53 protein-coding genes and 2 pseudogenes (2 of these 55 running past the window's edge) are annotated in these 56,101 nt (G+C 61.4%); 22 read left to right on the forward strand and 33 right to left on the reverse strand.

All coding sequences use genetic code 11. The features are described from left to right. From GF111_RS25790 to GF111_RS25815, 6 genes are all read right to left on the reverse strand, one after another. A protein-coding gene (locus tag GF111_RS25790) for a hypothetical protein (protein WP_147190895.1) crosses the window boundary here: on the reverse strand, positions 1-1,286 show its 5' portion. It extends 469 nt beyond the left edge of the window; only the first 1,286 of its 1,755 coding nucleotides appear in the window; it begins with the start codon at positions 1,284-1,286; its stop codon lies beyond the left edge, outside the window. A 4-nt stretch (positions 1,287-1,290) separates the two neighbouring features. Next, on the reverse strand, positions 1,291-2,898 hold the full coding sequence (locus GF111_RS25795) for a hypothetical protein (protein WP_147190898.1): 1,608 nt from the start codon (positions 2,896-2,898) through the stop codon (positions 1,291-1,293). Between the two features lie 79 nt (positions 2,899-2,977). Next, positions 2,978-3,502: a hypothetical protein gene (locus tag GF111_RS25800; RefSeq protein ID WP_055313380.1), complete on the reverse strand. Its 525-nt coding sequence runs from the start codon at positions 3,500-3,502 to the stop codon at positions 2,978-2,980. A gap of 453 nt (positions 3,503-3,955) precedes the next feature. Next, the gene (gene pdxY / locus GF111_RS25805) at positions 3,956-4,795 is read right to left on the reverse strand and encodes a pyridoxal kinase (protein WP_055315530.1); all 840 of its coding nucleotides are present in this window, start codon (positions 4,793-4,795) and stop codon (positions 3,956-3,958) included. A 3-nt stretch (positions 4,796-4,798) separates the two neighbouring features. Continuing rightward, positions 4,799-5,515: a glutamine amidotransferase gene (locus GF111_RS25810; RefSeq protein ID WP_048234074.1), complete on the reverse strand. Its 717-nt coding sequence runs from the start codon at positions 5,513-5,515 to the stop codon at positions 4,799-4,801. After that, complete coding sequence (locus tag GF111_RS25815) at positions 5,512-5,766, reverse strand: hypothetical protein (protein WP_048234072.1); 255 nt, start codon at positions 5,764-5,766, stop codon at positions 5,512-5,514. Before GF111_RS25815 ends, GF111_RS25810 begins: the two co-directional genes overlap by 4 nt. 66 nt (positions 5,767-5,832) lie before the next feature. Between GF111_RS25815 and GF111_RS25820 the strand changes: the two genes are divergently transcribed. Then, positions 5,833-7,137, forward strand: coding sequence for an aminotransferase class I/II-fold pyridoxal phosphate-dependent enzyme (locus GF111_RS25820; RefSeq protein WP_055313266.1), 1,305 nt, complete (start codon positions 5,833-5,835; stop codon positions 7,135-7,137). On the opposite strand, the gene GF111_RS25825 is transcribed toward GF111_RS25820, so the two are convergent. The 3 genes from GF111_RS25825 to nudI form a co-directional block, all read right to left on the reverse strand. Beyond that, a complete protein-coding gene (locus GF111_RS25825) occupies positions 7,134-8,120 on the reverse strand; it encodes an LLM class flavin-dependent oxidoreductase (RefSeq protein WP_038880224.1) in 987 nt (328 codons plus the stop codon). The two genes, GF111_RS25820 and GF111_RS25825, sit on opposite strands and share 4 nt — an antisense overlap. A 138-nt stretch (positions 8,121-8,258) precedes the next feature. Continuing rightward, positions 8,259-9,095, reverse strand: coding sequence for a D-alanyl-D-alanine endopeptidase (gene pbpG, locus GF111_RS25830; RefSeq protein WP_147190446.1), 837 nt, complete (start codon positions 9,093-9,095; stop codon positions 8,259-8,261). A gap of 93 nt (positions 9,096-9,188) precedes the next feature. After that, positions 9,189-9,614, reverse strand: a complete 426-nt coding sequence (gene nudI, locus GF111_RS25835; RefSeq protein ID WP_110611802.1) for a nucleoside triphosphatase NudI — start codon at positions 9,612-9,614, stop codon at positions 9,189-9,191. A 229-nt stretch (positions 9,615-9,843) separates the two neighbouring features. Here nudI and GF111_RS25840 point away from each other — a divergent pair, with 229 nt between their 5' ends. Beyond that, positions 9,844-11,280 (forward strand): SH3 domain-containing protein, encoded by a 1,437-nt coding sequence (locus tag GF111_RS25840; RefSeq protein WP_147190448.1) that lies wholly within the window; start codon positions 9,844-9,846, stop codon positions 11,278-11,280. Positions 11,281-11,345: 65 nt separating this feature from the next. Here GF111_RS25840 and GF111_RS25845 read toward each other — a convergent pair whose 3' ends face one another. Continuing rightward, positions 11,346-12,098, reverse strand: coding sequence for a hypothetical protein (locus GF111_RS25845; protein ID WP_060435033.1), 753 nt, complete (start codon positions 12,096-12,098; stop codon positions 11,346-11,348). Positions 12,099-12,355: 257 nt separating this feature from the next. Between GF111_RS25845 and GF111_RS25850 the strand changes: the two genes are divergently transcribed. Further along, positions 12,356-13,384 (forward strand): transporter, encoded by a 1,029-nt coding sequence (locus GF111_RS25850; protein ID WP_147190450.1) that lies wholly within the window; start codon positions 12,356-12,358, stop codon positions 13,382-13,384. On the opposite strand, the gene GF111_RS25855 is transcribed toward GF111_RS25850, so the two are convergent. The 9 genes from GF111_RS25855 to GF111_RS25895 all read right to left on the reverse strand — a co-directional run bounded on the left by GF111_RS25855 (position 13,385) and on the right by GF111_RS25895 (position 20,816). Then, positions 13,385-13,918 carry an SRPBCC family protein gene (locus GF111_RS25855; protein WP_147190452.1) on the reverse strand — a complete coding sequence of 178 codons (534 nt, stop codon included), beginning with the start codon at positions 13,916-13,918 and terminating at the stop codon, positions 13,385-13,387. A 3-nt stretch (positions 13,919-13,921) separates the two neighbouring features. Beyond that, the gene (locus tag GF111_RS25860) at positions 13,922-14,269 is read right to left on the reverse strand and encodes a helix-turn-helix transcriptional regulator (protein ID WP_004938187.1); all 348 of its coding nucleotides are present in this window, start codon (positions 14,267-14,269) and stop codon (positions 13,922-13,924) included. Positions 14,270-14,351: 82 nt separating this feature from the next. Beyond that, entirely contained in the window at positions 14,352-15,578 is a 1,227-nt protein-coding gene (locus GF111_RS25865) for a Zn-dependent hydrolase (RefSeq protein WP_047730658.1), read from the reverse strand. Next, on the reverse strand, positions 15,575-16,066 hold the full coding sequence (locus GF111_RS25870) for an L-2-amino-thiazoline-4-carboxylic acid hydrolase (RefSeq protein ID WP_147190453.1): 492 nt from the start codon (positions 16,064-16,066) through the stop codon (positions 15,575-15,577). The genes GF111_RS25865 and GF111_RS25870 overlap by 4 nt, the downstream gene beginning before the upstream one ends. An 18-nt stretch (positions 16,067-16,084) precedes the next feature. Beyond that, positions 16,085-17,188 (reverse strand): branched-chain amino acid ABC transporter substrate-binding protein, encoded by a 1,104-nt coding sequence (locus GF111_RS25875; RefSeq protein ID WP_370633557.1) that lies wholly within the window; start codon positions 17,186-17,188, stop codon positions 16,085-16,087. An 81-nt stretch (positions 17,189-17,269) separates the two neighbouring features. Further along, positions 17,270-17,983, reverse strand: coding sequence for an ABC transporter ATP-binding protein (locus tag GF111_RS25880; RefSeq protein ID WP_147190457.1), 714 nt, complete (start codon positions 17,981-17,983; stop codon positions 17,270-17,272). After that, positions 17,976-18,746: an ABC transporter ATP-binding protein gene (locus GF111_RS25885; protein ID WP_038880179.1), complete on the reverse strand. Its 771-nt coding sequence runs from the start codon at positions 18,744-18,746 to the stop codon at positions 17,976-17,978. The genes GF111_RS25880 and GF111_RS25885 overlap by 8 nt, the downstream gene beginning before the upstream one ends. Continuing rightward, a complete protein-coding gene (locus GF111_RS25890) occupies positions 18,743-19,855 on the reverse strand; it encodes an ABC transporter ATP-binding protein (protein WP_048234060.1) in 1,113 nt (370 codons plus the stop codon). Before GF111_RS25890 ends, GF111_RS25885 begins: the two co-directional genes overlap by 4 nt. Before the next feature lie 10 nt (positions 19,856-19,865). Next, entirely contained in the window at positions 19,866-20,816 is a 951-nt protein-coding gene (locus GF111_RS25895; protein ID WP_038880173.1) for a branched-chain amino acid ABC transporter permease, read from the reverse strand. 169 nt (positions 20,817-20,985) lie between these two features. Between GF111_RS25895 and GF111_RS25900 the strand changes: the two genes are divergently transcribed. After that, a complete protein-coding gene (locus tag GF111_RS25900; protein WP_038883177.1) occupies positions 20,986-21,915 on the forward strand; it encodes a LysR substrate-binding domain-containing protein in 930 nt (309 codons plus the stop codon). Here the strand turns inward: GF111_RS25900 and GF111_RS25905 are convergent. After that, positions 21,912-23,231: an AAA-associated domain-containing protein gene (locus GF111_RS25905; protein ID WP_038880164.1), complete on the reverse strand. Its 1,320-nt coding sequence runs from the start codon at positions 23,229-23,231 to the stop codon at positions 21,912-21,914. The two genes, GF111_RS25900 and GF111_RS25905, sit on opposite strands and share 4 nt — an antisense overlap. Positions 23,232-23,243: 12 nt before the next feature. Further along, positions 23,244-24,983 (reverse strand): ABC transporter permease subunit, encoded by a 1,740-nt coding sequence (locus GF111_RS25910; RefSeq protein WP_038880161.1) that lies wholly within the window; start codon positions 24,981-24,983, stop codon positions 23,244-23,246. A gap of 240 nt (positions 24,984-25,223) precedes the next feature. On the opposite strand from GF111_RS25910, the gene GF111_RS25915 reads away from it, so the two are divergent. Both GF111_RS25915 and GF111_RS25920 read left to right on the forward strand, forming a co-directional pair. After that, entirely contained in the window at positions 25,224-27,104 is a 1,881-nt protein-coding gene (locus GF111_RS25915) for a potassium transporter Kup (protein WP_038880158.1), read from the forward strand. Between the two features lie 94 nt (positions 27,105-27,198). After that, positions 27,199-27,501, forward strand: a complete 303-nt coding sequence (locus GF111_RS25920) for a cupin domain-containing protein (protein ID WP_047730662.1) — start codon at positions 27,199-27,201, stop codon at positions 27,499-27,501. On the opposite strand, the gene GF111_RS25925 is transcribed toward GF111_RS25920, so the two are convergent. Then, on the reverse strand, positions 27,498-27,644 hold the full coding sequence (locus GF111_RS25925; RefSeq protein WP_154235546.1) for a hypothetical protein: 147 nt from the start codon (positions 27,642-27,644) through the stop codon (positions 27,498-27,500). The two genes, GF111_RS25920 and GF111_RS25925, sit on opposite strands and share 4 nt — an antisense overlap. Before the next feature lie 67 nt (positions 27,645-27,711). Here GF111_RS25925 and GF111_RS25930 point away from each other — a divergent pair, with 67 nt between their 5' ends. Beyond that, the gene (locus tag GF111_RS25930; protein WP_224217783.1) at positions 27,712-28,083 is read left to right on the forward strand and encodes a LysR family substrate-binding domain-containing protein; all 372 of its coding nucleotides are present in this window, start codon (positions 27,712-27,714) and stop codon (positions 28,081-28,083) included. A gap of 42 nt (positions 28,084-28,125) precedes the next feature. Here the strand turns inward: GF111_RS25930 and GF111_RS25935 are convergent, their stop codons facing one another. Beyond that, on the reverse strand, positions 28,126-28,716 hold the full coding sequence (locus GF111_RS25935; RefSeq protein ID WP_038880150.1) for a TetR/AcrR family transcriptional regulator: 591 nt from the start codon (positions 28,714-28,716) through the stop codon (positions 28,126-28,128). A 140-nt stretch (positions 28,717-28,856) separates the two neighbouring features. Here GF111_RS25935 and GF111_RS25940 point away from each other — a divergent pair, with 140 nt between their 5' ends. From GF111_RS25940 to GF111_RS25955, 4 genes are all read left to right on the forward strand, one after another. Then, a complete protein-coding gene (locus tag GF111_RS25940) occupies positions 28,857-29,912 on the forward strand; it encodes a sugar phosphate isomerase/epimerase (RefSeq protein WP_038880147.1) in 1,056 nt (351 codons plus the stop codon). A 25-nt stretch (positions 29,913-29,937) separates the two neighbouring features. Then, positions 29,938-30,834: an alpha/beta fold hydrolase gene (locus GF111_RS25945; protein WP_038880144.1), complete on the forward strand. Its 897-nt coding sequence runs from the start codon at positions 29,938-29,940 to the stop codon at positions 30,832-30,834. Then, a complete protein-coding gene (locus GF111_RS25950; protein WP_147190459.1) occupies positions 30,821-31,723 on the forward strand; it encodes an alpha/beta hydrolase in 903 nt (300 codons plus the stop codon). Before GF111_RS25945 ends, GF111_RS25950 begins: the two co-directional genes overlap by 14 nt. A 76-nt stretch (positions 31,724-31,799) precedes the next feature. Further along, positions 31,800-32,900 carry an ISL3 family transposase gene (locus GF111_RS25955; RefSeq protein ID WP_224217866.1) on the forward strand — a complete coding sequence of 367 codons (1,101 nt, stop codon included), beginning with the start codon at positions 31,800-31,802 and terminating at the stop codon, positions 32,898-32,900. A gap of 547 nt (positions 32,901-33,447) precedes the next feature. On the opposite strand, the gene GF111_RS25960 is transcribed toward GF111_RS25955, so the two are convergent. Continuing rightward, complete coding sequence (locus GF111_RS25960) at positions 33,448-34,881, reverse strand: NAD-dependent succinate-semialdehyde dehydrogenase (RefSeq protein ID WP_048234046.1); 1,434 nt, start codon at positions 34,879-34,881, stop codon at positions 33,448-33,450. Positions 34,882-35,077: 196 nt separating this feature from the next. On the opposite strand from GF111_RS25960, the gene GF111_RS25965 reads away from it, so the two are divergent. Both GF111_RS25965 and GF111_RS25970 read left to right on the forward strand, forming a co-directional pair. Further along, positions 35,078-35,905, forward strand: a complete 828-nt coding sequence (locus tag GF111_RS25965; RefSeq protein ID WP_147190461.1) for an AraC family transcriptional regulator — start codon at positions 35,078-35,080, stop codon at positions 35,903-35,905. Positions 35,906-36,003: 98 nt separating this feature from the next. Continuing rightward, positions 36,004-36,972 carry a DMT family transporter gene (locus GF111_RS25970; protein ID WP_047730665.1) on the forward strand — a complete coding sequence of 323 codons (969 nt, stop codon included), beginning with the start codon at positions 36,004-36,006 and terminating at the stop codon, positions 36,970-36,972. Between the two features lie 27 nt (positions 36,973-36,999). Here GF111_RS25970 and fusA read toward each other — a convergent pair whose 3' ends face one another. Together fusA and GF111_RS25980 are read right to left on the reverse strand one after the other, a co-directional pair. Next, positions 37,000-39,105: an elongation factor G gene (fusA, locus tag GF111_RS25975; RefSeq protein WP_048234037.1), complete on the reverse strand. Its 2,106-nt coding sequence runs from the start codon at positions 39,103-39,105 to the stop codon at positions 37,000-37,002. A 238-nt stretch (positions 39,106-39,343) separates the two neighbouring features. Beyond that, positions 39,344-39,592 carry a DUF883 family protein gene (locus GF111_RS25980; RefSeq protein ID WP_004938127.1) on the reverse strand — a complete coding sequence of 83 codons (249 nt, stop codon included), beginning with the start codon at positions 39,590-39,592 and terminating at the stop codon, positions 39,344-39,346. A gap of 221 nt (positions 39,593-39,813) precedes the next feature. Here GF111_RS25980 and GF111_RS25985 point away from each other — a divergent pair, with 221 nt between their 5' ends. Continuing rightward, positions 39,814-41,310 (forward strand): alpha/beta hydrolase, encoded by a 1,497-nt coding sequence (locus tag GF111_RS25985; RefSeq protein ID WP_148940203.1) that lies wholly within the window; start codon positions 39,814-39,816, stop codon positions 41,308-41,310. 32 nt (positions 41,311-41,342) lie between these two features. On the opposite strand, the gene GF111_RS25990 is transcribed toward GF111_RS25985, so the two are convergent. The 3 genes from GF111_RS25990 to GF111_RS26000 are packed head-to-tail and all read right to left on the reverse strand — an operon-like array spanning position 41,343 to position 45,010. Beyond that, positions 41,343-42,380, reverse strand: coding sequence for an ABC transporter ATP-binding protein (locus tag GF111_RS25990; RefSeq protein WP_038880042.1), 1,038 nt, complete (start codon positions 42,378-42,380; stop codon positions 41,343-41,345). Further along, complete coding sequence (locus GF111_RS25995; protein WP_038880039.1) at positions 42,377-43,960, reverse strand: iron ABC transporter permease; 1,584 nt, start codon at positions 43,958-43,960, stop codon at positions 42,377-42,379. Before GF111_RS25995 ends, GF111_RS25990 begins: the two co-directional genes overlap by 4 nt. 33 nt (positions 43,961-43,993) lie before the next feature. Continuing rightward, positions 43,994-45,010, reverse strand: coding sequence for an iron ABC transporter substrate-binding protein (locus GF111_RS26000; protein WP_047730668.1), 1,017 nt, complete (start codon positions 45,008-45,010; stop codon positions 43,994-43,996). A 410-nt stretch (positions 45,011-45,420) separates the two neighbouring features. Between GF111_RS26000 and GF111_RS26005 the strand changes: the two are divergent. The 5 genes and pseudogenes from GF111_RS26005 to GF111_RS26025 form a co-directional block, all read left to right on the forward strand. After that, positions 45,421-46,119: pseudogene (locus GF111_RS26005) on the forward strand (ABC transporter substrate-binding protein); the annotation flags it as partial. Further along, positions 46,118-46,855 (forward strand): annotated as a pseudogene (locus tag GF111_RS26010) (magnesium transporter); the annotation flags it as partial. The pseudogenes GF111_RS26005 and GF111_RS26010, both read left to right, overlap by 2 nt. 144 nt (positions 46,856-46,999) lie before the next feature. Next, on the forward strand, positions 47,000-47,083 hold the full coding sequence (gene mgtS, locus GF111_RS26015) for a protein MgtS (RefSeq protein WP_369803928.1): 84 nt from the start codon (positions 47,000-47,002) through the stop codon (positions 47,081-47,083). A gap of 109 nt (positions 47,084-47,192) precedes the next feature. Continuing rightward, the gene (locus GF111_RS26020) at positions 47,193-47,372 is read left to right on the forward strand and encodes a hypothetical protein (RefSeq protein WP_004938106.1); all 180 of its coding nucleotides are present in this window, start codon (positions 47,193-47,195) and stop codon (positions 47,370-47,372) included. Between the two features lie 26 nt (positions 47,373-47,398). Then, positions 47,399-48,775 carry a cation diffusion facilitator family transporter gene (locus GF111_RS26025; RefSeq protein ID WP_048234025.1) on the forward strand — a complete coding sequence of 459 codons (1,377 nt, stop codon included), beginning with the start codon at positions 47,399-47,401 and terminating at the stop codon, positions 48,773-48,775. On the opposite strand, the gene GF111_RS26030 is transcribed toward GF111_RS26025, so the two are convergent. The 3 genes from GF111_RS26030 to GF111_RS26040 form a co-directional block, all read right to left on the reverse strand. Further along, positions 48,718-49,563, reverse strand: a complete 846-nt coding sequence (locus tag GF111_RS26030; protein ID WP_147191285.1) for an inositol monophosphatase family protein — start codon at positions 49,561-49,563, stop codon at positions 48,718-48,720. The genes GF111_RS26025 and GF111_RS26030 overlap by 58 nt on opposite strands. A 66-nt stretch (positions 49,564-49,629) precedes the next feature. Then, the gene (locus GF111_RS26035) at positions 49,630-50,070 is read right to left on the reverse strand and encodes a GNAT family N-acetyltransferase (RefSeq protein ID WP_110593089.1); all 441 of its coding nucleotides are present in this window, start codon (positions 50,068-50,070) and stop codon (positions 49,630-49,632) included. Positions 50,071-50,117: 47 nt separating this feature from the next. Continuing rightward, positions 50,118-51,848 (reverse strand): ABC-F family ATP-binding cassette domain-containing protein, encoded by a 1,731-nt coding sequence (locus tag GF111_RS26040; protein WP_110593088.1) that lies wholly within the window; start codon positions 51,846-51,848, stop codon positions 50,118-50,120. A gap of 450 nt (positions 51,849-52,298) precedes the next feature. Here GF111_RS26040 and GF111_RS26045 point away from each other — a divergent pair, with 450 nt between their 5' ends. Beyond that, positions 52,299-54,728, forward strand: a complete 2,430-nt coding sequence (locus GF111_RS26045; RefSeq protein WP_174840529.1) for a DUF3772 domain-containing protein — start codon at positions 52,299-52,301, stop codon at positions 54,726-54,728. A 45-nt stretch (positions 54,729-54,773) separates the two neighbouring features. Here GF111_RS26045 and GF111_RS26050 read toward each other — a convergent pair whose 3' ends face one another. Further along, a complete protein-coding gene (locus GF111_RS26050; RefSeq protein ID WP_223294939.1) occupies positions 54,774-54,938 on the reverse strand; it encodes a hypothetical protein in 165 nt (54 codons plus the stop codon). A gap of 129 nt (positions 54,939-55,067) precedes the next feature. Here GF111_RS26050 and GF111_RS26055 point away from each other — a divergent pair, with 129 nt between their 5' ends. Then, on the forward strand, positions 55,068-55,883 hold the full coding sequence (locus GF111_RS26055) for an alpha/beta fold hydrolase (protein ID WP_060442753.1): 816 nt from the start codon (positions 55,068-55,070) through the stop codon (positions 55,881-55,883). 55 nt (positions 55,884-55,938) lie between these two features. Further along, positions 55,939-56,101 carry the start of a GNAT family N-acetyltransferase gene (locus GF111_RS26060; RefSeq protein WP_038871698.1) on the forward strand. 299 nt of this gene lie beyond the right edge of the window, so the window shows 163 of its 462 coding nt (coding positions 1-163); it begins with the start codon at positions 55,939-55,941; its stop codon lies beyond the right edge, outside the window.

Consider the following 56,101-nt stretch of genomic DNA (forward strand, 5'->3'; position numbering starts at 1 on the left):
GTTGGGTCGAGATACAGGGTCAGGAAGCGGCAAGGCAGCGCGGCGTAATCCAGCACCAGGTTATCCTCGTCGCAGCGACGTTGTTCGCCGGGCAACGTGCGGTAAACGCCGTCTTGCGGGTAATTCACGCGGATCTGGTAGAAAAACGGCTGTGCATCCAGCGCGCTGTTGTGAAACTTGAAGGTTAACCAGGTGCGGTCGGGGCGCAGCGCCAGCGTTTGCGTTTGCTCGATCGGGTAGATATTGCCGGGCGGTACGGTCAGCTGAATATCGAGCGTAACGCCGGATTGCAACCCCAGCGGGTAGGCGTAAAAGACATTGATCTCGCGCTCTCCCGCCGGCAGCGGCGGTGCGGTGGTGCGATGGATAATGGTATCGGGCGAAACTTTGGCGATCTGCTGCGCGGCGGCGAACGGATCCAACGTGAAGCAAAGTGGCCGCTGAGTCAGCGCGACATTGGCCAGATCGCACCGGGTCCGGCCGGCATGCGGGGGCGGCGTCAGAAGGATCTGCGCCACATTGCCGGCGGCGGGGCCGGCAGACGGCGCACCGTACAGGTTGTATAGCCGATCGAGCAAAGCCTGACTGAGCAACAGATCCCCGGCCGGATCGTTCGCCGGCGGCGGTGGGTCGATGTCGAGCGGCAAGCGGGTGAGGTTGCGGCTGAGGTAGAGGGTCAGCCCGTCGTAGGGAAAGACAATCCCGGTATCGCCCACGGTATGGGCACCTTCCACGCCGGCGGCCAGGGCCAGGATCAGCGCACGGGCATCAAATTCCACCCGGTAGGCCAGACGCGGCGATACGCCTTCGACGAAACCGTCCAGACGCGCGTTGAAGCCTATCGTCTCATCGAGCAGGGTGCGCTCGATCAACTGAGTGCTTGCCGCATTGAGCAGAATGATGAATTGACTGCACTGTGCCGAATACCAGGTGGTGTCGTAGTGCCGGCCGTACAGTTCGCTGTGGTAGTCGATGGGCACGTCGAATCCCAGGCTGCCCGGTAAGACCGGCAGCGCCTTCACCGCACAATCCGGATACTGTTGCTTGAATACCTGCAGGCTTTGTTCACCGGCGAACTGCAATTGCGTGGTGAAATTCAGCCAGCCGTAGAGGCTTTCGGTACTGTAGCTGCGCACGATATCCAGCGAGAAAGCCAACGGGTCGGCCGCCAGAATGCTGAGCGCCTGCGGATATAAATAATAGGCGTCGTTTTGCCGATACGCGGCGACGAAACGTTGATCATCGCAGATAATAATGCGCTGGAAGTCGGGGTAGCCTTCATACATGATATTATTCTTCCGCTGCATTGATCATATTGTGGTAATCCTGGCGCCACTCGGCAGGCAGCATTTTCAGCACGTTTTTAGGGCGTTGGTGATATTCGTCTTCATAGAGGTGTTGAACCAGCGCGTCACCGACCAGCATGCCGTTAGCATAAAAAGTACTGAGGGCGCATTGCGTTTTTTGCAGCGGAGAGTCAGCGCTGAGTTGCAGGTTATAGACGGTTAACTCACCGGACTGGAGAGAGAGGGCGGTAATTTCGCACTCACCGTGCCGAGTTTTAAGACGCATGCCTGAGGTCAATTCACGGGCGAGACAAATACCGTTTGCGGTGACGAAAGGGTGCCCCAGGCTGGCTTTTATGCGATATTCACCTGCCGCCTGGTCGCGGGCGGTAATATCAATGTAATGCTGCTCCTGCCCCGTGGTGATATTCTCAATGCGTCTGGGGTGGTTATTGCCGCAAATAACGAATTCATCTGCCGTGAGAGCATTGATCGGCTTTTCTGTCCCATCCTGCATTAAAATCAACGTATCCTCTGCCAGGCAGCCATAAATAATCTGCATCGGTTTGATTTGTACGGTATTGAGCAGGCGGCGATCCGGATCGCTTTCTTTTGGCGCGTTAGTAATAAAGGCGGCGATGCTGCGGCCTTCGACATCAAGCGTAATTTTAAAAACGTAATAAACCATCTCACCGGATTCAAAATCGACGCGGTTGAATTTCAGCCAGTCAAGATCCCAGGTGATGTTACTTCCGCTGATTCGGGTTGCGGCAGAATTAAAAATATTATAGCCGCCGTAAGGGGTGATCGGATCGCCGCCGGCGCGGGTGCGGATAAGATAAATGGTATTGCTGGCGTTGACCGGCTTGCCATTGCTGAGATCAATATTGCCAAAATAGGTGATGTTGCCTTTTATCGGCACTTTAACCGTGCCGTCCTGATCGTAGCCGGTGCGATAATCACAGTCGCCATCGTCACGCGTCAGGCAAATCTTGATCATGCGCTGGTTATACAGATTCCTCGGGGAATCGTTGATCATTTCTTTCGGGTAGCTTTGCGTCGTGACGATTTCGGCGCCGTAAACGGTTTGCTGGCCGACCGTTTGCGCGAAGGTATAGATCACCGTAACCGGAAAGCTGCCGCCGGTCTGGCTTTGCGGATAGTCACCGCTGGCACCGATGGTGCAGTCCGCCGTGTAAACGTAGTCGCTTTTGTATTCCACCTTGCCGACGTTATCGGCGCCGCCGTCGAACAGACCGAGGGTTTGCGTCACATTGGTCGCCTGAACCGGCAGAGAGCCGATGGCGTCGGTTTGATAACGTTTACCGTCGGTGGAATCCAGCCTGACGATGCTGTACACCGGCTGAGCGCCGCTGGTGTTGGCCTCGCTCATCCGGCCCGCGACCCGTTTGACGCGTTTCGTCTGCTGCCAGAGCTGGGTGAATTGCGGTGCGGCGGCGGCGGTGACGCCGGCCAGTTTTAATTGAATATCATAAAATTCGGTTAAAACCGGATCGCCTGGCTCGATAAGAAATACGCCGCTGTTCTCGTATCGGTCGATAACGTTTTTTACGATGCGTTTCTCATCTGACGTATAATCTTTTGCGAGCATAATATCGGCACCAATAAATTAATGGCATTGCCAGAGATGCACGCCATCATCATGGCGTGCCCATCGTTTTTAACAGGCGTTATTTGCAGGTTTCTTTACAGTAAGCGTAAATGGCGCTCAGGCAATCTGAAGATAAATACTGTTCGAACTCCGCATCGGTGGGTTCAATATCGACATCCAGCGTCATTGCGTAAAGCTCTTGAGCAAACATGTCTTTAGTGGCAGCGGGTTTGTTTTTAAAATAGGTTTTTATTTTGCCTTTGCTCACTTTTCGAATCCAGGCAAACTCACCGCCAATGGCCACTTTCCCGGTGAAAGTGAAGTCTTTACTGGTATAAACGCTGATGTCATTGGGGTAAACCTGATATCTTACCACCTGTTCCACACCGATATTCTGATTGGTTTCTTCCCAAGTTTCTCTTTTTATTACATTCAACGCAAAGTTTTTTCCATCGACCGGACCATCTCTAGCATCAGCGGTGCCGCCAAATAACATCGGGCAACCTCTGGCAAAACCTTCGTTCTTTAACCCTAATAGAATAAAATCGGAATTGCCGACAGCTTTGGGCGCGCTATCAAGAATGACATACTTTTTAATAGGCATAGTCAGATCCTTATACGCAGGATGGTATAAAAAGGAGGTGGTGAATCGCTTTGTCGCCGCGTTTTACTCACATTCAACAATAGCAATGACGCTTGAAAAAGCAACACATACATAAAAATAAATTAAGTGTTTATTCTTGCATAACAGATAATCAATAAAATCACGGCGTTGTAAAAGAGGGTGAATAGTTTAAGAAATCAAAAAAAACAGAATGTTTTTTGCGGTTTTTATTTTCTTATTGGCTTTAATTTTAATAAATCAATGTGTTGAGTGTGGTTATGATTTTAAATGGCTCTAATCATTAGTTGTTTAATCTTTTATATATAGTGAATTAATTTATCATTACTGTGCGCATCATTGACGGAGTAATAAATAAAATTCGCAGCGGAATGATTGCCACGGTGAGCAATCAAGACGGATGAGGCGGGGCAGCAGGCTGCCCCAGGTCAGGGTTTAGGTTAACGCCCGTAGGCTGCCGATCTCTTCCCAACCGAAATGCGCCGCTTCGGCCAGCACGTCGCACACTTCGCCGCCGGCGGCAACCACTGCCGCGTCGAGCGCGGCGCCGTGCAGCAGATGGCTCACCAGCAGTGCGGTGAACAGATCGCCGGTGCCTTTGACCGCCGATTTGACCTTCGGATGGGTAAAGCACTGCGCTTCCTGCCGGGTGACCAGCATTAAACCCACTTCGTCTTCGTGCTGTGCCACGCCCGGCGCGCTGGTGACCAGCACCCATTCGGTGGTGTCGTTCAACAGCGCCTGCGCGGCGTGTTGCGTCTGCTCCCGGCTGCTCAAAGAGCGGCCGCACAGCTGCTCCAGTTCGAAACCGTTCGGCGTCAGGCCGTTGGCCAGCCGCAGGAACGGCGAGCGATAGCAGTTGACGATGCGCTCATCCACGTAGATCCCTTCGCCGTAATCGCCCATCACCGGATCGATATAGATCTTTATCTGCGGATTGAGGGCGCGCACCCGCTGCAGCCAGTTGGCCAGAATATGGCACTGCATCACGTCGCCCAGATACCCGACGATCACCGCCCGGGTGCGTTTCATCACGCCGCGGGCGATCAGATCGTCGAGAAAGCCGCCGAACCACTCGCCGGAGATGACGCCACCGTGCGGTTTGCCGTAATAGGGCGGGCAGCCGAACAGCACGCTGGGCACCTGCAGCGCTTCCAGCCCCTTTTTCAGCAGGGCGCGGTAGGCGATACCGTTGCCGACGCTGCCGTAGACCACCTGAGATTGAATGCTGATCACGTCGATGGACGGTGACCGTAAGGGTGAAGTCTGTTGCATGAGTTACATCCTTGGTTCGTTATTATCCAGCCAGCGGGCGAACACCTGCCGCGCACGCTGTTCCAGCTGTGTGCCGTGGCGCGCCGCCTGTTCACGCAGGCTTTGGGGCGCGACGCCGGCCAGTTCCAGCTCGCAGGCATGGCCAATCAGCCAGCGTTCGATATCGCGATGATCTGCCTCCAGATGGAACTGCAGGCCGAGCGCAAACCCCTGATAGTCGAAGGCCTGATGCGGGCAAACCGCCGTGCCGGCCAGGCAGCGGGCGCCCTCCGGGATCGTGAACATATCGCCGTGCCAATGCAGCACCGGCGTATCGGCCAGCGGCGCCAGCGGCGAGTCGTCTTGTGCCGCTAGCGTGGTCAGCGGGGCGAAGCCGATCTCTTTGACGCCGAGCGAGATCACGTCGGCGCCCAGCGCCTGGGCGATCACCTGAGCGCCGAGACACACCCCGAGGGTTGGCCGCCGCTGCGCCAGGCGCTGTTTGACCAGCGCCAATTCATGATCGAGAAAATCATAGCGCAGCGCACCGGAAAAGTGCTGGGCAGCGCTGATCGGCCCGCCGAGCACCACCAACAGATCGGTGTCTTCATTATTGATAGCACGAATATCATCGCGGCCGGCATCGTAATAGTCGATCTGATAGCCACGCAGCGAGAGCAGGGAACCGAGGATGCCCAGGTTTTCAAAATTGACGTGTCGAATGGCGACGGCTTTTTTCATTGTTTAACCTCGTGAGCGTGGGTGAACGGCGTCAGCGCCAGCGACTCGCCCAGCACGGTGATGCCTTGCGCGCCGCTCTGATAGACGATGCGGCGTTCGCTGACCCGGCTGAGCTGCACCTGATAACCCTGTGCGGCCGGGAACAGCGCGCACGCCTGCTCCAGCTGATCGGCGGCCCAGGGGGTGAACATCTCCAGGCGGGCAAAGGCTTTTCCTGCATACTGAATGTCGAGCACGTAATGTTTATCCATGGAACCCCTTACTTTTGGCCGCGGAAGCTGCTAACCTTGTTTGAACTAGTACAAAAGGATTTATGTATGACTTCATTGTATGCAAAAGGCGGCGGCGCTGTCCAGATTGCCGAGCAGATCGCCGCACGCATCAAAGGCGGCACGCTGCGGCCGGGTGAGCTGCTGCCACCGGTACGCCAGCTGGCGGCGGAGCTGGAGGTCAATGCGAATACTGTCGCCAGCGCATACGCCCGATTGCGCGATGCCGGTCTGGTGGCAACGCGTGGACGGGCGGGAACGGTGGTGCTGGAACCGCCGTTGGCGGCGGTGAGTGCGGCCTATACGCCGCGCCAGGTGCCGGCGGGAATGTGCGATCTGGCCAGCGGCAATCTGGATGCCGCCCTGTTGCCGGCGTTGGCGCTGGGCGCGGCGGAGGGATTCCCGCAACAAAACGGCTATGACATCAGCGGCGATCTCCCGGTACTGACCGGCCTGGGGCGCGAGTGGCTCGGCCGCCAGGGCGTTAGCCTGGGGGAGCCTGCGGTATTCTCCGGCGCGCTTGACGCGATGGAAAAGGCGCTGCGCTGCCATATGCAGCCGGGCGCGGCGGTGTGGGTGGAAGATCCCTGCTGGCCGCCGCTATTGACGCTGCTGCGCCACCTGCGTTTGCGGCCGCTGCCGCTGGCGATGGATGAGCAGGGATGCCGGTTGCCGGAAAGCGGAGCGGCTGGCGCGGTGATCCTGACGCCGCGCGCCCACAATCCGACCGGCGCCTTGCTTTCTGCGCAACGCGCGCAGCAGTGGCGGCGTTTTCTCAGCGCTAATCCGCAGTGTCTGGCGATCGTCGACGATTTCTGGGGGCCGCTGTCGCAGCAGCCGCTGCATCTGCCGTTCGACGGCGATCGCGGCCTGTACGTGCTGTCGCTGAGTAAGTTTCTCAGCCCGGATCTGCGCATCGCGCTGGCCTGCGGCAACCCGACGTTGCTGCAGGCGATGCGCGCCGATCAGTACATCAGCGAACGCTGGGTCAGCCATATCTTGCAGCAGATTGCCGCCAGACTGTGGGGGCAGGCCTTGCAGGAGGGGCAGCTGCAGCGGGCGCAACAGGCGTATCAAGCCAGAAGGGATGAGCTGGTGCGACGGCTCAACGCGCTGAATCACACGGCGCTGGCGGTGGGTGAAGGGCTACATCTGTGGTTGCCGGTGCGGTCGGAAACCGCCGCCGCGCAGCTGATGGCGCAGCGGGGGTGGCTGGTGCAGGGCGGCGAACCTTTCCGCCTGAAGGGCGACCCTGCGATCCGCGTCAGCCTGGCCAACGTCGTGCCGGCGCAGCTGGCGCCGCTGGCGCAGGATCTGGCCGACGCCATGCGTGCCAGCGCGGCGATCAACTAGGCCGGCGTCAGGCTCTCCTCCGCCAGCAGCTGCAGTGAGGTGAGCCGGGCGCTCGGTTCGCCGATCGGCGTGTCGATGATGAACTCGTCCACGCCGTAGCGCTGCTGCAGCTGCGCCAGTTGCTGATGCACCTGCGGCGCAGTGCCGAGCAGGATATGGCTTTCTCTTGGTTCGATGCGGTAGTCGGTGGCGCCGGCCTGCTGCACGAAACTCTCCGCCTGCGCCAGGCTGCCGACGGTCACACTCTGCTCACCGGCGACGTGCACGCGGTATTGCTGAATATCCGCCGCCAGCGCCGCGGCCTGTTCCTCGCTTGGCGCCGCGATCGCCGCCACCGCCAGCAGCGCCTTGCGGCCGCCGCTCAGTGCGGTGTAGAGCGCCAGCGCCTCGCGGATATCCTGCGGATTGCCGTTCAGATGCGCGGCGAACACGAAGGCCCAGCCGGATTCGGCCGCCAGCGTCGCGCTCTCTTTGCTGGCGCCGAGCAGAAAGCGCTGGGCGGCGTGCGGCGGCAGCGGCGTGGCGCTCAGTCCCGGCTCGGCGTCGTCGTTCAGATAGGCGGTCAGCTGCGACAGCTGCTGTGGAAAGGCCGGTTTGTTTTGTCGGTCATGGGCGGCCTGCAACGCCTGGGTGGCGAGCGGCAGCCCGCCGGGCGCTTTGCCCACCCCGAGATCAACGCGCCCCGGCGCCAGCGCCGCCAGCAGGTTAAAGTTTTCGGCCACCTTGTAGGCGCTGTAGTGTTGCAGCATCACGCCGCCGGAGCCGATGCGAATGCGCGACGTCTGGCCGAGCAGGTAGCCGATCAGCACTTCCGGCGACGGGCAGGCGAGCTGCGGCGTGTTGTGGTGCTCCGCCAGCCAGAAACGCCGATAGCCCCAGCGTTCCGCCTGTTGCGCCAGATGCAGCGTGCGCGCCAGCGCCTGGGCGGCGCTTTCCCCGTCGGCGATCGGACTCTTTTCCAATATGCTCAAGGCATAAGCCATTTTCCCGCTCCTTTCCTCATCAGATATGCCTGACAAATACCATGCGGGCGGCGCTTGCCTTAATACTGATTGGCGATAGGATATTCCATTGATCCAAAACGGATTTGGATATGCGCAGAACGGTAAAGCGCCGCGATGTTATCCCTCGAGCCAGGCCTTCAGACGAATGGCGTCACGGTAGTGGCCGTAGCGCGGCTGCGCGCCGAGCAGGATCATCACCACCGATTGTCCTTTGATGGTGGTGCGCATCACCAGGCAGTGGCCGGCCTCGTCGGTAAAGCCGGTTTTCTGCAGCTGAATCTGCCAGGCCGGGTTATTGATCAGGCCGTTGGAGCTGCGGTAGACCAGCTGGCCGCGGCCGGGGCGCACGATCTGCTGCTTGTCGGTGCTGAAGCGGCGAATCGACGGGTAGCGATAGGCGTGATTGACCATCTTGAGCAGATCGTTGGCGGTCGCCACATTACGCGGCGTCAGCCCGGTCGGATCGTAGAAGCGGCTGCGTTTCATGCCGATGGCGCGCGCTTTCTGGTTCATTTTCGCCACGAAGGCTTTGCGCCCGCCGGGATAGCTGCGGCTCAGCGCCGCAGCGGCGCGGTTCTCCGAAGACATCAGGGCGATGTGCAGCATGTCGCGGCGGCTGAGTACCGAGCCGATGGTCAGGCGCGAGTGGGTTTTCTTCAGCAGGTCGCGATCGGCGGCGGTGACCTTGAGCGGGCTGCCCATCGGGCGTTTGCTGTCCAGGGCGACCATGGCGGTCATCAGTTTGGTGAGCGAGGCGATCGGCAGCACGCGGTTCGGCTGCTTCTGATAGAGCGTCTTTCCGGTGCGTTGATTGACGACCAGCACCGACTTGGCATTCAGTACCCGCGGCGGCGTGGCGGCATGCACGGGCGCCAAAACGAACAGCAGGCTGAACAGGAGGGCGGCGCCGAAGCGCCGGACGGGCAGACGGAGAAAAGCGTGAGATAAAAGCATAACGGCGGAAATAGTGACCCTAAGTGATTAAAAAACATCAAAAGAGTCTGCCCGGCAAATGTGAAGGAAATAGGGCGATAATCGCTCAAACTGTTACAACAATCCCTTCTGCTGTAGCGTGAAGCGGGTGGCCTCGTTCAAATCGTAGTCCCCCAGGCGCTCGCGCGGCACCCAGGCGTAGTCGTCAAACTCGTCGTTGATCGTCACGTCGCGGTTGGCGGCATGGCAGTCGAAAATCAGGTAAATCATATAGATTTGCTCGCGGCTGCCGTCGGCGTAGGTTTTGATGCGCACGTCGTCGCGGAAGGTCCAGGGCGTGATGCTGTCGAGGATCAGCGCGGCGCCCAGCTCTTCGCGCACTTCGCGCCGCAGCGCCTGTTCGATCTGCTCACCCGGCTCGACGCCGCCGCCGGACAGTGCCCACTGGCCGGGGAATACGCCCTTGTGGGCGGCCATCTTGCACAGCAGGAAGGCGTTATCGTTTTCAATCAGCGGGCAGACAATGATGCGTTGGCGCATGGAAGACTCCTGTCAAAAAACAAACCCGCAGGGTAGCAGGTTTGGCGGCGCGGGGCAGCGAGACAGGTCGCGTTCTACGCGGCGGCGGGAAATCTGATTGGCGCTTGCTATACCACCGGCTTTGTCTTCTTCAACGGGAAATCAATCGCCGATGTTAATAAGTATCAATTAGTATGATTTCTCTTCAGGATAAAGAACGGACTTTAACCTGTCACGGAGTGGATAACGCATGCTTAATGGAATAAAACCGCTGTGCCTGACTCTCTTGCTGTTGCTGTTGCTGTCGGCCTGCTACAGCGCGTCGGTCAGACCGCCACCTCACGACGCCACGGCGTCTGCCCCTATCGATCCTACCAAGTCGCTTTTTCCGTTGGACAAATATTCGCAGTCTGTCGATCAATGGCTGCCCCCCGGCCCGCAGCGGCAGGTCGCCGTGCTGGATGACGCTGCGCAGCAACGTCATTTTTCTGCCCTCAAATCCCACTATTTTGGCATGGGGCCGAATGAGGAGTCCCCCTGGAATCCGCATTACATCGCTTCCGTCTTGAGCCGTGAAGCGGAAAGCCACCGTGATGCCGCAATGGATAAGTATCTTGGAAATGACAGCGTTTCCTGGGGGGAAAACTTCAGGACCCACGCTGAGCGCTGGAAACAGCAGGTCAGGAATAATGCGTCTGTCGGCATTGACAAGGCTTATCATTCTTCGGCCAGAGGTATTGCGACTAGGGAAACGCTGGTCAGGATGTTGCCGACAGACGATCCGGCTTATGACGATCCGCGTCTGGCAGGGCAAGGTTATCCCTTTGATAATTTGCAGGACTCTTCTATCCGCCCCGGTACACCGGTATACGTTGTGACGGAAAGCCGCGATAAACGCTGGAAATACGTCATATCGCCTACGGTGATCGGCTGGGTGCATAGCGAAGATATCGCGGCGGCGGATCGGCGGTTTGTCAGCGAATGGCTGGCGCTGGCAGGGAAAAATTTGGGGGCATTCATTCAGCAGCCGGTGTCGGTACAAGAAGGGGAACTGTTTTATTTTACGGCGCGTCATGGCACGGTTCTGCCATTTTACCGCCATCGGCAGGGCGTTTTTAGCGTCGCCGTGCCGGTACGCCGGGAGGAGGGGCGCGCGCAAATTCGCCGGATCGATTTAACGGAGGGGGAGTTTGCCGCCATGCCGTGGCGAATGACGCCAGACCATCTTGCCACGCTGATGCGTTCGATGAGCGGCAGGCCCTACGGCTGGGGGAATGATAACTTTAATAATGACTGCTCGGCCGAACTGCGCAGCCTGTTGATGCCTTTCGGGGTGTTTCTTCCCAGGAATTCCGCCGCGCAGATAGAGGCGGCAAGCCGAGTGGTCGATCTCAGTCAGGCGAACACGGATGAGCGGCTGCGCTATCTCAAGGAGCATGGCAAGCCGTTCACCACGCTGGTCTACATTCCGGGCCATATCATGCTGTATATCGGCAATGCGGCGATTAACGGCCGGAGTGTCCCGATGACGTACCAAAATATCTGGGGCCTGCGCCCGGCAGATTCAAAAAGCCGCAGCATTATCGGCGGCGCAGTCTTTTTCCCGCTTCTGGCTACCTACCCGGAGGATCCTGAACTGACCTCACTGGCGGGCAAGGCGCAGTTTAAACTGGGTTTTATTGAGTAACGTCTGAATGCCTATCAAGTGGCCGCCTTGACGGTCTCTTGATAGGCGAGGGCAAACGGGGTGTGTTAATTGCCTAGCCTGTTTTTGATGATTTTATTATGTTCATCCGTCAGGTTGGCGTAATTCCAAATAAACAATCCGCCAAGATTAAAATCCAGAACCTGATCGATAAAGTAATTTAAATTCCAGTCGGTCAATCCCCGGGTCGTCAGGGCCAGAATGCATTTTTTATTCTCGGCGCCGTTGGCCAACGATTGTTTTAATGCCGGGATGACATTGGCGAGAATATCGTCATTGCTCCACATCGCTGCGGCATAGCAGTAATGAATAAAGCGATCGCACTGGCCTGACAGGATGATTTTTCTGACTTTCTCGTTGAGCTTTTTACCATTTTCCGTATTGGGATGATTGTAGGAATAGCCGGCAATAAAACCCAGGCTGGTCTCTTTTCGGGCCTCTTTTAGCCGTTTCATGGCTTCGATGACCCGTTCGGTGTTCATATTGCATTCGTCATCAAAATCGACGCCGTCCCAGCCCCGGTCTACCGTGGCCTCGACGATCCTCAACACTTCATCCTCATTTGCCGGCTTTTGCTGTGGGGAGCATCCGCCGCCGCCATAAACCCAGAGCGTCTTTCCTTTAAAACCGGGGAGAGTATCGGGTTTGTTTTGCTTTTCCGGGCTCCATCCTGGATGCGCTGATGTGCCCGTGGTCAATCCATCAAGGTTAGTGACCATGCCATACATCATGACATCGAACTCTTTGAGAGGCTTGCCAGTCAGAGACTGGCTCCATCCGCCTGTAATAAACGTATTCATTGTTGTTATCTCCTTATTGGTCGTGTTCCTTAAGTAAATATGTCTTGCGTGATGGAGGGTACCAGTCTCTATATTCATGTTGCCATTGTGCAGTCGCTGAGCGGGCAAGGGATGAAAACGATGTTGAATGGCGATGAGGTTTTTATGACGAAAATATTAATTATCGGGAACGCTGAAAATCATTAACGCCGATAGATAAAGATTGCTATAACAGCGGGGGCGATCTGGGTTAACGGCGAGAGGCAGGATAAGGCGTTATGGTGCAACGGTTAGCGGAAAAGATGCACAAGCTGGATTTCGATGATGAAGTGACCGGGCTGATCTACGGCCATGCGTTTCGTTCCGGTGAGCCGCCGGCGCGCCTGAACTCGCAGCAGGTTTGCCAGGCCTACCAGGCGTTGCCGCCCGGCGACGGTTTTATCTGGCTGCACCTCAATCTCAACCACGCGGCGGCGGAGAAGTGGCTGAAAAATCATTTCGCCATTTCCGATTTTTTCTTTCACGAGATTCGCCACGGCTCCCACACCACGCGCATCGAGCGCCAGGGCGACGATCTGTTCGCCGTGCTCAACGACGTGATTTTCCACCCCGAGAACAGTAACCCGGAGACGGCGACGCTGTGGCTCTATTGCTGCCGTGGGCTGGTGGTCACCGTGCGTCACAAACCGGTGCGACTCATTGAACGGCTGCTCGGCCGCCTGACGGCGCTGCAGCTGGCCTCGTCCACTGAGCTGCTGGCGCACCTGCTGGAAGAGCAGGAAGACGTGCTGGAACAGGTGGTGCGGCAGGCCAACCAGTATGTCGATACCATTGAGGACCGCTTGTTGATCCGCCGCGTCAAACGCAACCGCACCGAGCTGGGGCGCATGCGCCGCATGTTATTGCGCTTTCAGCGCCTGCTGGCGCCGGAGCCGGCCGCGCTGTTTCGCCTGTTGCACCGGCCGCCGACCTGGCTGAGCCGCGAGGTGGTACAGGATCTGCGGCAGTTTACCGAAGAGTTCACCGTGGTATTGAACGATCTCTCCAGCCTGACCGAACGCATCCGGCTGCTGCAGGAGGAGCTGGGCGCCAAGCTGATGGAGCAGAATAACCGCACGCTCTATACGCTGACGGTGATCACCGTGCTGGCGCTGCCGATCAATATCGTCGCCGGTTTCTTCGGCATGAACGTGGGGGGGATCCCGCTGGCCAGCAATCACCACGGTTTTATCCTGCTGGTGTTGCTGGTCGGCAGTTTTACGCTGATCGCCGGTTATCTGGCGTTCAGGCGCAGGGACGAGACGTAATTACAGGCGGGCGCGGTACTCTTCTTCCAGCCGGGCATGGGTGCTCCAGAACGGCTGCGGCGCTCGATCGTGCAGGCGATCCAGCAGGATATCCAGATGGGTGTGCCAGCCGCCGGCGACGCTGAGCATTTCGTCGCGGTTGGCCAAGCGCCGGTGGGTGACCGTCAGCAGCACGGCGCTTCCCTGTTCCGTCAGTTCGAAAGTTACCTCGGAAGGGCGGCCCTGATCCTGTTCGGCCCAGGTAAAGCTCAGCAGGCGCGGCGGGAACAGGCAGGTGATGTGGCCGCGGTTGCTGACGCAGCCGCCGTGCTGTTTGTACTTGGCCGGCGGTGGTTCGTGCTCGCCCGCCAGATCGGAGTTGCGAAACTCCAGCTCCAGCGGCGCGCCGTTTTCCAACGTCATGGCGCCGGCCGCCAGCCAGGTGGCGCGTTTGTCGGATTCGGTCAGGTAGACCCACACCCGCTCGATGGGGCCGGGCAGCAGCCGCTGGATGCGCAGCGTGCCGGGTTCGATAATCATGCCGTAATCATTCATGGTTCACTCCTTGGGAGGAAGCTGTTCGGGCTGCAGCAGCGCCTGTTCGAGCGCATCCAGCCGTTCAGTCCAGAAATGTTCATAGGTTTGCAGCCAGTGCATGGCCTGCGCCATAGGCTCGGGTTCGAGCCGGCAGATATGGTTTCTTCCTTGCACGGTGCGTTGCACCAGGCCCGCATGTTCCAGTGCTTTTACGTGCTTGGAGGCGCCGGCGAACGACATCTGCAGCGGCGCGGCCAGTTCGCCGATGCTGCGCTCACCGCCGGCCAACGCGCGTAACATCGAACGGCGGGTCGGATCGGCCAGCGCATGAAAAATGGCGTCCAGCTGTGAGGAAGATAATTCAACCATATGGTTGAATATAGAACAGGCGGGCTAATATTCAACCGTTTTGTTGAATATTTTTTGCCCCGGCGAAAAACCGGGGCGAGGTTCAGGCGTCGGCGTGTGCCAGCAGCGCGTTCAGCAAGACGTCGGCACCGGCGGCGGCCCAGGCGGGGGTGATATCTTCCCGTTCGTTGTGGCTGATACCGTCCACGCAGGGAATGAAAATCATGGCGGTCGGCGCGACGCGATTAAGATAACAGGCATCGTGGCCGGCGCCGGAAATCATGTCGCGATGGCGATAGCCCAAGGCTTGTGCGGCGTGGCGTACGCTGTCAATGCAGCCCCGATCGAAAGCGATCGGAGGATACTGAAAGATGCGCTCGGCGCGAGCGGTCAGGCCGCCGCCGTTGATTTGGTTTACCGCCGCCAGCAGGCGCTGCTCCATCTGCTCCAGGGTTGCCTCCTCTGGATGACGGAATTCGACGCTGAAAAAGACCCGGCCCGGCACCACGTTGCGTGAATTGGGGGTGATTTGCGCCATGCCCACTGTGGCGCGCGCATCGGGCGCGAAATCCCAGCCGATACCGTTGACCGCCGTCACCAGCTCGGTGAAGCCCAGCAGGGCGTCGCGGCGGCGATCCATCGGCGTGGTGCCGGCATGGGCGCTGAAGCCGACGACTTCCAGCTCGTACCAGCGCTGCCCTTGTGCGGCGGTCACGACGCCGATGTCGAGGTGTTCCGCTTCCAGAATCGGCCCCTGTTCGATGTGCAGCTCGAAGGCGGCGTGGATCGGCATGCCGCCCACCGGATGCTCACCGGCGTAGCCGATGCGTTCCAGCGCCTCACCGAGGCTGACGCCATGCTCGTCGCGGCGCGACAGGCCGTACTCGAGATCGAATACCCCGGCGAACACCCCGGAGGCGATCATCGCCGGCGCGAAGCGCGCGCCTTCTTCGTTGGTCCAGTTGATCACTTCAATTGCGCGTTCGGTGACGATCTGCCGATCGTTAAGGCTGCGAATAACCTCCAACCCGGCCAGCACGCCGTAGATGCCGTCGAAACGGCCACCCTGGGGCTGCGAGTCGCCGTGAGAACCGGTGACCACCGGCGCCAGCTCGGGCCGCGAGCCTTCGCGGCGCAGGAACATGTTGCCCATCCGATCGACGCGCACGCTGCAACCAGCCTCCAGTGCCCAGAGACGCAGCTGGTCGCGCGCCAGCCGGTCCTCTTCGCTGAGCGCCAGGCGGGTGACGCCGTTGTCGGCGATGGCACCGAACTGCGCCATGGCGAGCAGGCTTTGCCACAGGCGCTCGCCGTTGACCCGATACGTCATTGTTCTTCTCCCGGCGTTTTGGCGGTGTAGCGGAAATCGCAGCAGGGGGCGCCGGACATGATGGTTTGGCTGCGCTGCAGCTCGACATCCGGGGCATAGCCGACGATAAACTGGCTGTCGCGTGCGCAGGAGAGCAGGTGGCCGATTTCCCCCAGCCCCATCTCGTGATACATCTCGGCGTAGCGGCAGCGGGTGACGTTATAGTCGAAGTGCTGTTCGTCCTGGTTGATCACCTCGACGCGCAGCGCATCGTCTTTTTCCCACAGGTACTGCAAGGCGGCGAAGCTGCGCAGATCCGCGCCGTTCGGCTCCTGTGCGGCGAACTGCTTGCCTGCCGCGATGGCGGCATTCTCGATGGCTTCGCCGATCACTGCCTGAGCGTGCACCTTGCCGATTTCACGCACCAGGATCTGGTAGATCGGTTTGATGATCTCCGCTTCGATCTTTCTGCGGGCCAAAATGCCCAATTCGTTGTTTGCACAGCTCATCGCCTTGCTCCTCTTGATTTATTGTGGTTTGGCGCCGCCCAACACGGTTTGCGGCTGCCATTTGCCGTCCACTACCCGGTACAGGGTGAAGCTCGGCTGTTGCAGGTTGCCCTGCGCATCGAAGGCAATGGCGCCGGTCACGCCCTGGTAATGTATAGCGCGCAGTTTCGGCAGGTAATCGGCCGGATTGGCCGAGCCGGCCTGTTCGATGGCGGCGATCAGCACCCGGGTGGCGTCGTAGGCGAAGGGCGCATGCAGTTCGATGTGGGTGTGGTAGCGATCGCGGTAGGCTTGTTCAAACGCCTTGCCGCCCGGCATCTGTTCCAGCGGCAGCCCGGGCTCCAGCGCCACCACGCCTTCGCCTTCCCGCTGCGCCAGCGTCAGGAAGGTCTGGCTGACAAAGCCGCCGGCGCCCATCAGCTGCGCGTTCATGCCCAGCTGTTTCAGTTTGCGTGCCAGCGGCGCCGCCTGGGAGTCCACGCCGCCGAAGAAGATCAGATCGGCGTTTTTGCTGCGCACGGTGGTCAGTACGGCGCTGAAATCGACGGTCTTGTCGTCGACGTACTCGCGGGTGACCGGCTGCACGCCCTGGGCCTGAAGCGATTTGATGAACTCGTCCGCTAGGCCCTGGCCGAAGGCGGTGCGATCGTCGATCACCGCGATGCGCTGGGCTTTCAGCGTTTTCACCGCATACTGCCCGGCATAGTTGCCGCCGTCGTCGTCGTGGCCCATCACGCGGAAGCTGGTGTCAAAGCCTTGTTGCGTGTAGCCGTGGCCGGTGGCGACCGGCGCCACCTGAGCGATGCCGGCGTCGTGGTAGATGCGCGCCGCCGGGATGCTGGTGCCGGTGTTCCAGTGGCCGACCACGCCGGCCACGCCTTCGTCGACCAAACGCTGCGCGACGGCCACGGCGGTGCGCGGATCGGACTGATCGTCCTCGGACAGCAATTTGAAGGTGACCGGTTTGCCGTTCAGCGTCGGCTTTTGCGCGTTGGCGTCGGCGACCGCCAGGCGCGCGCCGTTTTCGAGATCTTTGCCGATGCGTGCGGAAGGGCCGGTCAGCGGCCCGGCCAGGCCGATCAACACGGTGTCGTCCGCCAGCGCCGGAAGGCTCAGGATCATCGTCACGGCGGCCAGCGCCAACGGCTTGATGCGAAAGTTCTGCTGCATGTCATACTCCTGGTGCGGTTAAGGTAGTAACGGTTATTCACCCAAATAGATCTGTTTGATTTTTTCATCGTCCAGCATCTCGGCAGAGCGGCCGCTGTGGCTCAGGCTGCCGCTGTCCAACACATAGGCGCGATCGGTAGACTCCAGCGCCAGGCGGGCGTTTTGCTCGACCAGCAATAGCGTGACGCCGTCACGCACTAACTGTTTGATGACCGAAAAAATGGCCTCCACCACAATCGGCGCCAGCCCCATCGACGGTTCGTCCAATATCAACAGGCGCGGACGGCTGAGCAGCGCACGGCCCATCGCCACCATCTGCTGCTCGCCGCCCGAAAGCAGCCCGGCCGGTTGATGCAGGCGCTCGTTCAGGCGCGGGAAGGTGGCGCATACCCGTTCGAAATCGTGCCGCACCGCCGGTTTGTCACGGCGCGCATAGGCGCCCAGCTGCAGGTTTTCTCGCACCGTCAGGCGGGTGAAAATGCCACGACCTTCCGGCACCATCACCAGCCCCTGTTGCAGCAAGCGGTGCGGCGGCACGCCGCGAATCGAACGGCCGTCGAACAGGATGTCGCCCTCGAACGGCTGCAGCCCGGTCAGCGCCCGCAGGCTGGAGGTCTTGCCTGCGCCATTGGCGCCGATCAGCGTGACCTGTTCGCCGGCGTTGACCATAAAATCGATGCCTTTGACCGCGTGAATGCCGCCGTAAGACACTTTGAGTTGTTTAACGCTCAGCAGGGCTTCAGACATGCGCGCCGCCTCCCAGATAGGCCTGAATGACCGCCGGTTCACGCCGAACCTGCGCCGGTTCGCCTTCGGCAATCGCTTTGCCGTAATCCAGCACCGTCAGGCGATCGCACAGGCCCATCACCAGCTTGACGTCGTGTTCGATCAACAGCAGCGTTTTGCCGCTGTCGCGAATGCGCAGCAGCAGCTCGCGCAGCGCCACTTTTTCTCCGGCGTTCATGCCGGCCGCCGGTTCGTCCAGCGCCAGCAGCCGGGGCTCGGTCGCCAGCGCGCGGGCGATCTCCAGACGGCGCTGGTGGCCGTAGGCGAGATCCCCGGCGCGGTAATGGGCGAATTGGCCGATGCCGACATACTCCAGCAGCGCATGGGCCTTGTCGCGCACCGCCTGTTCTTCCTCCCTGGCGCGGCGGTGGCGGGCGATCGCCGCCCACAGGCCGTTGCGGGTGCGTACGTGGCAGCCGACCATCACGTTTTCCAGCACGCTCATTTCGTTGAACAGCCGCAGGTTCTGGAAGGTGCGAGCGATGCCGGCCTGCGCCACTTTATCGATCGCCTGGGGCCTGTAGCGCTGGCCCTGCAGGCGAAATTCGCCCTCGTCGGCGCGATACAAACCGGTGATCAGATTGAAGCAGGTGGTTTTACCGGCGCCGTTCGGCCCGATCAGGCCGTAGATTTCTCCCTGGCGGATGCTCATGCTGACGTCATCCACCGCCGTCAGGCCGCCGAAGCGTTTGCTGACGTGGTGTAAAGCGAGCAAAGGCGTCATGCGGCATTTCCTCTTAGGCGGCGGGCCGGCCACAGGCCCGCCGGGCGATACAGCATCACCAGGATCAGCGCCAGGCCGTAAAACAGTTGGCGGATAATTTCCGGGTCGATCAGCACCTGGCCGAACAGCGCCTGCTGCAGCGGCCCCATGCTGCTGCGCAGCAGCTCCGGCAGGGCGGCCAGCAGCAGCGCGCCCAGGATCACGCCGGGGATGTGCCCCATGCCGCCGAGCACCACCATCGCCAGTACGGCGATCGACTCTTGCAGGGTGAACGATTCCGGCGACACGAAGCCCTGAAACGCGGCGAACAGCGCGCCGGCCACGCCGCCGAAGGTGGCGCCGATGGCAAAGGCCAGCAGCTTGAAGTTGCGGGTGTTGATGCCCATCGCCCGCGCGGCGTCCTCGTCTTCGCGGATCGCCGTCCACGCGCGGCCAATGCGCGAGTTTTGCAGCCGCAGGCTGATAAACAGGATCGCCAGCAGCAGCGCGGCGAACAGATAGTAATAGAGGTACAGGCCGGAGAAACGCACACCGAACCACTCATGCATGCCGGAAAACTTCAGGCCGAACAGGCTGACCGGGTCGATGCCGGAAATGCCTTTGGGGCCGTTGGTGAGGTTGACCGGGCGGTCGAGATTGCGCATCAAAATACGCACGATCTCGCCGAAACCGAGCGTGACGATCGCTAGATAGTCGCCGCGCAGCCGCAGCGTCGGCGCGCCGAGCAGAATGCCGCACGCCGCCGCCAGCAGGGCCGCCAGCGGGATCAGCCACAGCATCGACAGGTGCAGCCCATCGGGGAACCACTGCAGCAGCAGCGGGAACTGCTGCGTCAGATGCGGTGACGACAGCAGCGCGGCCAGATAGGCGCCAACGGCGTAAAAAGCGATAAAGCCCATGTCCAGCAATCCGGTCATGCCCACCACGATGTTCAACCCGAGCGCCAGCATCAGGTACAGCAGCGCGAAGTCGACGACGCGCACCCAGTAGTTGCCGCCGGCGGCGCCCGCGACCCAGGGCGCCAGCAGCAGGGCGAGAATGAACAGCGTCAGCCCCAGCCTGGCGCGCCGAGGCGTGGCCAGAGGAAGCGAGGAAGTTAAAACGGTCATCGTGATGTCCTCATGCGCGCGTGGCGATGCGTTCGCCCAACAGCCCGGAGGGGCGGAAGACCAGCACGGCGATCAGCACCAGAAACGCGAATACGTCCTGGTAGTTGCTGCCGAATACGCCGCCGGTCAGCTCGCCGAGATAGCCGGTGCCCAGCGATTCGAACAGCCCCAGCAGCAAACCGCCGAGCATCGCGCCGCGCAGGTTGCCGATGCCGCCGAGCACGGCGGCGGTAAAGGCTTTGATGCCGGGCAAAAAGCCCATCGAGAAACCGGCGTTGCCGTAGTTGCTGGCCATCATGATGCCGGCTATCGCCGCCAGCGTGCCGCCGAGCGCAAAGGTCAGAACGATGATGCGGTCAGGACTGATGCCCATCAGGCCGGCGACCTGCGGGTTTTCCGCCGTGGCGCGCATGGCGCGGCCGAAACGGCTGTGTTCGACCAGCAGCCAGAGGCCGGCCATGACCGCCACGGCCACCGCCAGCGTGACGATCGCGGTGCCGGTGATCACCGCCGGCGCATGTTCGGCGCTGCCTGCGGTCAAGGCGATGGGCGTCATCGGCAACAGCTGCGGAAACATCAGGGGATTGCGTGACCAGATCAGCATCGCCAGGGTTTGCAACAGCAGCGAGACGCCGATGCCGCTGATCAGCGGGGCCAGGCGTGGTGCATTGCGCAACCGGCGATAGGCCAGACGTTCGATCGCCATCGAGGTGATGGCGCAGACGGCCATGGCGAACAGGGACGCCAGCAGCAGCGTCGCGTAGGGCGGTAACGCGGGAAAATGATGCTGCAACACGCCGATCGCCGACAGCGCGCTGAGCGCCCCGACCATCAGCACGTCGCCGTGCGCGAAGTTGATGATGCGCAGGATGCCGTACACCATGGTGTAGCCGAGCGCGATCAGCGCATAGAGGCTGCCGAGCATCAAACCGTTGACGGTCTGCTGTACCAGCGTATCCATAGGGAGAGTCCGGAGATAATGAGTCAGGAGGCTCACAGTAGAGAATTTAAAAAAATTGTAAAATACGGAAAAATACTTTCTTATACAAAAAACGAGTGATTTTAATGCTTTGATTTTTATGTATATTAAATAAACCCTTCTCCCGGACTTTCCATAAAACAATCGATATATGAAAAAAACAGAACAGTACGATGAGCCGTTACCGATGCTGCCGAACGATCCGCCGCTGCGCGCCGTGCGGGCGTTCGAGGCCATCGCGCGCCTGGGCAGCATCAGCGCGGCGGCGAAGGAGCTGATGATTTCGCCTTCGGCGGTCAGCCATCAGCTGAAAACGCTGGAGGCATTCTTGCAGATGCCGTTGACCGAAAGGCAGGGGCGCCATCTGGTGCTGCGCGGCGAGGGACGGGAATATTACCGCTCGATCCGCTCGGCGTTTAACGTGCTGCGCCAGGCGACCGAACACGTTCGCGAGCAGTCCGCGTCGCGGCAGGTCACCATCAGCCTGATCCCGCTGTTCGGCATGGGCTGGTTCATTCCGAGGCTGCGCGGCTTTCTGCGCGAAAATCCGGATATCGACATCAATGTGGTTTACGCCAACCACCGCAATTACCTGAGCGACGCCGCCGATCTGTCGATCCGCTTCGGGGTTGGGCAGTGGACCGGCTATCGCAGCGAAAAGCTGATGTCCGGCCAAATGGTGCCGGTGTGCAGCCGGGCATTCAGCAAACTGCACGGTTTGCTCGATACGCCGGATCAGCTGGCGACGCTGCCGCTGCTGCATGACGAGGAGCGTAATACCTGGATGCAATGGTTTCAGCTGGCCGGCGTTAAACGCCCGCTGCGCAGCATCGGGCCGATGTTCGAAGACGGGTTGCTGACGCTGGCGGCGGTGCAGGCGGGATTGGGGTGTGCATTGATGCGCGAGCCGTTAATCGCCCAGTACCTTGAAAGCGGCGAGTTGATCAAAATGTTCGATCTGCCGATAGACGACGGCCGGGATTATTACCTGTGCGCTCGCCTGGATAGCGAACTGTCGCAGGAGAGCGAAAACCTGCGGCAGTGGCTGCGCCGCGAGGCCGATGAGCGCCGGCTCGCTTAAAACTCGACGTCCTCCAGGCTGAAAAACGCCGTTTGATCGTTGTAGGAGAATATTTCGCCGTAACGGCCCCAGTTGATCACCGTATCCAGCGTCTCTTTGGCGGCGCTGTCCGACAGCGAGTCCTCCAGCTCCTGCTCGAAACGCACGCGCGGCGCGCGGTGCCCTGGCCGCTCGTCCAACACGTTTTTGATCAGCGCGGCCAGCGGCACATAGCGCAGCAGATGCTCCGCGAACAGCACTTTGCGCGCCTGAACGTCGCCGTCGGCGAAGGCGCGCGCCGGTGGCGTCAGGAAGATGTCGCCTTCGCGCACGTCGGCGAAGCCCAGCGACTGCAGCACTTCGGCGATGGGAAACAGCTCATCCACCTCCAGATGCAGCGAGAGGGCGATCTCCGGCATGTCGGCGCGGCCGAAATAGGGCGCGGCGGCCAGGGTTTCGATCAGGCCGGCGATCAGGTTGGTGGAAACGTGCGGCAGTCGGGTGCCGAGCTTCAGCCCTTTCTTGACGTTGCCGTCGGTCGGGCGGGCGGTCATCTTGGCGTACACATCGTCTACCAGACGGCGGAACTGCGGATCCAGCCTGTTGCGCGGGTGGCTGAACGGCACCTTGATTTCGGCGATCACCCGGCCGGGGTTGGAGGAGAGCAGCAGGATGCGATCGCACATGAAGACCGCTTCCTCGATGTTGTGCGTGACGATCAGCACCGATTTGATCGGCATTCGCCCCTCGGTCCACAGATCCAGCAGGTCGGTGCGTAGCGTTTCGGCGGTCAACACATCCAGCGCCGAGAACGGCTCATCCATCAGCAGCAGCGTCGGATCCACCACCAACGCGCGCGCAAAGCCTACGCGCTGGCGCATGCCGCCGGAAAGCTCGCGCGGGTAGGCGTTTTCGAAGCCGTCCAGGCCGATAAGATCGATGGCCGCCAATGCCCGCTCGCGCCGTTCGGCAGGGGCGACGCCCAGCGCCTCGAGGCCGGCCTCAACGTTTTGCAGCACCGTCAGCCAGGGGAACAGCGCGAAGGTTTGAAACACCATGGCGACGCCTTTGGCGGGGCCGTTCAGCGGCTGCCCCAGGTAGTTCACCGTCCCGGCGGTGGGGGTAACCAGACCGGCGATGATGCGCAGCAGCGTCGATTTGCCCGAGCCGGAGCGGCCCAGCAACCCGACGATCTCGCCCGCCCGCAGCGACAGATTGACCCCGTCGAGGATCAGCAGCTCGCCGTGTGCCTTGTCATAGCCATGGCTGACCGCGTTGACCGCTAAAATTTCCTCGCCGGGCGAGTGCGTCGCCTGCGTTGGGTGAAGGTCTGACATCTGAACGGCTCCTTAATCGATGCGGAAGCGGGATTCGGCGTAGGCGTAAAGCGGCCGCCACAGCAGACGGTTGAACAGCGTAACGAACAGTGACATCACGGCGATGCCCAAAATGATCTTGGGGAAATCGCCGGCGGCGGTGGTTTCGGCGATGTAAGCACCCAGCCCATGCGCTTTCACCTGGGTGCTTCCCCATTGCACGAACTCTGCCACGATGCTGGCGTTCCAGGCGCCGCCGGACGCGGTGATGGCGCCGGTGATGTAATAGGGGAAGATGCCCGGCAGCATCACCTGGCGCCACCATTGCCAACCGCGAATGTGAAAATTGGCGGCGGCCTCGCGATAGTCGTTGGGCAACGCCGTGGCGCCGGCCACCACGTTGAACAGAATGTACCACTGGGTGCCCAACACGATCAGCGGCGACAGCCAGATATCGGGGTTCAGCCGGAAGTGGACGATGGTGATGACGAACACCGGGAACAGCAGGTTGGCCGGAAACGCGGCCAGAAACTGGGCGATGGGCTGGATCTTCCCGGCCAGCGTCGGGCGCAGGCCGATCAGCACGCCGAGCGGCACCCAGATCAGCGACGACAGGGCGATCAGCACCGCCACGCGCAGCAGCGTGATCAGCCCCAGCACCATCACATGGCCCACGTCATTGAGCGTCACGCCGGTCTGTACATAGAGAATGACGCGCCAGGCGATCGCCAGCGTCAGCAGGATGACGATGGCGCTCCAACACCGATCGATCGTGCGCGAACGCCGCTGCCGTTGGGCGCTATTGCCGCGGCGCAACGGCCGGGCGGGCAGGCTCAGTTTCAGGCGCGCGGTTTTGGCCAGCAGCGCGCCCAGCGGCGTCAGCAGCAGGTGGATCAGGCGCGTGCGGCGCATCAGGTTCAACAGCCAGGAAGTGGGGGCGCTCGCCGAGCGGGTGGTTTCCATGCGGAATTTGTCCGCCCATGCCACCAATGGCCGGAACAGCAGCTGATCGTAGGCCAGGATTACCACCGTCATGGTGAGCAGCACCCAACCTATCGCGGGCAGATCCTGGCTGAGGATCGCCTGCGCGAGATACGCGCCGATGCCCGGCAGCGTAAAGGTGTTGTTGCCGACGGTGATCGCTTCCGACGCCACGATAAAGAACCAGCCGCCGGACATCGACATCATCATGTTCCAAATCAGCCCCGGCATGGCGAACGGCGCATCCAGCTTCCAGAAACGTTGCCACGGGCTGAGGTGAAACCCGCGCGCCACTTCTTGCAGATCGCGCGGCACGGTGCGCAGCGACTGGTAGAAGCTGAAGGTCATATTCCATGCCTGGCTGGTGAAGATGGCGAACATCGCCGCCAGCTCGACCCCCAGCACCCGGCCGGGGAACAGCGCGATGAAAAAGGTGACGGTGAAAGAGATGTAGCCGAGTACCGGCACCGACTGCAGGATATCGAGGATTGGCACCAGCACTTTCTCGGCGCGCCGGCTCTTGGCGGCCAGGGTGCCATAGACCAACGAGAATGCCAGCGCGGCCACCATCGCCACCAGCATGCGCAGCGTGGTGCGCAGGGCGTATTCCGGCAGGTTGGCGGGATCGAGCGATATCGCCTGCGTTTTCAGCGTGACGATCGGTTGCAGAGTTTGATGCAGGCCGATGGCCATCATGGCGATCAGGCCGATGATCAGCGGAAAGGCGATGACGTCCCAGCCATTGGGCAGCAGGCGCCGGGCGGAAACATGGGTGTTGAGCCGGACGTTCATTTCACTTCTCCCACGGCGGGCACAAACAAGAAAGTGACAATCGCATAAGGACTATAGACCATCCGACGCGGGCGATTCTAAACCGTTGCTCACCGGCGGCGGTTTCTGTGCCGCAAACGGGCGATACTGTAACCCGTGAAGATGACGGTTAAGTTATGCTTGTCGCTGCCGTGCGAGTGGCGCGGCGGCAATAAAGTGACAATAATTCCAACTCACAGTGCAAGGCTAAGGAGCGAGCAGATGTCTGTCGTCAATGATACGGAAACCTCGAACAAGACCGGCCTGGCGCCGTTGGCGTTGGGCGCATTGGGCGTGGTGTTCGGCGATATCGGCACCAGCCCGTTGTACACCCTGAAAACCGTGCTGTTTCTCTCCGGCGATGCGCCGTCGGCGCCGGTGATCCTTGGCCTGCTGTCGCTGATTTTCTGGACGCTGGTGATCGTCACCTCGCTCAAATACGCCATGTTCGCCATGCGCATCGGCAACCGCGGCGAGGGTGGTATCATGGCGCTGATGTCGCTGCTGGTCAGCAGGCGGAAATCCCGGCCGCTGGTGCTGTTCGCCGGCCTGTTCGGCGCGGCGTTGATCTACGGCGACGGCGCCATCACGCCGGCCATCTCGGTGCTCTCCGCTCTCGAGGGGCTGAACATCGTGCTGCCGGCGTCGCAGCCCTACATTCTGCCGGCGGCGGTGGTGATTTTGCTCAGCCTGTTCGCCATTCAGCCGCTGGGCACCGCGCGCATCGGCCGCGTATTCGGGCCGATCATGGCGCTGTGGTTCCTGTCGATCGCCGCGCTGGGCGTGTGGGGCATCATCCAGCATCCGGCGGTGCTGTTGGCGCTGAACCCGCTGTACGGCATTCATTTCCTGTTCTCGAACGGGCTGACCAGCTTCCTGGTGCTGGGCGGCGTGTTTCTGTGCGTCACCGGCGCCGAAGCGCTGTACGCCGACATGGGGCACTTCGGCAAACGGCCGATTTGGCTGGCCTGGTTCGGCATTGTGTTTCCCAGCCTGTTGCTCAACTACGCCGGTCAGGCCGCGCTGATTTTGGCCGGCGCCGACGTCACGCAGAACATCTTCTTCCGCCTGTGCCCGCCGGCGCTGCTGATCCCGCTGGTGATCCTGGCTACGCTGGCGACGATCATCGCCAGCCAGGCGATCATCAGCGGGGCGTTTTCGATGACCCGCCAGGCAATCCAGCTGGGGTGGCTGCCGCGGCTGCGGGTTAAACAAACCACCGAGGAAAGCTACGGGCAGATCTACATCGGCGCCATCAACTGGCTGCTGATGGTGGTGACGCTGTTCCTGACGGTGTTCTTCAAATCCTCGGACAATCTGGCCGCCGCCTACGGCATCGCCGTCTCGTTGACCATGATCATGACCACCGGCTTGCTGTTCGTGGCGATGCGCGAGGTGTGGCGCTGGGGGCTGGCTGCCAGCCTGTTGGTGGCGGGGTGTTTCTTCGTGGTCGACCTGAGCTTCCTGACGGCCAACCTGACCAAGGTGTTGCAGGGCGGTTACATCCCGCTGCTGCTGGCCGCCGCGGTCTATACCGTGATGCTGATCTGGCATCGCGGGGTGCTGGCGGCCGTGCGCACCCTTGGCGAGACGACGGTGCCGATCGCGGATTTCCTGGCGAAAATCCAGCGTGAATCCGTGCCGCGGGTGCCGGGCACCGCGGTCTTTCTCACTCGCAGCCTGCAGGGCACGCCGCCGGTAATGAAATGGCACGTCAAACGCAACGGCTCGCTGCACGCCAATGTGCTGGCGCTGACCATTGCCATCGTCAATGAACCGCGGGTATCGAATGCCGAACGCCTGGTGATGCGCGAACTGGCGCCGGGGTTTTGGTGCGGCGTGGCCAGCTACGGCTTTATGGAGCGGCCGAACATTCCGCAGCTGCTGCAGCACGTCGAGGCGCAAAAATGCGGCCTGAACTTCGACGAGGCGACTTACTATCTCGGCCATGAAACCGTGGTGCGCCGCGAGGCGAACGACCGGTTGCCGTCCTGGCAGCGCAACCTGTTCGCGCTGATGGTGCGCAACGGCATGCACGTCACGGATTATTATTACCTGCCCAGCGATCAGGTGGTGGAGATCAGCCGCCGGGTGCCGGTATAGGCCTGGCGGGCATAAGCTACAACCCGGGATTCTTTCCACGCCGGCCGCAGTCGGCGTAGAGTGCTGCTACGTTCGATAACCACAGGGGATACCGATGCTGTTCGATTTAAACCTGCAGGCGGCCGAACTGCCTGAGGCCTGGCGTTCTACCGTGCTGGGCCGCGTCGGTGCGGCCAATATCAAAGTACTGCGCATGGATGAGCGCAGCATTGCGGATGAAGTGCATGATTACAGCGAAGGGCTGCTGGTGATCCGCGGGCAGCTGCGGCTGCAGGTGGCGGGGGAAACGATTGTGGTGCAGGCCGGCCAGCTGTATCAGGCCGCGGCCGGCGTGCCGCACCGCGTGTTGCCGGGCAGCGAAGGTACGCTGGTGATTTTCGATTTGCCCGAAGATTAAGCGCCGTTTTTGGGCTGCGGCGGCGTCAGAAATCTGACAACACCCTGCAGAAAGCGTTGTCTGCCGGCATTATCTCTATCGAGATGGACAAAATGGGTTGCCTCAGGAATGACCAGCTTTTCGGCTGAAGGGGCATCTTTCATGATGGCGTCCACATCTTCAGGCCGGCTCCAGAAATCCCGGCCTGAGTGAATAACCAACACGGGAACGGTGGTTAAGGCCGTTGCGGACTCGCTCTCTGCCCTGGCCGAGGAGCCGTGGATATTATTCCCGGAGCAGGAGGGGCCGGGTCTTTATCGCTCTATTATTGAGGCCTGCGAAAAGGAAGGATTTATGCCTGAGGTTGTTCAGCGAGCCGTACAAATGGAAACGATAGTCGGCCTTGTCGCTTCAGGATTAGGGGTCAGCCTGGTTCCTGAATTTATGCAAAAAAGCGGCTGGGTAAACGTTTCTTTTTGCCCGCTGAGTGGAGAACAGATCCCGTATCAGGTTGCCCTGATCCACAAGCCGGAAAATACCAATCCTTACGTCGCGGATTTTGTCAGAAACGCAGTTCCTCTTCAGCCATACGTCCCCACTTAAAAAGCGCGCCAGGATCTTAGCCGCGTTCGCGTTAAAGAGAGATCAAGCGTTGCCCAGGGTGGTGAGCGCCACGTTCACCGCCGCCATCAATCGCTTTTCTGTGACGCCGTCACGTGCCTGAATCGACAGGCCGTGCAGGAAGACAGCGAAAAAGTCACCCAGACTGTCGGCGTCGGTGTCGGCCGGCAGTTCGCCGGCTTGCACCGCCTGCCGCAGCCGTTCGACGATCTGCTGGGTGCGCTGCAACCGATGCTCAGCCAGCCAGGTTTTGAGCCCGTCGTTTTCCGCACTGACGCTGGCGGCGGAGGAGACTACCATACAGCCCTGCGGCAGATCCGGCCGGCTGTAGAGCCGCACGGCATCTTCCAGCATACGTTGGATCGCCGGGCGAATGCCGCTTTCCTGCGCGAAGGCGCGATCGGCGAAGCCGCCTTCCTCGGTTTCATAACTGGCGATCGCCTCGCGGAACAGCTGCTCTTTGGAGCCGAACGCCTTGTAGATGCGTGCGGAAGCAATGCCCAATTCCGCCACCAGATCCGACATCGAGGTGCCTTCGTAACCCTGTCGCCAGAATAAGTTTCGCGCTTTCAAGAGCGCCTGTTCGCGGTCGAACTCGCGCGGTCTGCCTGCCATTCGCTGCTCCAATTTACGTGCCATTCAGCGACATAGGATCGCTTAAATCGGCGGGAATACCAATGTCTTTATAAATTTCGCTTGCGGTCATCGCGCTTTGCTTCTATTGTTTGTCAATCGACAACCAATAGGAGTTTACGATGAAAACCCTCAAAGGTCCAAGCCTGCATCTCGCGCAGTTCAGCGATGAGAACGCGCCGTTCAACAGCCTGCCCGCCATCGCCGAGTGGGCGGCGCAGACCGGCTTTAGCGCGCTGCAGATCCCGGCCTGGGATCGGCGTTTATTCGACGTGGCCACCGCCGCGGAAAGCCAAACTTACTGCGACGATCTGACCGGCATGTTGGCGGAACAGGGGTTGGTGGTCAGCGAATTGACCAGCCATATCTTCGGCCAGCTGATGGCGGTACACCCGGCTTACGATGCGCTGTTTGACAGCTTCGCGCCGCCGGCGCTGCAGGGCAATCCGCAGGCGCGCGGCGAGTGGGCGCGGCAGCAAATGCTGTTGGCGGTGAAGGCGTCGGCGCGGCTCGGGCTCAGCGAGCTGGGCACCTTTTCCGGTTCGCTGGCCTGGCCCTATCTGTTTCCGTTCCCACAGCGTCCGGAAGGACTGATCGATACCGCGTTCGACGAGCTCGCCAGGCGCTGGCTGCCGGTGCTTAACGCCTGCGACGAGCAGGGGATCAACCTGTGTTACGAAATTCACCCGAGCGAGGATCTGCACGACGGTGTGACATTCGAAATGTTTCATGAGCGCGTCGGCCATCATCCGCGCTGCCGGGTGCTGTTCGATCCGAGCCATATGGTGCTGCAGCAGCTCAACTATCTGGAGTTTATCGATATCTATAAAGAGGTTATCGGCATGTTCCACGTCAAGGATGCCGAGTTCAATCCGACCGGTCGGCAGGGTATTTACGGCGGCTATCAATCCTGGATCGATCGCGCCGGCCGCTTCCGCTCGCTGGGCGACGGCCAGGTCGATTTCAACGGCATCTTTTCACGCCTGACGCAGTACGGTTATTCGGGCTGGGCGGCGCTGGAGTGGGAATGTTGCCTGAAAAACCCGCAGGACGGTGCACGCGAAGGCGCAGCTTTCATTCGCGATCGCATTATCCACGTCACCGACAAAGTGTTCGACGACTTCGCCGGCGCGCCGGTCAACCCACAGCAGATCAATGCCTTGCTTGGCATTCGCTGAGCCTAATCTTTCAGGGAGTTACCCCATGCAATACCTACAGAACGAGGTCCCGTTGGCGGATCTCGCGGCGGAACACGTCTATCTCCAGGTCAACGGCCGGCGCCTTCACTGCGTGGTGGCCGGTGAAGGACGGCCGGTGCTGCTGATCCCCGGCTGGCCGCAAACCTGGTACACCTGGCGCCATGTGATGCAAGCGCTGGCGGCGGCTGGTTTTCAGGCGATCGCCGTCGATCCGCCGGGCATCGGCGATTCTGACAAGCCCGCTGGCGGCTACGACACCGGCAGCATTGGTGCGGCGTTGCACGCAATGATGGCGCAATTGGGCCATGAACGTTACCAACTGGTTGGCCACGACATCGGCATGTGGATTGGATACGCCATGGCGAGCGATTTCCCGCAGGCGGTGGAGCGCCTGGTGCTGACGGAAGCGGTGATCCCCGGCCTGGCGCCGCCGCCGCCGATTTTCGTCGCGCCGGAGGAGAACATTTTCCTGTGGCATTTCATGTTCAACCAGCTGGCGGATTTGCCGGAGACCCTGACCCAGGGGCGTGAGCGGGAGTATCTTGGCTATATCTTCAACCGCTGGTCCTATCGGCGCGATCGGGTGGCGGCGGAGGTGTATATCGCTGCTTACTCAGCGCCGGGCGGCCTGCGCGCCGGATTCGACTATTACCGGGCGATCCCGGAGACCGTGCGGCAAAACCGCCTGCGCGCCGCCACGCCCCTGACGATGCCGGTGTTGACGGTGGGGGCGGAGCACGCCACCGGCGACGCGCCGCTGACGACGCTGCGGGGCAATGCGCACGATCTGCGAGGCGAAACGGTCGCCGGCTGCGGGCATTTCATTACCGAGGAGTGCCATGAGGAATTTATTGCACTGATTACGCCGTTCCTGGCAGGAGAACCCCATGCCGCTCGATGAACGCATTGCCGCTTTTTTGACGGCATCGGCCGATGCGCCGCCCCCCGCATCGCTGGCGGAAATGCGCGCGGCCACGGAAACCGGTTTACGCCGGCTGCAGGGCGAGGCGGAACCGAGCGGCGGCGTCAGGGACTATACGGTGATCGCCGCCGATGGGTATCGGATCGCGCTGCGCGCCTATCTCCCTGCGAGGGAAAACTGCGCCGTCGCGCAGCCGGCAATGCTGTTCGCCCACGGCGGCGGCTGGTGCCTCGGTTCGCTGGCGCTGTACGATCGGCCCTGTCAGGCGCTGGCCAACGCCACCGGCCGGGTGATCCTGTCAGTCGACTACCGTCTGGCGCCGGAATACCCGTTTCCGCAGCCGCTGGAAGATGTCTATCAGGCGCTCTGCTGGGTGGCGCAACAGGCGCCGCAGTTGGGGATCGACGCGCAGCGCCTGGCGGTGGGCGGCGACAGCGCCGGGGGAAATCTGGTGGCGGCGGTCGCGCTGCTGGCGCGGGATCGCGGCGGCCCGCACATCGAGCGCCAGCTGCTGCTGTACCCGGCGCTCAGCCGCGAGATGGCGACGACGAGCTATCGCGAGTTTGCCGAGGGGCACTTTCTGACGCGCGACGCGATGGTATTTTGTTGGCAGCAGTATCTGGCCCAGCGGCGCGATCCCGGCGCCGAGCCGCTGCACGCCGCCACGCTGCGCGGGTTACCGCCGGCCACCATCCTGAGCTGCGAATATGATCCGCTGCGCGATGAGGCCGAGCAGTATGCGCAGCGGCTGCGCGAGGCGGGCGTGCCGGTGCGCTGCGAACGGTTGCCGGGCATGGTGCATGCCTGCATTCACATGCTGGGGCTGACCCCGGCGGCGCGGCGGCTGTTCGAACTGGCTCGCGAGTAAAAAAAAGCCCCGCACTGCGTAATGCTGGTCAGTTAAGCCTGACTGGTTCTCGCATCCTTCTGCCAACTCCCTGCTTATCCAGCTCCAGCCTGACGCTGCCGTCATGCCCTGTTGTCGTCGTTGTGAGCGGCGGGTGCCTGTTGTGCATGATGTTTCCTTCCGCCGAGTGCGTGAACGCCAGCTGCTCGATTGGGTCGTCTGGCTCAACGTCCCCGTCCGGCGCCTGTGTTGCCCCCATTGCGGGGTCACCACCGAAAAAATCAGCTGGTTGCCTGAACGCCAGAGATATACCACGATGCTATCCGTATGGGTTGAGTCATTGACCCGTTTACTGCCGATTAAGCACGTTGCACAACTCACCGGCCTGCACTGGCATACGGTCAAGAATATCGACTACCGGCGTCTGCTGCGGGAACGGACAGAGCCGCAGCGCCATACCCTCCGCCGTCTGGTGATGGATGAGTTCGCCCTGTTCAAAGGACATCGCTATGCCACCGTGGTGATGGATGCGGATACGCAACAGGTGTTGTGGGTGGGCGAAGGCCGCAGCAGAGCGGCCTTCCGCCCCTTCTTCGTCTGGCTGGGCGCTGAAGGCTGTGCCGCTATCCAGTCTGTCGCCATGGATATGAATACGGCGTTAGACCTGGAGGTCAGGCATCACTGCCCGCAGGCGGAAGTGGTCTATGACTTGTTCCATGTGGTGGCAAAGTATGGCCGGGAGGTTATCGACCGGGTCCGCGTCGACCAGGCCAATCAACTCCGTGATAACCCAAAATCGCGTCAGGTCATCAAACGCAGCCGCTGGCTGCTGCTGCGCAACCCAGAAAACCTGCCCGAAGGGCATGAGGTAAAGCTCACGGAGTTGCTGGAGGCGAATCAGCCGTTGAATGTGGTCTGGCTGATGAAAACAGCGCTGAAAGAACTGTGGTACGCCCCGAGTGAACAAGAGGCGCAGAGACGCTGGGTAAGCTGGTACAGGCAGTCTCAGGAAAGCGGAATCAAGGCGTTGCAACACTTCGCCGAGAAACTGAAAGGGTATGCCGGTGCATTTTTTATCCATCCTCTGGGCGTTCTGTGCAGGGGAATTGCCGTAAACCCCTCGCATTTCTCTGATGCCGTAGCGAACGGCAATTGGAGGGGCCGATGGCGCGGCCCCTCCACCCGCGCCTTTGCTTAACACCGCCTGTCCGCTGCGCGGATACCCTCGCCGCGTCTGCGTTGTCGGGCGGGTCGGCTGCGACAAACGTCCCTGTTAGTCTCGCCTCAACCGGCCTTCCCTGGCCGGTTGCCCCTGACAACGCCGTCTTGCTCGGCAGCCGGTGATGCGCACTAAAGGTCAACACCCGAGCTGGAAGGTACCGGGCAACCTGTCCCTTGGTAGAGGCGTTGGAGATGAGCGCGGTGTTGAGCGCCCTTGAAGGCGTCGAACGCAGTCGCGATGCATAGGCGAAACCGCCATGGACGGCGGTTTCAGGCGAGACAGGCAGGGACGCCTGTCGTAGCCGGCCGTGATGCGGCGCGATGAAGTGAGAGTCGTTGGCGCAGCCAACCGTCTGATAGGGCAAAGGCGCGGGTTGCCAGGGGCCGCGCCTTCGGCCCCTGGCTCGGTCGAAGCGTATGAGCCACATGGCGCATCTCACCTTTATCGACCGAAAACTACACAAATACGTTCAGAAAAACGCTAACTAACCAGCATTACCCGCACTCATTCATCCGACGCGCGATTAACGGCCGGCGACGGTGACGAAGCGGGTTTCCAGGTAGGATTCGATCGCTTCGCTGCCGCCTTCGGTGCCGTGACCGGAGTCTTTCACGCCGCCAAACGGCGTTTCCGGCAGGCCGAAACCGATGTGGTTGATGCTCAGCATGCCGCTCTCCACGTCGCGCCCCAGCGCATTGACGGTGGCGATGTTGCGGCTGTAAGCGTAGGCGGCCAGCCCGTACGGCAGGCGGTTGGCTTCGGCGATCGCCTCGTCATAGGTGGCGAACGGGCGCAGCAGGGCGACCGGGCCAAACGGCTCTTCTGACATGGCGCGGGCGCTCAGCGGCACGTCGCGCAGCACCGTCGGCTCGAAGAAGTTGCCTTTGCCCGCCACGCGCTTGCCGCCGGTGCAGGCTTTTGCCCCGTGGGCGACGGCATCCTGCACCAGCGCCTCGATATTGTCGACGCTGCGGCCCAGCACCATCGGCCCCATGGTCACGCCGTCTTCCAGCCCGTTGCCGAGCTTGAGCTCACGCACGGCGGCGGTGAATTTCTCCACGAAGGCTTCATAAACGCCTTGCTGGATCAGAAAGCGGGTCGGGGCGATACAGACCTGGCCGGCGTTGCGGAACTTGGACTGCGCCAGCTCTTTGGCCGCCGCGTCGAGATCGGCGTCGTCGAAGATCAACACCGGCGCGTGGCCGCCCAGCTCCATGGTGGCCTTTTTCATATGCTGGCCGGCCAGCGCCGCCAGATGCTTGCCCACGCGGGTGGAGCCGGTGAAGGAGATCTTGCGAATGGTCGGATGCGGGATCAGGTATTCCGAGATTTCCGCCGGGGTGCCGTACACCAGCGCGATCACCCCGGCCGGGATCCCGGCGTCGGCGAAGGCTTTGATCAGCTCAGCCGGCGAGGCCGGCGTTTCTTCCGGGCCTTTGACGATGATGGAACACCCCGCCGCCAGCGCGGCGGACAGCTTGCGCACGATCTGGTTGATCGGGAAGTTCCACGGCGTGAAAGCGGCCACCGGGCCGACCGGCAGCTTGAGGGTTTGCTGCTGTACGTCGCGGGCGCGGGACGGAATGATCTGCCCGTAGGTGCGGGTAGCTTCGCCGGCGAACCAGTCGATGACGTCGGCGGCGTTGAGAATTTCGATTTTGGCCTGCGCCACCGGTTTGCCCTGTTCCTGCGTCATGACGGCGGCGATGGCATTGGCGCGTTCGCGCAGCAGCGCCGCCGCTTTGCGCATCAGGTTGGCGCGCTGGTGCGCGGCGGTGTCGCGCCAGACGGTAAATCCGCGCTCGGTGGCGGCCAGCGCCAGATCGAGATCCTCTGTGGCGGCGTGCGCCACCTGACCGATTATTTCGTCGGTGGCGGGGTTGGTGACCGGCAGGGTTTTCCCGGCCAGCGCGTTGCGCCATTGTCCATCGATATACAGTTGAGTATCCGGATACATTGTTGCCTCTTGTTTGCGGAGTGTCAGGGGCCGATGAGCTTCGCGATGCGGCGCGCCTGAAAGGGACAGGGACCTTAACCCTACGCCGAATGGCGGCGATCGTCCAGGCGAGGGGCACGAAAGCGCCAGGGTGGCTACTCAACCGGCGATGTTTTGGCTATGCTGAGCAGATTGTCAGCACGGACGAGGAGGTCGGGTGCAAGGGGTACCACAACAGTTTCCGTTCGAGAAGGATTGCGCGCAGTTCCGGCATTTGTCGCATCTGCCGGGCGTCGAACTTTATCAGGCGCATATCGAGCGCTATGCCTTCGAGCCGCATACCCACGACGCCTTCGCTATCGGCACCGTAGACACCGGGGCGGAGCGTTTCCGCTATCGCGGCGCGCAGCATCTGGCGGCGCCGGGCGCGCTGGTGCTGATGAACCCCGATGAGCTGCATACCGGCGAAGCCGAAACGCCGGGCGGCTGGTGTTACCGCATGCTCTATCTGGCGCCCGAGGCGCTGGAGCAGCTGTCCGGCGATCGGAGCCAGTGGTTCACCGATGCGGTGCGCCACGATCCGTGGGCGGCGCAGCGCTTGTCCGCCATTCTTGCCACGCTGTGGCAAACCGACGATCCGCTCACGCTGGACGGCCTGCTGTTGGAGGCGGTCGAGCTGCTGCACCCGCACATCCGCACCGGGCGGCGGGAAAAAGCCGAGGCGGCGCACCGTTTCGAGGTGGTGAAAAGCTACCTGCACGACAACTTCGGCGAGGCGGTGACCCTCAATCAGCTGGCCGAGCTGGTGTCGCTCAGCCCGTACCATTTCCTGCGCAAGTTCAAGGCCGAATACCACGTTTCGCCGCAGCAGATGCTGATGGCGATCCGGCTGTCGCAGGCCAAACGCATGCTGGAGCGCGGCATGCCCGCCGCACAGGTGGCGGCGGCGGCGGGGCTGACCGATCAGGCACACCTGACGCGCGCCTTCGCCAATCGTTACGGCGTCACGCCAGTGCGTTTCCAGAAACAGGTGAAATTGGGTTAAAACAGCAACCTGCTACAATAATTCCTTCCCGCGTTTTCGCTACTCTGCCGTTGTCTTGTCGGGCGGGTTGGCCGCGCCGGCCGTTTGTCGGAGTCGTTATGTTCATTGGCGTTGTGTTTGCCCTGGCCGCCGGGCTGATGTGGGGATTGATCTTCGTCGGCCCGCTGCTGGTGCCGGATTATCCCGCCGCGCTGCAGTCCACCGGGCGCTATCTGGCCTTCGGGCTGATCACCTTACCGCTGGCGTGGTTCGATCGCCGCCGCCTGCGCAAGCTGCGGCGCCAGGATTGGCTGGAAGCGCTCAAGCTGACGGCCATCGGCAATCTGCTGTACTACCTGTGCCTGGCCAGCGCCATTCAGCGTACCGGCGCACCGGTATCGACCATGATCATCGGTACCCTGCCGGTGGTGATCGCCCTCTGCGCCAATCTTTTTTACGGCCGGCACGACGGGCGGCTGGCCTGGGGCAAGCTGGCGCCGGCGCTGCTGCTGATCGTCTGCGGGTTAGCGTGCGTGAACGTCGCCGAGCTGCGCGGCAACGCGCTGCCGATCGATGGCTGGCGTTATCTCAGCGGCCTGGGGCTGGCCGTGTTGGCGGTAGCGTGCTGGACCTGGTTCCCGCTGCGCAACTCGCGCTGGCTGCGGGAGAACCCGACGCAGCGGCCGGCCACCTGGGCCACGGCGCAGGGGGTGGTGACGCTGCCGTTGGCGCTGCTGGGCTATCTGGCGGTCTGCGGCCAATTGGCGCTGAGCGAACCGGCGTTCGCCTTGCCGTTCGGCCCGCGCCCTGAGGTGTTTATCCCGCTGATGCTGGTCATCGGCGTGTTCTGCTCCTGGCTGGGGGCGCTGTGCTGGAACGAAGCCAGCCAGCGCCTGCCGACGGTGTTGGTGGGGCCGCTCATCGTGTTCGAAATTCTGGCGGGGTTGGCCTATACCTTTCTGCTGCGCCAGACCTGGCCGCCGCTGCTGACGCTGGCCGGCATCGTTTGCCTGATCGCCGGCGTGGTGTACGCCATGCGCATCAAGCCGCAGCCGGTGGTGGTGGCGCTGGAGGACAAGCAGGGGTGACGCCCGCCGCGAAGGCGGGCGCGAGGGTTAACGCTTGCTGTGGTGAATGATCTCTTCGGCCACGTTGCGCGGCGCTTCGGCGTAGTGGCTGAATTCCATGGTGTAGGTGGCGCGGCCCTGCGACATCGAACGCAGGGTCGTCGAGTAGCCGAACATCTCGGACAGCGGCACCTTGGCACGAATTTCCTTGCCGCCGCCGCCCGGGATCTCTTCCATGCCCTGCACCAGACCGCGGCGTGAGGAGAGGTCGCCCATCACGTTGCCGGCGTAATCCTCCGGCGTTTCCACCTCCACCGACATGATCGGCTCAAGGATCACCGGATCCGCCAGGCGGCAGGCCTCCTTGAAGCCGAAGATCGCCGCCATGCGGAACGCCTGTTCCGACGAATCGACGTCATGATAAGAACCGAAGGTCAGGTGCGCCTTGACGTCCACCACCTGATAACCGGCCAGCACGCCGTTGTTCAGCGCCTCGAGCACGCCTTTTTTCACCGCCGGGATAAACTCGCCCGGAATGACGCCGCCCTTGATCTCATCGAAGAACTCGAAGCCTTTGCCGGGTTCGTTCGGTTCGACGGTCAGCACCACGTGGCCGTATTGCCCTTTACCGCCGGACTGGCGCACGAACTTGCCTTCCACGTCGGCCACCCGTTTGCGGATGGTTTCGCGGTACGACACCTGCGGCTTGCCGGTGGTGGTCTCCACCCCGAACTCGCGGCGCATGCGATCGACGATGATCTCCAGGTGCAGCTCGCCCATGCCGTAGATGATGGTCTGGCCGGATTCTTCATCGGTGCGCACGCGGAACGACGGATCTTCCGAAGAGAGGCGCTGCAGCGCGATGCCCATTTTCTCCTGGTCGCCCTTGGTCTTCGGCTCGATCGCCTGGGCGATCACCGGCTCGGGGAAGGTCATGCGTTCCAGCGTGATGATGGCGCCGGGGTCGCACAGCGTATCGCCGGTGGTGACGTCTTTCAGGCCGACGCAGGCGGCGATGTCGCCGGCGTGCAGCTCGTCGATGTCCTTACGATCGTTGGCGTGCATCTGCACTATGCGGCCGATGCGCTCCTTTTTGCCCTTGATCGGGTTGTAAACGCTGCTGCCTTTGGCCAGCACCCCGGAGTAGACGCGTACGAAGGTCAGCTGGCCGACGAAGGGGTCGGTCATCAGCTTGAACGCCAGCGCCGAGAATTTTTCGTTGTCGTCGGCTTTGCGGGTGATGATTTCATCGTGTTCGCCGTGGCCTTCCATCGGCGGCACGTCGAGCGGCGAAGGCATCAGTTCAATTACCGCATCCAGCATGCGCTGCACCCCTTTGTTGCGGAACGCCGAGCCGCACAGCATCGGCTGGATTTCGCCGGCGACGGTGCGCACCCGCAGCCCGTGGACAATCTCCTCTTCGCTCAGCGGTACCTGGTTGAGGTATTTCTCCATCAGCTCTTCCGAGGCTTCAGCGGCGGCCTCAATCATGTTTTCGCGCCACTCCTGCGCCGAATCGCGCAGCTCGGCCGGGATCTCTTCGAAGCTGAAGTTCATGCCCTGCGAGGCTTCGTCCCACAGGATGGCCTTCATCCGCACCAGATCCACCACGCCGCGGAAGTGGTCTTCGGCGCCGATCGGAATGACGATCGGTACCGGGTTGGCTTTCAGGCGCTCGATCATCATTTTGCGCACGCGGAAAAAGTCCGCGCCGATGCGGTCCATCTTGTTGACGAACGCCAGCCGCGGCACCTTGTATTTGTTGGCCTGGCGCCAGACGGTTTCCGACTGCGGCTGCACGCCGCCCACCGAGTCATAGACCATCACGGCGCCGTCCAGCACGCGCATCGAGCGTTCCACTTCAATGGTGAAATCGACGTGCCCGGGGGTGTCGATGATATTGATGCGGTGCTGCGGATAATTATGCTGCATGCCGTTCCAAAAGCAGGTGGTGGCCGCCGAGGTGATGGTGATGCCGCGCTCCTGTTCCTGCGCCATCCAGTCCATGGTCGCCGCGCCGTCATGCACTTCACCCAGCTTGTGGCTGACCCCGGTGTAAAACAGAATCCGCTCGGTGGTGGTGGTCTTGCCGGCATCGATATGCGCGGAGATGCCGATGTTGCGGTAACGTTCGATAGGGGTGGTGCGAGCCATAATCAACCTTTCTTAGCCGCGTGAAGGAGAGCGGCTTAAACAGCATGGATAATGGTGATAATCCTCATAGGGTTATCTGCCGGATCGCAGAGCCTCGCTCTGGTCATAAACTAATCGTAGTTGAAGGCGTTGGTTTTTATAAGCGATGGCTGTAATAGATGAAAGTTTGCGCGCAGGGGGAGAAAAGGACGAAAAAAAGGCCCGTAACGGGCCTGTTGTCGAGCGGCGCGTTCGCCGCTTATTTGCGTCCCAGCAAGAAGCCGAAAACGATGCCGACCGCCGCCGCAACGGCCACGCCGGCCAGCGGGTTGGCTTCCACCTGTGTTCTTACGCTGTCCGCTGCGTCTCGGGCGGCATAGCTGGCCTGGGAGGCGTATTTGCGCGCCGCACCGCGCACCTGATGCTCCGGCGAATCGACGGCTTTGCCGAACGCTTCTTCTACCGCGCCTGCGGCTTCATTGGCTTTGTCTTCCGCTTTACCAAACATGCTGCTCTCCTGATTCTTATGGGTTAACGAATCCTAAGCCTAGCAGGTAGACGCCGTTTTTTGCAGCATTCTGTGCGTTATAAGAGCAATCCGAGCAGAGAAAAGTCTTGCCGGGCACGCGGTGACGGCTTCACCCGCGCGGCTTTTTGTGTTCTATTGGCTAGCTGTTTAACCGGGTATCGTTAACCTTTGACCGATTCGTTGAGTTGAAAGGACTCCCCATGTCAGTACTGCGTATTCTGGCGCTGCTCGCCGCGACCGCCGCCGCGTTGCCCGCCCAGGCCAAGCCTGGGCTCCACGGCGCGGCGGCCGAGAACGGCATTCGTTGGCAATCATGTCTCAACAGCGGTTTTCAGCGCTGGTTCGATGAGCCGCCACCACCGGGGCTGCGCTGCGGTTACCTTGAGGTGCCGTTAGCCTACGCCACGCCGCCCGCTCATGCGGCGCAGGCGGGCGAACAGACCGTGCGTTTGGCGCTGACCCTGCTGCCCGCCACCGGGCCGAAAAAGGGCAGCGTGGTGATGATCAGCGGCGGGCCGGGCCTGCCGGGCATCAATCCTTATTTGGGCAATGATGGTCACGTCGCCAGGCTGCGTAAATCCTACGACATCATCGGTTACGATCCGCGCGGCGTCGGCCAATCGACGCCGAAAATCTCCTGTCAGGTGGCCGAAGGCGACGAAACCCCGTCACCGGACGACAACGACGTGGCCGGTGCGGAGAACCAGACACGCACCCTGATTGCCGCCTGCATAAAACAGACCGGCGCGGACGTGCTCCAACATATCGGCACCGACGAAGCGGTCAACGATCTGAACGCGATCCGCCACGCGCTGGGCGAACCGGGGCTGACGGCGGTGGCGTACTCTTACGGCACCAAGGTGGCGGCGCTCTATGCCGAACGTTTTCCGAAGAAAACGCGCGCGCTGGTGCTCGACGGGGTGGTGGATCTGGCGGAAGACGATTTCACCCAGCGGCTGAACCAGGAGCGGGGCTTCCAGCAAAGCTTCCTGCGCTTCGCCGCCTACTGCGGCAAAACCGACAGTTGCCAGCTGGGCGGCGGCGCCAATCAGGCGCTGCAGCGTTATCATGCCTTGCTGCGCAAGCTGCATGAGCAGCCGTTCGTCACCGCGGCGGGGTATGAAATCTCCGCCGACGACGTGCTGACGGTCACACGTTCGCTGCTGCTGTGGCCGGAGCGCTGGCACGAGCTGGCGACCGTGCTGCGCCAGCTCGATGCCGGGATCGCCGGGCAGCAGGTTTCCGATCTGATCGACGAAAGCTATTCGCCGGATGCCGATGACGCGCTGAACGTCATCACCTGCGCCGACGTCGCCAACCCGACGGCCGATCCGCAGCTGCTGCGCCGGCAGCGGCAGGAGATCAATACCGCCGCTATGTATGCCCACTATCTGCCGCTGCACGAATATCCGCTGGAAATGTGCGATCTATGGCCGTACCACGGCAAAGATCGGCCGCACACGCCGGTGGCGTCTGCCGCGTTGCCGCCGCTGCTGTTCGTCGCGCAGCGCTACGATCCGACCACGCCGTACCGCAACGCGCAAGTGATGGCCGCCGCCTTTAAAAGCCCGCTGATCACCCGCGAACGCGACGGGCATACGCTGGTGCTGAACGGCATCGACAGCTGCGTTGACGAAAGCGTGGTGGATTATCTGCTGGCGCCGAAAAAGCCGCGCCACGACAAGATTTGCCGTTGAGGAGGCCGGGCGGAAGCCCGGCCTAAAGTGAGTCAATCGGCGAAAATGTGCGCCTGGCCCATCACGTTGAGAGTGACCTGAGAACCGGGCTGCAGGCCTTCGCGGCTGACGGTTTTGATCTCGATTTGCGCGCCGCCGGCGGCCATTTGCAGGTTGAGCGTAGAGACGAAGCCGGCGAAATCGATGCCGGTGATCACCGCCTGGCCGTGCTGCGCCGGATCTGACAAACCGATTTGAATCTGCTCCGGGCGCAGCATGATGCGCGCCGGGCCGCTGCGTTGCCGATCGTCGACGGCGATGCGCCCCAATGCGCAGTCGGCCCAGCCGTGCGCCAGTTCGGCGGTCAACACCAGCGTTTCGCCAAGGAAGCTGGCGGTCGGCTCATCGACCGGCCGCAGATAGAGATCTTGCGGCGCGCCCACCTGCGCCAGCCGGCCGTTGCGCATCACCGCCACCTGATCGGCGAACGACAGCGCTTCGCTCTGATCGTGGGTGACCAGGATCGACGCCACCTTGGCCTCCGTCAGCAGTTCGGCGACCGCTTTGCGGGTGGCGGCGCGCAGGCCGGTATCCAGCGCCGAGAACGGTTCGTCCAGCAGCATCAGCCGGGGTTGCTGCGACAGGGCACGCGCCAGCGCGACCCGTTGCTGCTGCCCGCCGGACAACTCGTGCGGCCACAGCGCGGCCAGACGGCGATCCAGCGCCACCATCTCCATCAGCGCCTCGATGCGCCGCTGTTTCTCACGCTTGCTGCCTTTAAGGCCAAAACCGATGTTGCCGGCGACGGTAAAGTGCGGGAACAACGCGCCATCCTGCGGGACGAAGCCGATGCCGCGCAGATGCGCCGGCACCCAGCCGCCGCCGTTGCCCATGGCTTGCCCCTGCAGCAGGATCTGGCCGCCGTCGGGAATTTCAAAGCCGGCGATGATGCGCAGCAGGGTGGTTTTGCCGGAGCCGGAAGGGCCGACGATCGCCGTGCGGCTGCCGGCGGCAACCTGCAGGTCGATGTGTTCCAGCACCCTGATGGCGTTATAAGATTTTTCGATACCGTGCAGTTCGAGCGTGCTCATAGTCCCGCCGTGCGTTTAGATTGAGAATAAAGAAGCCAGGTGAGCGGCAATGACAGCGCCACCATAATCAGCGCATAAGGCGCGGCGGCGACGTAGTCTATCTCGCTGGTCAGCGCCCAAAATCCGGTGGCCAGCGTGCGGGTGCCGTTCGGCGCCAGCAACAGCGTGGCGGTCAGCTCATTGGCGATCGCCAGGAACACCAGCGCGGCGCCCGCTGCGGCACCCGGCGCCGCCAGCCGCAAGGTGGTGCTCCACAGCGCCTGCGCCGGCGATTTGCCGAGGCTGCGCGCCACGTTTTCCAATTCCACCGGCGCCTGTGCGATGCCGGCGCGCAGATTGATCAGCGCCCGCGGCATAAACATCAGCAAATACGCCAGCAGCAGGGTGATTTCGGTTTGGTAAATCGGCCGGAAGCTGTGAATGGTGATGGTCACCAGGGCCAGCGCCACCACGATGCCGGGCAGCGAGCTGGTCACGTAGTTACAGCCTTCCAGCACGCGGTACAGCCGGGCCGGATAGCGCACCGACAGCCAGGCCATCGGAATGGCGCACAGCGTGATCAGCAACGCGCCGACGGCGGACAGCGACAGCGTTTGCCACAGCGCGGGCCACAGTTCGGCGTTGCGCCACACCTCGAATCCCCCCAGCCACAGCCAGCGGGCCAGGGTAATGAAAGGCACGCCCAGCGCCAGCGCGGTCAGCGAAATCGGCAGCAGCAGCGCCAGCGCGGCGAGCGGCAGCGAAAGGCGACGCGGCGTTTGGCTGCGGGCGCTGCCGGAACCGACGCGAGCATAGCGCGCGCGGCCGCGGCTGAGAGCCTCAAGCAGCAGTAACCCGAGGCAGCACAGCACCAATACGCCGGCCAGCATGTTGGCCGCCGGGCCATTGAAGGTCGACTGGAACTGATCGAAGATCGCGGTGGTGAAGGTATCGAAGCGGATCATGGCATACAGGCCATACTCCGCCAGCAGGTGCAATGCGATCAGCAGGGAACCGCCCCAGACCGCCAGCTTCAGCTGAGGCAGCACCACGCGGAAAAAGACCGCCAGCGGCCGGGAACCGAGCGAGGTGGCGACGTCTTCGATACCGGGATCCAGACGGCGCAGCACGGCGGCGGCCGGTAGGTAAATGAACGGGAAATAGGCGAGCACCGAGATGAAGACCCCGGCGCCCAGGCCGTGCATCGACGGCACCAGGCTGATCCAGGCATAGCTTTGCACAAAGGCCGGCACCGCCAGCGGCGCGGTGGCCAGTACCGCCCAGAGACGGCGGCCCGGCAGCGTGGTGCGCTCGGTCAACCAGGCCAGGGCCACGCCCAGCACGGCGCAGATCGGCAGCGTCAGCACCACCAACAGCAGGGTGTTCAACAGCAGTTCCGCCACGCGCGGGCGGAAAACCAGAGCTTTGACCGTTTGCCAGCCGGTTTCAAACGCCACGCCGATAACGAATCCCAGCGGCAACAGCGCCAGCAGCGACAGCAGCACGGCGCTGGTCACTACGATCGTCCCCGGCCGCTGATGACGGGGGATAACAGAATAACGCCGCGCGGTCTGCGCGGCGTGGGTACTCAAGTTTGACATAACGATCAAAAACTCTCGGTTTGCCGGCGGGCCTTACAGCAGGCCGGCTTCGGTCATCAGTTCGACCACTTTTTTACTGTTCAGCTGCGCGGCGTCTACTTTCGGTGCGTCCAGATCTTTCAGTGGCACCAGTTTCGGGTTGGAGGCCGCGCCGACGCCGACGGCGTATTCGAAGGCGTTGTTGGTACGCAGGATCTCTTGGCCCTGTTTGCCGGTGATCCACTTGATGAACGCCTGAGCTTGCTGCTGATGCTTGCTGGAAGCCAGCACGCCGCCGCCGGAGATGCTGACGAACGCGCCCGGATCCTGATGTTTGAAGTAGTACAGCTTGATGTTGTTGCTGTTTTCGCCGGTTTTAGCGCCATCCACGAACGGGTAGTAGTGATAGATCACGCCGCTGTCGACCTGGCCGGCATTGACCGCTTTCATTACCGTGCTGTTGCCCTTATAGGCGGTGAAGTTGGTTTTCATCGCTTTCAGCCATTCCAGCGTCGCTTTCTCGCCTTTCAACGCCAGCAGCGCGCTGACGATCGCCTGGAAATCGGCGCCCGACGGCGAGGCGGCCCAGCGGCCTTTCCATTCCGGCTTGGCCAGGTCCAGCAGCGACTTCGGCAGCTGCGCTTCGGTCAGCTTGGCCGGGTTGTAGACGAACACGGTAGAGCGGGCGGCGATGCCGATCCAGCGGCCGTGGCTTGGGCGATACTGCGGTTCCACCTGGGCCAGCGTCGCGGCGTCCAGCGGGGCGAACAGCTTGGCGTTATCCACCAACACCATCGCCGGGGAGTTTTCCGTCAGGAAGACGTCGGCAGGTGAAGCGCTGCCTTCTTGCACCAGCTGATTGCCCAGCTCGCTGTCGCCGCCGTTGCGCAGCGTGACCTTGATGCCGGTGTCTTTGGTAAACCCGTCGACCCAGGATTTCACCAGGTTTTCATGTTGGGCGTTGTAAATGACGATGCCCTGATCGGCGGAGGCCGCCTGAGCGCCGAAGGCCAGCATCATCGAGGAGGCGAGCAGGGCGACGGGGCCGAGAGATGAAATACGCAGCTTCATGCAGTTATCCTTTTTAGCGTTCGAATGAGGAAAACGAATATCGCCTGGCAAGCGCAAGCAGCCCGATTTTAGCCAAGAACATCAATAATGATAGTGAAAACGATTCGTATTAAATTATTTTTGACGATCGCTCACAAAATGAATTGCCCTAAGGATAAGTTAAGTTTCGGCTGGAATAATCTGTATTGATTGCCTGAATTTATTTCACCGCCGGTTCGCGACGTTCCCGTTCGGCGATGCCGGCCGCCGCACCCTCCCGCTTGCTTTCGTCAGTTTTCGCCACTATTTCGTTGATAATGAAAGAAATTCAACACCGCTTTTGGTTATGACTCATAGCGATTAATGATTTAATTTATTCTACTGCCACATTGCATATTGAACGCGATAAAACACTTAACAGGGATATCGACGTGAAATATTCATTTAATGGCAAGAAATTGGCTGGTTTAATCCTCCTGGTTTTTAACGCGACGACAGCTCAGGCGGCCGACGTACCGGCGGGCACTAAACTGGCGCCGGTACAGGAATTGGTGCGCGCCAACGGCTATGAGCCGGCGACGCTGGATCCGAACCTGGCCGAGAGCAATGTGGAGTTCTACATCTTCAACGATCTGTTCGAAGGTTTGCTGCGCGTCGGGAAAGACGGCGAAGCGATCCCGGCGCTGGCGCAGAAATGGGAGCATCAGGGCAACGTCTGGACCTTCCATCTGCGGCCGCAGGCCAAATGGTCGAACGGCGATCCGGTGACCGCCGACGATTTCGTCTACAGCTGGCGGCGCCTCACCGATCCGAAAACCGCGTCGCCTTACGGCAGCTATCTGGCTTCGGCCTACGTGCTGAATGCCGCGGCGATCAACACCGGCAGTAAACCGCCGAGCGAGCTGGGCGTCAAGGCGCTGGACGCGCACACTCTACAGGTGACGCTGTCGGAGCCCAATTCCTACCTGCTCAAGCAGCTGGTGCATTTCCCGGTCTTGCCGGTTAACCGCAAGGTGGTGGAGCAGTACGGCAAGAACTGGACTCAACCGGCGCATTTTGTCGGCAACGGCGCGTTCCGCCTCAGCCAGTGGGTGGTGAACGAAAAGGTGGTGGTGGAACGTAACCCGCAGCTATTTTCAGGTTTCGCCCGACGACGATCGCAACGACGTGGCGCATCTGCTCGGCAAGGGCGGCTTGGACGTGGTGCCGGTCGTGGCGAACAACACGCTGGTCGGCGTGCTGGGGGAGCGAGAGATCGCCCGCCTGGTCGAGGATGAAAACACCGAAGACGCACAGCGCCAGGGTGCGAGCCTGCCGCTGGACAAGCCTTATCTGGAGACCAGCCCGTGGGCGCTGTGGCGTAAACGTTCGGTGTGGCTGCTGATGCTGTTCGTCGCCGAAGCTTACACCGGCAACGTGCTGAAGGCGTTTGAAGATCAGCTCGAAGCGGCGATCGCGTTGGCGTTCTTCATCCCGCTGCTGATCGGCACCGGCGGCAACAGCGGCACCCAGATCACCTCGACGCTGGTGCGCGCCATGGCGCTGGGTGAGGTCAGCCTGCGCAACCTGGGCGCGGTGATCCGCAAGGAAGTGACGACCTCGCTGCTGATCGCCGTCACCATTGGCCTGGCGGCCTGGGTACGCGCCTGGATCATGGGCGTCGGCATGGAGGTGACGTTGGTGGTCAGCCTGTCGCTGGTGGCGATCACCGTGTGGAGCGCGATTGTCTCGTCGATCATTCCGATGCTGTTGAAACGTCTCGGCATCGATCCGGCGGTGGTATCGGCACCGTTTATCGCTACCTTTATCGACGGCACCGGCCTGATTATTTATTTCAAAATTGCCCAGCAGGTATTGGGTATTTAACCGCGCTCCGCCCGATGTTGCGGGCGGAGATGTAAAGCCTTAATGAGGAGGACGTTAAAAAACATGGATACCGACCAACCCCGATATTTAACGCAAGGGGCTTTTATCGATAACATTTAACCTGAGGACAAAATAATGGGAAACATGACTATTTTTATGGGATTCCTGGCAATGATCAGCTCACTGGGCCTGTTGGCGGCCTATATGAGCACCAAATGGGATGATTGATGAACGCAAAAGATCCGCCTAGATGCATCCTCCCCGTAACCGCTATTTATTATGGGGAGGATTTTTAGCGGCGCGCCGAACGCGCGGCCTGATACGGGAGTTGATAATAATGACGATTCTTATTCTGGGATTGCTCTACGCCATTTTAATGATCTCGGTGGGCGTTAATGAGATTTATTTTTATTCCACCGGAAAATCCAATTTTCTTACTAGCCTCATGCTGACATTTTCTGGCAGTATGCTGTTGATCGCCTTTGTCTGGCAATTATCCTCTAAAGTAAAAAAATAAATCACCGTCCGAATGTGAGCAGCATAATGCAGAATGAAAAACAGGCCGTGGCCAGAAACTCGATGATCGCCAGCGGGTTGCTGGCTACGGGCAAGTTCGTCGCCGGTATTTTTACCGGCAGTATTGGCCTGATATCCGAAGGGATCCACTCTTTTACCGATTTTATCGCCACCAGCATCACCTGGCTGGCGGTGCGCATCAGCGATAAGCCCGCCGATGACGATCACCACTTTGGCCACGGCAAGGTGGAAAACCTGGCGGCGCTGTTCGAGGTGCTGCTGTTGCTGGGCGCCGCCGGCTGGATCGTTTATGAGGCGGGCAGCAGCCTGCTCGGGCAGCCGCATGAGATCGTCGCCGCGCCGGTGGTGATTGCGGTGCTGCTCATTTCCATCTGCGTCGATTTCTTCCGCGTGCGGGCGCTCAACCGCGTCGCCAAAGCGACCGACAGCGCGGCGCTGGAAGCGGATGCGCTGCATTTCTTCTCCGATATGCTTTCATCCGGCGTGGTGCTGCTGGGCATGGTGTTTGTGCTGCTGGGCTTTGGCCGCGCGGACGCCATCGCCGCGCTGATCGTCGCCGGCTTTATCTTTGTCGCCGCGATCAAACTGGGCAAACGCTCCTTTGACTCGTTGATGGATGCCGCACCGGCCGGGGCTACCGAGGCGATCCGCGCCACGCTGGCAAGTTTTCCGGCGGTGCTGGCCTGCGACAGCGTGCGTATCCGCAACGCCGGCGCGGTGCTGTTCGTCGAAATCACGGTGGCGGTGTGCCGCACCTTGCCGCTGGAACGCATCGACGCGCTGAAGCGAGAGATCGTCGAGCGGCTGCGGGAGCAGTACGCCAGCGCGGAATTCACCGTCATCGCGGTGCCGCAGACCCGCAGCGATGAAGACATGGCGACGCGCATTCGGGCGATTGCCGCCAACCACGGTGCGCAGGTGCAGAATGTGACCTTGCAGCAGCTGCCGACGCGCATGGCGATCGGCATGGATTTGGCGGTGCCGGCCAACGCCAGCGTGGCGCAGGCGCATGACATTGCCACGGAGATAGAGGGGATCCTGCGCCAGGCGATCGGTGAAGACACCGAGATAGAGACGCACCTGGAGCCGCAGACGCCGCATTGGCTGACCAGCGAGGATGTCGATGCGACGGAGCTGGCGGATATTCGGCGGATCTTGCAGTCGGCGCTGGAGCAGGGGGAGAGCGTGCAAGACGTACACAACGTCCGCGCGCGCAAGACCGACGGGGGCATCATCGTCAACTTCCACTGCCGGGTGTCGCCGGCGGTCACCATCGCCGCCGCGCACGATGCGGTTGATCGGGTCGAGCGCCGGCTGCGCTCGCTTTATCCTGCCATCACGCGCGCGATAGGGCACGTCGAGCCGATCAAGCCCGGCATTTGAATCAGTTCGGCCAACTGCGGGTAGAGCGCCGCGTTGGCCAGCAGCAGCGGGTTGCCGCGCCGCAACCCGTTGTTGTGCATAAAGTCATTCGCCACGCCGCCGGCTTCGCGCGTCAACACCCACCCAGGCAGGCTGTCCCAGGCATTCATGTGCGGTTCGTAATAGCCCAGCAGCCGACCGGCGGCCACCTGGGCGGTCATCAACGCGCCGGAGCCGCTGCGCACAAACATCCCTCCCGCCTGCAGCAGGCGACAGAGAAAGCCGCTGAATTCCGCCGCTGAAGCGCGCGGTGAAATCCCGACGCCCATCACGCCATCCGCGACGCTGCGCCCGGCATGCACGCCGATCGGTTCCCCGTTGAGAAAGGCGCCGTGGCCGCGACAGGCGCGGAACATCTCGCGGTGGTTGGGATCGTAGACCACGCCTATCGTCGGCTCGCCGTCGATCACCACGCCTATCGCGATACACCAGGTATGCAATCCGTTCAGGAAGCAGGCGGTGCCGTCAATCGGATCGACGACCCAAACGCAGGCGGCGTTTTCGCCGGTGCTGCCGCTTTCCTCGCCGAGAACCCCGTCCTGAGGAAAGCGGCGGCTGATCATACGGCGGATCAGCGCTTCGACGCGGCGATCGGCCTCGCTGACCACGTCCTGCAGCCCCTGTTTGAAGTCGACAGCCAGGCTTTGCCGCCGTTGATAAAAGCTGAAAGCGAGATCGGCGGCGGTGCGGGCGATCTCACGCGCAAAGCGGTAGCGCGCCTCGATGTCCCGTGGGGAAAGTGAAGTCATGACAGGCTCAATAGCAAAGAACGAATCGGTTTACCCTGCCATAAAAGGATGAAGGTAATGTGTCGCTCAGCGCGGCGGGGATGAAAAACGCAGCTGCATTATGGCATCGGGAGCCGAAAGCGGTTCGGTCGTGGCCCCGGCCGGTATTACCGCGCGCCAAAATGCCAGCCCGCGCGGATTATCCGGGCTGACCGACAGCGACCAGCCGCCGGGGTGCTGCGTGAACAAGGCGTGGGCGGCCCGTTGCCCCAGCCCGGTGCGCCGCCACTCGGGCTTGACGTAGAACTCCGCCATTTCGACGGTGGCGCTGTCCAGGCACCGGACCAACGCGAAACCGGCCGTTTGCCGATCGCTCAAAATCAAATAGGGGTAGCGGCCGACCTCGCGCCAGTAGAGCGGCAGATAGGGGTAATCGCCATCGGCGCCCAGCTCGCGAAGGCAATCGGACAGCATGACCGCCAGCAGCGGCCGCTGCGCGCGTGTAGCTTGCTCAAGGGAAAATGCCATGTCGCACTCCGTCAAGAAACAGGCCGCCGGAGGGCGGCCTGTCAAGGTTAGCCCAGATTCAACCGGGCGGTAATGTCGGCAATCTCGCGGCGCCAGCGTGCCTGAAGCGCCGGTTTCTGGTGCTTTGGTTTGCGCGCCAGATCATCCTCCAGTTTGCTTTCGAGGGCAAACAGGGCGGTCAACAGCGCTTCTTCGCCTTCCAGTCGCTCATCCGGCGTCGGACCGCCTGCGTTGGCTTTGTCCGCCGTCGGCAGCGCCGGCGCTTCGCCCGCCAGGCGCTGATACACCGGCGCCAGATCGTGCCACTCCTCCAGTTTTTGCTGGTCGATCAGCCAAAAGCGGTTGCAGCTCTGTTCGATTAGCATCCGGTCATGGGTGACCAATATGACGGCGCCGGCGAACTGGCGCAGCGTTTCCGCCAGCTCTTCTTTGCCAGCCATGTCCAGGTGGTTGGTGGGCTCGTCCAGCAGCAGCAGCGAATGGTTGGCCAGCGTCAGGCCGACGAACAGCAGCCGCGAACGCTCGCCGCCGCTCAGCGAACGGATCTGCTGATGGTGGCGCAGGTAAGGGAAACCGGCGCCGATCAGCGCCATTTTCCGCTGTTCCTCGGTCAGCGGCGCAAACTGCGCCAGCGCTTCGCTCAACGTGTCTTCATCGCGCAGCTGTTGCAGGCTCTGATCGTAATAGCCGATGCGCACGCGCGGGTGGAAGATCGCCGGGCGTTCAGCGGGGTGCTGATACGCCTGCCACAGCAAGCGCAGCAGTGACGATTTCCCGCAGCCGTTGCGCCCGATGATGGCGATGCGATCGCCGCTTTTGACGCGCAGATGTTCCAGGCTGAACAGCACCGGCGCATCCGGCGCCGGGCGCACGGCCCATTGCTGCAGCGCCAGCAGGCGATCGGCGTCCAGCGCCTCTCCCTGTAATCGCAGCCGCCACGGGCTGCCGGCGGTCAGGGTGGTCTGTTCTTCCTTCAACCGATCGACGCGCTTTTCCATTTGCTTGGCTTTGCGCGCCAGATCTTCGTTGTCATAGACTTTGCCCCAGATCGCCAGGCGTTTGGCGCTTTTTTCCACCCGGTCTATCTCTTTTTGCTCCGCCTGGCGCCGATGCTCGTCCGCAGCGTCCTGTTCCGCCAGTGCGACGCGCGCAGCGGAGCAGGGCAAACGGAAGAACTGCAGCGTTTTGTCGCGCAGGATCCAGGTGCAGTTGGTCACCTGATCGAGCAGATAGCGATCGTGCGATACCAGCACGAAGCTGCCGCTCCAGCTGCGCAAGAACTGCTCCAACCACAGTAGTGTGGGCAGATCCAGGTGGTTGCTGGGTTCGTCGAGCAGCAGCAGATCGGGCTGGCGGATCAGCGCGCGCGCCAGCAGCAGGCGGGTGTGCTGGCCGCCGCTGAGGGTGCCGGCGGTCAACGTCCAGCTCACCGGTTCAAACCCCAGCTCGGCAAGCAGCGCTTCACAGCGCCAGCGTTCGCTGAGGTGTTGGCCCGCGGGCAACTGCGCCAGTACCGCATCCAGCAGGGTGCTGGCGTGCAGCTCAGGCGGCAGGTGTTGTTCGATGCGCGCCATCAGACATTGGTGTGACAATGTCACCGTTCCGCTGTGGATGGGCAGGGCACCGCTAAGCAGTTGCAGCAGGGTGCTTTTGCCGCAGCCGTTGTCGCCGATCAAACCGATGCGATCGCCTTTTTTCAGGCTGAAGGAAATCTCGTTCAGCAGGACGCCGAACGCGTTGTCGTAACCGACAGATTGTGCAGACAGTAGTGTGCTCATTGCTTACTCAAGAGTTACAGGCATGACAATGCCTATCGTCAAACATCGCTGACGACAACCCGGTAAGCCGGAGGGAAGATCCTGGATTTTAGTAAGCTTCGCTCAAGCTGGGTTATCGCAGCACGATACCGGTAATGCTTGAGCGGCGACGATTACCAAAGAAGTGTGAGTGAAAAAACAATTCACACGTCAGCATAGTAAGTCTCCTTTTATTGGTTGCAGGTTAATCGGTGGCAGGAGTATAGAGCGCTTTGCGCCGCGCCGCCAGTGGAAAAGCGCCTGAATAATCAACAGGCTAAGTCCGGTGGGAGCGCGTGGCACATAATGGGAATAATTACTGTATTTCGGCCGACATTAAGCAGCTATTATAATTAGCGTTTATGGTTAAGCGGCGGTTCATCCGCCGCCTGTTCGTCTGTCTATCAGATAATGATGCTGAGCACTGAATTTATGTTAAAGCCTCGCCCGTTCCTGCTGTTGTTGTTATTGCTGTTGGGTTTGCAGCTGACGCCACTCGCCGCCGTTGCCGCTACCCAGGATGATCCCGCCGCCGAAAGCGCGCCCGATCCCGCCACGCAGCTGAAAGCCGCGCAAAAGCAGTTGGACAGCATGAAGCAGCTGGTTTCCAAAGCGACCACCGATACCCAGCTCAGCAAACTGCGGCTGGCGACCGACGATCTGGTCGCCAGCATGGAAAAACTTGCCACCGATCTGCAGCCCGAGCAGGACAAACTGAAAGCGCAGCTGGACGTCCTGGGGCCGGCCCCGGCGGCCGGCGCGCTGCCGGAAACCCCGGCGGTGGCCCAGCAGCGCAACGCGCTGAACAACAGCAAAAAGCAGCTGGATGACGCGGTGAAACGCGCGCAGGCCATCAAGAGTAGTGCCTTCGAGCTGGGGCAGCAGATTGGCGATCTGCGCCGGGTGGCGTTTAAAACCCAGCTGGCGCTGAATACCGGCAGCATTTTGGGGATCAAATTCTGGGCGCCGGTGGTGCAGCCGTCAGAGGATGACGTACAGCGGCTGGATCAGTTCAACGCCGAGATGAAAGCGGCCTGGGACGCCAGTTGGCAGGACGAGTGGCGGTACGGCACGCTGGCGTTGCTGGCGCTGGCGGTGATTGTCTGGTCCTGGGGGCGCTATTTTTCCGAGCGTTTTCTCGCCTGGTTCAGCATCCGTTTCCTGCCGGACGGGCGCTTGCGCCGCAGCTTCATGGCGATCGTTACCGTGGCGGTGACGGTGGTGACCACCTCCATCGCGCTGAACCTGCTGTATTACGTCTTTGTGCGCGTGCAGCCGCTGCCGGTGATGCTGGAGGATTTCGCGGAAGGTTTCAACCGTCTGGGAATTTTCTGCGCGCTGATCGCCGGGCTGGGGCGTGCGGCGCTGTCGTTGAATCGCCCGTCGTGGCGTCTGGCGTCCATGGATAACGACGTGGCCGCCGGGCTGCGTTACTTCTCGCCGCTGCTGGCCGGCCTGGCGCTGGCGTTCGGCACCGTGGAGCTGATCAACAACGTCGTCAGCGCTTCATTGGCCGCCACCATCTTCGGCAACGGCCTGGTGGCGGGGCTGATCGGCATGGTACTGCTGGCGGCGCCGCTGCGCGGCCAGCGCATTCGTCGCCGTCTGGAACAGCAGGGCGCGCCCCTGGAAAAACGCACGCTGGTCGGCGGGCTGGTGCACCTCGTCACCCTGGTCTGTTCGATGGTGATCCTGTTTTCCCTGCTTATCGGCTACATCGCCTTCGCCCGCTTCCTGACCTACCAGCTGATCTGGGTGGTTCTGGTGCTGATGGCGTTCTATTTTATGGTGCTGTTCGCCACCGATTTGTGCGCCGCGCTGTTTTCGCCGCAGACCGTCAGCGGCAAGATGCTGAAGAAAACGCTCAGCTTCAAGGATCGCCATCTGGAGCAGATGTCGATCATCACCACCGCGCTGGCCAAATGTTCCCTGTTGCTGTTGATGATCGTCGCGCTGTTTAACGGCTCATTCGGCAGCACCACGCCGGGCTCGCTGATAGATAAAATCGTCTCCATCCTGACCGGTGAAGGGCTGCAGCGTTTCAACATCGTGCCCGGCAACCTGCTCAACGCCGTGATCTGCCTGGCGATCGGCATCTATATTTTGCGCGCAGTGCGGCGCTGGCTGGGTTCTGAACTGCTGCCGAAAACCATCTCGGACGTCGGCATTCGCGCCTCGCTGGTGACGCTGTTCAGCAATATCGGCTATGTGCTGGTGATTCTGATCACCCTGGCGGCGCTGGGCATCCAGTGGAGCAACCTGGCATGGATCGTCAGCGCCCTGTCGGTCGGTATCGGTTTCGGTTTGCAGGAGATCGTGAAGAACTTTATTTCCGGCCTGATCCTGCTGACCGAACGCCCGGTGAAGGTGGGGGACATGATCGGCATCGGCGGCGTGGAAGGCGACGTGCGGCGCATCAACGTGCGCGCCACCGAAATCCAGCTCAGCGACCGTTCCACCATGATCGTACCGAACTCGCAGCTGATCTCGCAGAACGTGCGCAACGCCACCATGGGCAACGCGCAAGGGGTGGTGACCATTGCGCTGACGTTCCCGACCTCCATCGATCCGGAGCAGGTGCGCAATATCTTGCTCAGCGCCTATAACGAGTACGAAACTATTCTGGAAACGCCGGCGCCTTATGTGCGCTTCAGCCAGCTGGGGCCGGACGGCATCATCCTGAGCGTGACCGGCTACGTGCCGAGCCCGCGCATGGTCGGCGCCACCAAGAGCGAACTGCTGTTCAATATCCTCAAGCTGCTGCGCGCGCAGGAAGTGAGCCTGTCCAGCCCGCAGGAAGTGGTGTTTATGAAGCAACAGGTGACGCGATACCAGACCAACGAAGAGGAGCACTCCTCCTAGTCCCCTAAGGCGGCGGGCCGTTATGCGACGGCCCGCCGAACGCGGCTAGTACATCGACGGCTCCACCGATTGCGAGCAGTCGCTGTTGGCGCTGGATTTGGTGCAGGTATAAGGCTCATTCGGCGATGCCGACGGCGCATTCGACGGGCCGCCGCCGCCGATACACCCACTCAGCATCAGCATCAAAAACACGAGAATTATTTTCTTCATCTCACCGTCCTCCATTGCGATTCCTCCCTTAAGTATATGTCGGGAAAGCGAACGGCACCGCTCGCCGGGGCGATATATACTCCTTTGATGCCTTGTTGGCGCACAACGTCGGCGAATGAGGAGGAAAAGATGCAAACCGACGACGAGTTGACCCGCTTTGCCGCGCAGGGCGCGCCGCCGTTGCCGCCCACGTCCAGGCAGGGGTTTGTCGAACATGACGGGGCGCGCATCTGGTATGCCGCCTATGGCGCGGCGCCGACGGTGATCCTGCTGCATGGCGGCCTGGGCCACAGCGGCAACTGGGGGTATCAGCTGCCGGCGCTGCTGGCCGCCGGGTATGGCGTGCTGGTCATCGACAGCCGTGGGCACGGGCGCAGCACGCGCGACGCCCGGCCTTACCGTTACGATCGCATGGCCGATGATCTGTTGGCGGTGATGGACGCGTTGCGAATCCCGCACGCCGCGCTGGCGGGCTGGAGCGACGGCGCCTGTGTCGCGCTTATCGCCGCCCATCGGGCGCCGCAGCGGGTGGACGGCGTCTTTTTCTTCGGCTGCAATATGGATCCCAGCGGCGTTAAACCGCCGGCCGCCAATCCGATCGTCGAGCGCTGCTTCGCGCGCCACGTGCAGGACTATGCCGCGCTGTCGCCGACGCCGCAGGAGTTCGATGAATTTGTCGCCGCCGTGAGCCTGATGATGAGCAGCCAGCCGAACTACACCGCGCAGGAATTGGCGGCCATTCGTGTGCCGGTGACGGTCGTTCACAGCGAACACGATGAGTTTATCCGCGCCGAACATGCTGCCTACCTGAGCGGCAGCATCCCCGGCGCCCGTCTGGTGACGCTGCCGGGCGTCAGCCACTTCGCGCCGCTGCAGCGGCCGGCATTGTTCAACCGCGCGCTGTTGGATTTTCTCGTCGATGTGATGCCGCCGCCTGCGCGCTGACGTGCGCTGTTCTATGCTGGAGACGGGGCATTTTTACATCATCGAAGAGGACAACATGAGCGAAAGCATTGTGGTCAGGCCGCTGGAAGCGCGGGACTACGCCGCCTGGCTGGCGCTGTGGCAAGGGTATAACGCATTTTACGGCCGTGAGGGGGCAACGGCGCTGCCGGATGAGGTGACGCAGACCACCTGGCGGCGCTTTTTCGACGCCTACGAAC

The organism is Serratia sp. HRI (genome assembly GCF_010119335.3).
In the GTDB taxonomy this organism is placed as follows: domain Bacteria; phylum Pseudomonadota; class Gammaproteobacteria; order Enterobacterales; family Enterobacteriaceae; genus Serratia; species Serratia nevei.

Excerpts from the sequence above, each read along its gene's own strand:
- GF111_RS25825 (WP_038880224.1), bottom strand. The coding sequence starts at position 8,120 with ATGGCTTATGCCTTGAGCATATTGGAAAAGAGTCCGATCGCCGACGGG.
- GF111_RS26020 (WP_004938106.1), top strand. The coding sequence starts at position 47,193 with ATGACGATTCTTATTCTGGGATTGCTCTACGCCATTTTAATGATCTCG.
- GF111_RS26000 (WP_047730668.1), bottom strand. The coding sequence starts at position 45,010 with ATGAAGCTGCGTATTTCATCTCTCGGCCCCGTCGCCCTGCTCGCCTCC.
- GF111_RS26055 (WP_060442753.1), top strand. The coding sequence starts at position 55,068 with ATGCAAACCGACGACGAGTTGACCCGCTTTGCCGCGCAGGGCGCGCCG.
- GF111_RS25880 (WP_147190457.1), bottom strand. The coding sequence starts at position 17,983 with ATGTCTGAAGCCCTGCTGAGCGTTAAACAACTCAAAGTGTCTTACGGC.
- GF111_RS25925 (WP_154235546.1), bottom strand. The coding sequence starts at position 27,644 with ATGAAAGATGCCCCTTCAGCCGAAAAGCTGGTCATTCCTGAGGCAACC.
- GF111_RS25910 (WP_038880161.1), bottom strand. The coding sequence starts at position 24,983 with ATGAACGTCCGGCTCAACACCCATGTTTCCGCCCGGCGCCTGCTGCCC.
- GF111_RS25860 (WP_004938187.1), bottom strand. The coding sequence starts at position 14,269 with ATGGTTGAATTATCTTCCTCACAGCTGGACGCCATTTTTCATGCGCTG.
- GF111_RS25905 (WP_038880164.1), bottom strand. The coding sequence starts at position 23,231 with ATGTCAGACCTTCACCCAACGCAGGCGACGCACTCGCCCGGCGAGGAA.
- GF111_RS25935 (WP_038880150.1), bottom strand. The coding sequence starts at position 28,716 with ATGGCAGGCAGACCGCGCGAGTTCGACCGCGAACAGGCGCTCTTGAAA.
- GF111_RS26050 (WP_223294939.1), bottom strand. The coding sequence starts at position 54,938 with ATGAAGAAAATAATTCTCGTGTTTTTGATGCTGATGCTGAGTGGGTGT.
- GF111_RS26030 (WP_147191285.1), bottom strand. The coding sequence starts at position 49,563 with ATGACTTCACTTTCCCCACGGGACATCGAGGCGCGCTACCGCTTTGCG.
- GF111_RS25850 (WP_147190450.1), top strand. The coding sequence starts at position 12,356 with ATGGTGCAACGGTTAGCGGAAAAGATGCACAAGCTGGATTTCGATGAT.
- GF111_RS25945 (WP_038880144.1), top strand. The coding sequence starts at position 29,938 with ATGCAATACCTACAGAACGAGGTCCCGTTGGCGGATCTCGCGGCGGAA.
- GF111_RS25915 (WP_038880158.1), top strand. The coding sequence starts at position 25,224 with ATGTCTGTCGTCAATGATACGGAAACCTCGAACAAGACCGGCCTGGCG.
- GF111_RS25985 (WP_148940203.1), top strand. The coding sequence starts at position 39,814 with ATGTCAGTACTGCGTATTCTGGCGCTGCTCGCCGCGACCGCCGCCGCG.
- GF111_RS25940 (WP_038880147.1), top strand. The coding sequence starts at position 28,857 with ATGAAAACCCTCAAAGGTCCAAGCCTGCATCTCGCGCAGTTCAGCGAT.
- GF111_RS25845 (WP_060435033.1), bottom strand. The coding sequence starts at position 12,098 with ATGAATACGTTTATTACAGGCGGATGGAGCCAGTCTCTGACTGGCAAG.
- GF111_RS25950 (WP_147190459.1), top strand. The coding sequence starts at position 30,821 with ATGCCGCTCGATGAACGCATTGCCGCTTTTTTGACGGCATCGGCCGAT.
- GF111_RS26040 (WP_110593088.1), bottom strand. The coding sequence starts at position 51,848 with ATGAGCACACTACTGTCTGCACAATCTGTCGGTTACGACAACGCGTTC.
- GF111_RS25810 (WP_048234074.1), bottom strand. The coding sequence starts at position 5,515 with ATGAAAAAAGCCGTCGCCATTCGACACGTCAATTTTGAAAACCTGGGC.
- nudI (WP_110611802.1), bottom strand. The coding sequence starts at position 9,614 with ATGCGCCAACGCATCATTGTCTGCCCGCTGATTGAAAACGATAACGCC.
- GF111_RS26025 (WP_048234025.1), top strand. The coding sequence starts at position 47,399 with ATGCAGAATGAAAAACAGGCCGTGGCCAGAAACTCGATGATCGCCAGC.
- GF111_RS25795 (WP_147190898.1), bottom strand. The coding sequence starts at position 2,898 with ATGCTCGCAAAAGATTATACGTCAGATGAGAAACGCATCGTAAAAAAC.
- GF111_RS25980 (WP_004938127.1), bottom strand. The coding sequence starts at position 39,592 with ATGTTTGGTAAAGCGGAAGACAAAGCCAATGAAGCCGCAGGCGCGGTA.
- mgtS (WP_369803928.1), top strand. The coding sequence starts at position 47,000 with ATGACTATTTTTATGGGATTCCTGGCAATGATCAGCTCACTGGGCCTG.
- GF111_RS25920 (WP_047730662.1), top strand. The coding sequence starts at position 27,199 with ATGCTGTTCGATTTAAACCTGCAGGCGGCCGAACTGCCTGAGGCCTGG.
- GF111_RS25870 (WP_147190453.1), bottom strand. The coding sequence starts at position 16,066 with ATGAGCTGTGCAAACAACGAATTGGGCATTTTGGCCCGCAGAAAGATC.
- GF111_RS25875 (WP_370633557.1), bottom strand. The coding sequence starts at position 17,188 with ATGATCCTGAGCCTTCCGGCGCTGGCGGACGACACCGTGTTGATCGGC.
- GF111_RS25865 (WP_047730658.1), bottom strand. The coding sequence starts at position 15,578 with ATGACGTATCGGGTCAACGGCGAGCGCCTGTGGCAAAGCCTGCTCGCC.
- GF111_RS25885 (WP_038880179.1), bottom strand. The coding sequence starts at position 18,746 with ATGACGCCTTTGCTCGCTTTACACCACGTCAGCAAACGCTTCGGCGGC.
- pdxY (WP_055315530.1), bottom strand. The coding sequence starts at position 4,795 with ATGCAACAGACTTCACCCTTACGGTCACCGTCCATCGACGTGATCAGC.
- GF111_RS25815 (WP_048234072.1), bottom strand. The coding sequence starts at position 5,766 with ATGGATAAACATTACGTGCTCGACATTCAGTATGCAGGAAAAGCCTTT.
- GF111_RS25820 (WP_055313266.1), top strand. The coding sequence starts at position 5,833 with ATGACTTCATTGTATGCAAAAGGCGGCGGCGCTGTCCAGATTGCCGAG.
- GF111_RS26045 (WP_174840529.1), top strand. The coding sequence starts at position 52,299 with ATGTTAAAGCCTCGCCCGTTCCTGCTGTTGTTGTTATTGCTGTTGGGT.
- GF111_RS25800 (WP_055313380.1), bottom strand. The coding sequence starts at position 3,502 with ATGCCTATTAAAAAGTATGTCATTCTTGATAGCGCGCCCAAAGCTGTC.
- GF111_RS25890 (WP_048234060.1), bottom strand. The coding sequence starts at position 19,855 with ATGACCGTTTTAACTTCCTCGCTTCCTCTGGCCACGCCTCGGCGCGCC.
- GF111_RS26035 (WP_110593089.1), bottom strand. The coding sequence starts at position 50,070 with ATGGCATTTTCCCTTGAGCAAGCTACACGCGCGCAGCGGCCGCTGCTG.
- fusA (WP_048234037.1), bottom strand. The coding sequence starts at position 39,105 with ATGGCTCGCACCACCCCTATCGAACGTTACCGCAACATCGGCATCTCC.
- GF111_RS25840 (WP_147190448.1), top strand. The coding sequence starts at position 9,844 with ATGCTTAATGGAATAAAACCGCTGTGCCTGACTCTCTTGCTGTTGCTG.
- GF111_RS25995 (WP_038880039.1), bottom strand. The coding sequence starts at position 43,960 with ATGTCAAACTTGAGTACCCACGCCGCGCAGACCGCGCGGCGTTATTCT.
- GF111_RS25895 (WP_038880173.1), bottom strand. The coding sequence starts at position 20,816 with ATGGATACGCTGGTACAGCAGACCGTCAACGGTTTGATGCTCGGCAGC.
- GF111_RS25970 (WP_047730665.1), top strand. The coding sequence starts at position 36,004 with ATGTTCATTGGCGTTGTGTTTGCCCTGGCCGCCGGGCTGATGTGGGGA.
- GF111_RS25900 (WP_038883177.1), top strand. The coding sequence starts at position 20,986 with ATGAAAAAAACAGAACAGTACGATGAGCCGTTACCGATGCTGCCGAAC.
- GF111_RS25990 (WP_038880042.1), bottom strand. The coding sequence starts at position 42,380 with ATGAGCACGCTCGAACTGCACGGTATCGAAAAATCTTATAACGCCATC.
- pbpG (WP_147190446.1), bottom strand. The coding sequence starts at position 9,095 with ATGCTTTTATCTCACGCTTTTCTCCGTCTGCCCGTCCGGCGCTTCGGC.
- GF111_RS25960 (WP_048234046.1), bottom strand. The coding sequence starts at position 34,881 with ATGTATCCGGATACTCAACTGTATATCGATGGACAATGGCGCAACGCG.
- GF111_RS25855 (WP_147190452.1), bottom strand. The coding sequence starts at position 13,918 with ATGAATGATTACGGCATGATTATCGAACCCGGCACGCTGCGCATCCAG.